The organism is Stenotrophomonas sp. YJH_SMC_135 (genome assembly GCF_059372355.1).
On record NZ_JCAFVN010000006.1, the window covers coordinates 111,647 to 169,317 of the forward strand.

The 57,671-nt window shown below is 67.0% G+C and carries 49 protein-coding genes (2 of these 49 running past the window's edge); 13 read left to right on the plus strand and 36 right to left on the minus strand.

The annotated features are described in order from the left end of the window. From AC5P98_RS18410 to AC5P98_RS18435, 6 genes are all read right to left on the minus strand, one after another. On the minus strand, positions 1-22 hold the 5' end (the start) of the coding sequence (locus tag AC5P98_RS18410) for a glycosyltransferase family 2 protein (RefSeq protein WP_049407360.1). 704 nt of this gene lie to the left of the window's left edge; 22 of the gene's 726 nt are visible here — the first part of the coding sequence; it begins with the start codon at positions 20-22; its stop codon lies beyond the left edge, outside the window. Next, a complete protein-coding gene (locus AC5P98_RS18415) occupies positions 19-606 on the minus strand; it encodes a class I SAM-dependent DNA methyltransferase (protein WP_049407363.1) in 588 nt (195 codons plus the stop codon). The genes AC5P98_RS18410 and AC5P98_RS18415 overlap by 4 nt, the downstream gene beginning before the upstream one ends. Further along, positions 603-1,361: a PIG-L deacetylase family protein gene (locus AC5P98_RS18420; protein ID WP_032955969.1), complete on the minus strand. Its 759-nt coding sequence runs from the start codon at positions 1,359-1,361 to the stop codon at positions 603-605. Before AC5P98_RS18420 ends, AC5P98_RS18415 begins: the two co-directional genes overlap by 4 nt. Further along, positions 1,349-2,290, minus strand: a complete 942-nt coding sequence (locus AC5P98_RS18425) for a hypothetical protein (RefSeq protein ID WP_032955971.1) — start codon at positions 2,288-2,290, stop codon at positions 1,349-1,351. Before AC5P98_RS18425 ends, AC5P98_RS18420 begins: the two co-directional genes overlap by 13 nt. Positions 2,291-2,392: 102 nt before the next feature. Then, the gene (locus AC5P98_RS18430) at positions 2,393-2,896 is read right to left on the minus strand and encodes a hypothetical protein (RefSeq protein ID WP_049407366.1); all 504 of its coding nucleotides are present in this window, start codon (positions 2,894-2,896) and stop codon (positions 2,393-2,395) included. Between the two features lie 10 nt (positions 2,897-2,906). Further along, positions 2,907-4,070, minus strand: a complete 1,164-nt coding sequence (locus AC5P98_RS18435; protein WP_049407369.1) for a zinc-dependent alcohol dehydrogenase — start codon at positions 4,068-4,070, stop codon at positions 2,907-2,909. A 148-nt stretch (positions 4,071-4,218) separates the two neighbouring features. Here AC5P98_RS18435 and AC5P98_RS18440 point away from each other — a divergent pair, with 148 nt between their 5' ends. The 3 genes from AC5P98_RS18440 (at position 4,219) to AC5P98_RS18450 (ending at position 5,719) form a co-directional block, all read left to right on the plus strand. Next, positions 4,219-4,407: a hypothetical protein gene (locus tag AC5P98_RS18440; RefSeq protein ID WP_014647187.1), complete on the plus strand. Its 189-nt coding sequence runs from the start codon at positions 4,219-4,221 to the stop codon at positions 4,405-4,407. A gap of 100 nt (positions 4,408-4,507) precedes the next feature. Next, complete coding sequence (locus AC5P98_RS18445; protein ID WP_049407371.1) at positions 4,508-5,146, plus strand: DUF6766 family protein; 639 nt, start codon at positions 4,508-4,510, stop codon at positions 5,144-5,146. A gap of 3 nt (positions 5,147-5,149) precedes the next feature. Next, a complete protein-coding gene (locus tag AC5P98_RS18450) occupies positions 5,150-5,719 on the plus strand; it encodes a cysteine hydrolase family protein (RefSeq protein WP_049407373.1) in 570 nt (189 codons plus the stop codon). Positions 5,720-5,726: 7 nt separating this feature from the next. On the opposite strand, the gene AC5P98_RS18455 is transcribed toward AC5P98_RS18450, so the two are convergent. The 3 genes from AC5P98_RS18455 to AC5P98_RS18465 form a co-directional block, all read right to left on the minus strand. Next, positions 5,727-5,960 (minus strand): metallothionein, encoded by a 234-nt coding sequence (locus AC5P98_RS18455; RefSeq protein ID WP_014647190.1) that lies wholly within the window; start codon positions 5,958-5,960, stop codon positions 5,727-5,729. A 121-nt stretch (positions 5,961-6,081) separates the two neighbouring features. Next, positions 6,082-6,528, minus strand: a complete 447-nt coding sequence (locus AC5P98_RS18460; protein ID WP_495230144.1) for a Rap1a/Tai family immunity protein — start codon at positions 6,526-6,528, stop codon at positions 6,082-6,084. 335 nt (positions 6,529-6,863) lie between these two features. Beyond that, the gene (locus AC5P98_RS18465; protein WP_014647193.1) at positions 6,864-7,847 is read right to left on the minus strand and encodes a LacI family DNA-binding transcriptional regulator; all 984 of its coding nucleotides are present in this window, start codon (positions 7,845-7,847) and stop codon (positions 6,864-6,866) included. Positions 7,848-8,004: 157 nt separating this feature from the next. Here AC5P98_RS18465 and ptsP point away from each other — a divergent pair, with 157 nt between their 5' ends. The 4 genes from ptsP to AC5P98_RS18485 all read left to right on the plus strand — a co-directional run bounded on the left by ptsP (position 8,005) and on the right by AC5P98_RS18485 (position 14,528). Further along, positions 8,005-10,515 (plus strand): phosphoenolpyruvate--protein phosphotransferase, encoded by a 2,511-nt coding sequence (gene ptsP, locus AC5P98_RS18470; protein WP_049407378.1) that lies wholly within the window; start codon positions 8,005-8,007, stop codon positions 10,513-10,515. Beyond that, entirely contained in the window at positions 10,512-11,468 is a 957-nt protein-coding gene (locus tag AC5P98_RS18475; RefSeq protein ID WP_032955983.1) for a 1-phosphofructokinase family hexose kinase, read from the plus strand. The genes ptsP and AC5P98_RS18475 overlap by 4 nt, the downstream gene beginning before the upstream one ends. Before the next feature lie 86 nt (positions 11,469-11,554). Next, positions 11,555-13,261, plus strand: a complete 1,707-nt coding sequence (locus AC5P98_RS18480; protein ID WP_049407380.1) for a PTS fructose transporter subunit IIC — start codon at positions 11,555-11,557, stop codon at positions 13,259-13,261. 13 nt (positions 13,262-13,274) lie between these two features. Next, complete coding sequence (locus AC5P98_RS18485) at positions 13,275-14,528, plus strand: carbohydrate porin (protein ID WP_049407382.1); 1,254 nt, start codon at positions 13,275-13,277, stop codon at positions 14,526-14,528. Positions 14,529-14,641: 113 nt separating this feature from the next. On the opposite strand, the gene AC5P98_RS18490 is transcribed toward AC5P98_RS18485, so the two are convergent. From AC5P98_RS18490 to AC5P98_RS18520, 7 genes are read right to left on the minus strand one after another with little or no spacing between them, the layout of a single operon-like run. Then, complete coding sequence (locus AC5P98_RS18490; RefSeq protein WP_049407384.1) at positions 14,642-15,487, minus strand: aldose epimerase family protein; 846 nt, start codon at positions 15,485-15,487, stop codon at positions 14,642-14,644. Next, positions 15,477-16,514 carry a glycoside hydrolase family 43 protein gene (locus AC5P98_RS18495; RefSeq protein ID WP_049407386.1) on the minus strand — a complete coding sequence of 346 codons (1,038 nt, stop codon included), beginning with the start codon at positions 16,512-16,514 and terminating at the stop codon, positions 15,477-15,479. The genes AC5P98_RS18490 and AC5P98_RS18495 overlap by 11 nt, the downstream gene beginning before the upstream one ends. Positions 16,515-16,530: 16 nt before the next feature. Beyond that, a complete protein-coding gene (locus AC5P98_RS18500) occupies positions 16,531-18,015 on the minus strand; it encodes an MFS transporter (RefSeq protein ID WP_049407388.1) in 1,485 nt (494 codons plus the stop codon). A gap of 59 nt (positions 18,016-18,074) precedes the next feature. Further along, positions 18,075-20,768 carry a glycoside hydrolase family 3 protein gene (locus AC5P98_RS18505; RefSeq protein WP_080354543.1) on the minus strand — a complete coding sequence of 898 codons (2,694 nt, stop codon included), beginning with the start codon at positions 20,766-20,768 and terminating at the stop codon, positions 18,075-18,077. Further along, a complete protein-coding gene (locus AC5P98_RS18510) occupies positions 20,765-22,459 on the minus strand; it encodes a glycoside hydrolase family 43 protein (RefSeq protein ID WP_495230152.1) in 1,695 nt (564 codons plus the stop codon). Before AC5P98_RS18510 ends, AC5P98_RS18505 begins: the two co-directional genes overlap by 4 nt. Positions 22,460-22,512: 53 nt before the next feature. Continuing rightward, positions 22,513-24,501: a sialate O-acetylesterase gene (locus tag AC5P98_RS18515; protein ID WP_100450081.1), complete on the minus strand. Its 1,989-nt coding sequence runs from the start codon at positions 24,499-24,501 to the stop codon at positions 22,513-22,515. Further along, positions 24,498-26,672: an alpha-glucuronidase family glycosyl hydrolase gene (locus AC5P98_RS18520; protein WP_239524690.1), complete on the minus strand. Its 2,175-nt coding sequence runs from the start codon at positions 26,670-26,672 to the stop codon at positions 24,498-24,500. Before AC5P98_RS18520 ends, AC5P98_RS18515 begins: the two co-directional genes overlap by 4 nt. A gap of 92 nt (positions 26,673-26,764) precedes the next feature. On the opposite strand from AC5P98_RS18520, the gene AC5P98_RS18525 reads away from it, so the two are divergent. Next, positions 26,765-27,823, plus strand: coding sequence for a LacI family DNA-binding transcriptional regulator (locus AC5P98_RS18525; protein WP_014647205.1), 1,059 nt, complete (start codon positions 26,765-26,767; stop codon positions 27,821-27,823). A gap of 67 nt (positions 27,824-27,890) precedes the next feature. On the opposite strand, the gene AC5P98_RS18530 is transcribed toward AC5P98_RS18525, so the two are convergent. The 10 genes from AC5P98_RS18530 to AC5P98_RS18575 all read right to left on the minus strand — a co-directional run bounded on the left by AC5P98_RS18530 (position 27,891) and on the right by AC5P98_RS18575 (position 43,604). Beyond that, positions 27,891-30,449 (minus strand): glycoside hydrolase family 3 protein, encoded by a 2,559-nt coding sequence (locus AC5P98_RS18530; protein WP_087786529.1) that lies wholly within the window; start codon positions 30,447-30,449, stop codon positions 27,891-27,893. After that, complete coding sequence (locus tag AC5P98_RS18535; RefSeq protein WP_049406254.1) at positions 30,446-31,855, minus strand: sugar porter family MFS transporter; 1,410 nt, start codon at positions 31,853-31,855, stop codon at positions 30,446-30,448. Before AC5P98_RS18535 ends, AC5P98_RS18530 begins: the two co-directional genes overlap by 4 nt. Before the next feature lie 31 nt (positions 31,856-31,886). Continuing rightward, on the minus strand, positions 31,887-33,221 hold the full coding sequence (xylA, locus tag AC5P98_RS18540; RefSeq protein ID WP_049406256.1) for a xylose isomerase: 1,335 nt from the start codon (positions 33,219-33,221) through the stop codon (positions 31,887-31,889). Between the two features lie 43 nt (positions 33,222-33,264). After that, entirely contained in the window at positions 33,265-34,758 is a 1,494-nt protein-coding gene (gene xylB / locus AC5P98_RS18545) for a xylulokinase (protein ID WP_049406258.1), read from the minus strand. Positions 34,759-34,923: 165 nt separating this feature from the next. Further along, positions 34,924-36,456, minus strand: coding sequence for a tryptophan halogenase family protein (locus AC5P98_RS18550; RefSeq protein ID WP_049406260.1), 1,533 nt, complete (start codon positions 36,454-36,456; stop codon positions 34,924-34,926). Positions 36,457-36,467: 11 nt separating this feature from the next. Next, on the minus strand, positions 36,468-37,490 hold the full coding sequence (locus tag AC5P98_RS18555) for a cupin-like domain-containing protein (protein ID WP_262085293.1): 1,023 nt from the start codon (positions 37,488-37,490) through the stop codon (positions 36,468-36,470). 3 nt (positions 37,491-37,493) lie between these two features. Next, complete coding sequence (locus tag AC5P98_RS18560) at positions 37,494-38,252, minus strand: SapC family protein (protein ID WP_049406265.1); 759 nt, start codon at positions 38,250-38,252, stop codon at positions 37,494-37,496. Between the two features lie 130 nt (positions 38,253-38,382). Continuing rightward, positions 38,383-41,511 (minus strand): TonB-dependent receptor, encoded by a 3,129-nt coding sequence (locus AC5P98_RS18565; RefSeq protein WP_099475897.1) that lies wholly within the window; start codon positions 41,509-41,511, stop codon positions 38,383-38,385. A 574-nt stretch (positions 41,512-42,085) separates the two neighbouring features. Continuing rightward, complete coding sequence (locus AC5P98_RS18570) at positions 42,086-42,298, minus strand: hypothetical protein (protein WP_046430752.1); 213 nt, start codon at positions 42,296-42,298, stop codon at positions 42,086-42,088. Positions 42,299-42,404: 106 nt separating this feature from the next. After that, positions 42,405-43,604 carry a serine hydrolase domain-containing protein gene (locus AC5P98_RS18575; protein ID WP_495230145.1) on the minus strand — a complete coding sequence of 400 codons (1,200 nt, stop codon included), beginning with the start codon at positions 43,602-43,604 and terminating at the stop codon, positions 42,405-42,407. Positions 43,605-43,880: 276 nt separating this feature from the next. Between AC5P98_RS18575 and AC5P98_RS18580 the strand changes: the two genes are divergently transcribed. Then, positions 43,881-45,128 carry an arsenic transporter gene (locus AC5P98_RS18580; protein WP_041863460.1) on the plus strand — a complete coding sequence of 416 codons (1,248 nt, stop codon included), beginning with the start codon at positions 43,881-43,883 and terminating at the stop codon, positions 45,126-45,128. Between the two features lie 25 nt (positions 45,129-45,153). Here AC5P98_RS18580 and AC5P98_RS18585 read toward each other — a convergent pair whose 3' ends face one another. The 5 genes from AC5P98_RS18585 to AC5P98_RS18605 form a co-directional block, all read right to left on the minus strand. After that, positions 45,154-46,587: an OprO/OprP family phosphate-selective porin gene (locus AC5P98_RS18585; RefSeq protein ID WP_049406270.1), complete on the minus strand. Its 1,434-nt coding sequence runs from the start codon at positions 46,585-46,587 to the stop codon at positions 45,154-45,156. 132 nt (positions 46,588-46,719) lie between these two features. Continuing rightward, positions 46,720-47,496 (minus strand): ABC transporter permease, encoded by a 777-nt coding sequence (locus AC5P98_RS18590; protein ID WP_049406272.1) that lies wholly within the window; start codon positions 47,494-47,496, stop codon positions 46,720-46,722. Next, positions 47,480-48,313 (minus strand): ABC transporter ATP-binding protein, encoded by an 834-nt coding sequence (locus AC5P98_RS18595; RefSeq protein WP_014647218.1) that lies wholly within the window; start codon positions 48,311-48,313, stop codon positions 47,480-47,482. The genes AC5P98_RS18590 and AC5P98_RS18595 overlap by 17 nt, the downstream gene beginning before the upstream one ends. A 13-nt stretch (positions 48,314-48,326) precedes the next feature. Then, complete coding sequence (locus AC5P98_RS18600) at positions 48,327-49,385, minus strand: ABC transporter substrate-binding protein (RefSeq protein ID WP_053451558.1); 1,059 nt, start codon at positions 49,383-49,385, stop codon at positions 48,327-48,329. A gap of 75 nt (positions 49,386-49,460) precedes the next feature. Next, positions 49,461-50,582 (minus strand): 4-oxalomesaconate tautomerase, encoded by a 1,122-nt coding sequence (locus AC5P98_RS18605; protein WP_014647220.1) that lies wholly within the window; start codon positions 50,580-50,582, stop codon positions 49,461-49,463. A 109-nt stretch (positions 50,583-50,691) separates the two neighbouring features. On the opposite strand from AC5P98_RS18605, the gene AC5P98_RS18610 reads away from it, so the two are divergent. Then, positions 50,692-51,594: a LysR family transcriptional regulator gene (locus AC5P98_RS18610; protein WP_010485668.1), complete on the plus strand. Its 903-nt coding sequence runs from the start codon at positions 50,692-50,694 to the stop codon at positions 51,592-51,594. Positions 51,595-51,607: 13 nt separating this feature from the next. Here the strand turns inward: AC5P98_RS18610 and AC5P98_RS18615 are convergent, their stop codons facing one another. The 3 genes from AC5P98_RS18615 to AC5P98_RS18625 all read right to left on the minus strand — a co-directional run bounded on the left by AC5P98_RS18615 (position 51,608) and on the right by AC5P98_RS18625 (position 53,369). After that, entirely contained in the window at positions 51,608-52,174 is a 567-nt protein-coding gene (locus AC5P98_RS18615; RefSeq protein ID WP_032958916.1) for a hypothetical protein, read from the minus strand. 10 nt (positions 52,175-52,184) lie between these two features. Continuing rightward, positions 52,185-52,712: a hypothetical protein gene (locus AC5P98_RS18620; protein WP_187143981.1), complete on the minus strand. Its 528-nt coding sequence runs from the start codon at positions 52,710-52,712 to the stop codon at positions 52,185-52,187. 129 nt (positions 52,713-52,841) lie between these two features. Further along, positions 52,842-53,369, minus strand: coding sequence for a DUF6622 family protein (locus AC5P98_RS18625; RefSeq protein WP_049406278.1), 528 nt, complete (start codon positions 53,367-53,369; stop codon positions 52,842-52,844). 234 nt (positions 53,370-53,603) lie between these two features. Between AC5P98_RS18625 and AC5P98_RS18630 the strand changes: the two genes are divergently transcribed. Beyond that, positions 53,604-54,758 carry a serine hydrolase domain-containing protein gene (locus tag AC5P98_RS18630; protein WP_080354520.1) on the plus strand — a complete coding sequence of 385 codons (1,155 nt, stop codon included), beginning with the start codon at positions 53,604-53,606 and terminating at the stop codon, positions 54,756-54,758. Positions 54,759-54,764: 6 nt separating this feature from the next. Here the strand turns inward: AC5P98_RS18630 and AC5P98_RS18635 are convergent, their stop codons facing one another. Next, positions 54,765-55,637, minus strand: a complete 873-nt coding sequence (locus AC5P98_RS18635; RefSeq protein WP_049406282.1) for a methylenetetrahydrofolate reductase — start codon at positions 55,635-55,637, stop codon at positions 54,765-54,767. Then, positions 55,637-56,551: a LysR family transcriptional regulator gene (locus AC5P98_RS18640; protein ID WP_032958925.1), complete on the minus strand. Its 915-nt coding sequence runs from the start codon at positions 56,549-56,551 to the stop codon at positions 55,637-55,639. The genes AC5P98_RS18635 and AC5P98_RS18640 overlap by 1 nt, the downstream gene beginning before the upstream one ends. A 176-nt stretch (positions 56,552-56,727) precedes the next feature. Between AC5P98_RS18640 and msuE the strand changes: the two genes are divergently transcribed. Further along, positions 56,728-57,312 carry an FMN reductase gene (gene msuE / locus AC5P98_RS18645; protein WP_041863466.1) on the plus strand — a complete coding sequence of 195 codons (585 nt, stop codon included), beginning with the start codon at positions 56,728-56,730 and terminating at the stop codon, positions 57,310-57,312. A 56-nt stretch (positions 57,313-57,368) separates the two neighbouring features. Continuing rightward, positions 57,369-57,671, plus strand: partial view of a DUF1852 domain-containing protein gene (locus tag AC5P98_RS18650; protein ID WP_049406286.1) — the 5' portion only. It continues 675 nt past the right edge of the window; the window shows 303 of its 978 coding nt (coding positions 1-303); it begins with the start codon at positions 57,369-57,371; the stop codon falls past the right edge of the window.

Sequence of the window (57,671 nt, forward strand, 5' to 3'; positions counted from 1 at the left end):
CCGGAACCAGGATGCCGATCATCGCAGGCCCTCGTTGCGGGCCAGCGATAGTGCGCTGCGCGTCCAGCCCTGCAGCACGAAGTCCGCATCACGATAGTGGAAGGCTTCGTGCAGGCCTTGGCCAAGGCGCCGATGCACGACGTCGGTGCGACTTGCGCGCCCATGGAACGAAGGCAACCAATGGCAGGCGACCAGCAGTCCGTCGTCGCGAAGGGCCGAATCGATGCCGGCGCGCAGCTCGTGTAGCGCTGCTGCACCCAGGTAGTAGCCCATTTCCCCGCAGACGATCAGGTCGAAGCGGCCCGGCGGCCATTGCTCGGGATGGCTGGCGCAATGGACCTGCACATGCGGCAGGTGGGCCAGGTTGCGGCGGGCCCGGAACGCTGCGCGTGGGCTGATGTCGGTGGCCAGCAGGCGCTCGCAGCGGGCGGCCAAGGCCTCGGTCAGCACGCCGTTGGAGCATCCCAGCTCCCAGCCCCGAATGAACTGGCGCTGGCTCAGGCTGGCCAGCAGCAGCGCACGCTTGCGTTCTTCATACCATCGGCTGCGATAGCCGAAGGGATCCTCCTGCTCATGCAGTTCATCGAAGTACGGTTGCGCGCTCATGCCAGGAATACCTCGTAGTTCCGGAAGAATCGGGTCAATACATGTGCGGGCAGCACCGGCGGGCTGTTCAATTCCGGCACCTCGCCGGTCTGGGTCCGGAAGTGCGCGATGGCGTTTCGTTTTGCGGCAGCCACTGCTGAAATGTCGATCAGCCTGGGAACCTCCCACGCCATGTGTGCGCAGGCGGGGTCAAGCCAGTGCCAGCCCCACACCGGGTACTCCAGGCGTCGGCAGCCCACTGTCCGCACCGCCCTGCAGGCAGCACGCCCTGCGGCTTCATGATCGGGATGCCCATCAAAGCGCCAGGGTGCCAGGACCAGGTCGCTCGGCTGGAGGTGCTGCTGCAGCCAATCTTCCAGGCCCTGTTCGTGCGCACTGACCGCGCCGTCGGCGATGCCGAGATGAAACGCGGATCCAGGCCGGATACCGAGTTCGCCCAGCGCTGCGGCAAGCTCGGCGCGTCGCGCCGAGCGCAGGCGTTCTGGCGTCCACCAGTGCTCGTCCGGATAGCACGCTTCGCCATCAGTCACGGCGACGACGCGTACCTCCATGCCCTGCTCCGCAGCGTGACGGAGCAGTCCACCACAGCCGAGGATCTCGTCGTCTGGATGGGGTGCGACCACCACGACGCGATCATGGCCGGCGCACAGGGCATTGGCCGATGTTGCCGGCCGCTGCCACAGCCAATCGCAGCGCAGCCATGCCTGCTCCTGCGTTCCTTCCCCCTGCAGGGGTGTCCTGGCTACAGCGCCCATGTCGCCTCCTGGCTCGCCCGCTGGCCGCCCAGCCATTCCCAATCGCGATCTGCGTGGCTCTGCCGAAGGAACACGGTCAGGTCCGCGCAGCGACGGGCGTGGGCATCTTCCAGGCACATCGGCGCCGGGCCCAGTGCGCGCCCCGCCAGATCCAGGACACGCGTCGCCGCGCGCTCGACCACGCAGCGCAGGCGCACGACCTCTTCGCGGTGCGCCGATTCCGGCGCGGCGTCGATGCGCGCCGCCACTTCGCGAAGCAGCGCCGCCGCCGGGCCCAAGGCGAGGTCCACTTCACCCAGTAATCGCGCGCGATTCCCCTCGGTGCAGGCTGGCCGCATGCGCTCGGCCAGGGCGGCCGCCGCGCCGAACCAGACTGCCGCGATGCCCGCACCGCCGTGCCAGAAACCCGGTCGCTGCAGGTACTCATCGCGCGTTCCCAGAAGCGCCATCGGTGCGCCGTCGAACCGCACCGTGGTGGACGGAACGCCGGCCATGCCAACGGCCGGCCAGGGCTCATCTGCAAGCGTGCGCCAGTGCTTCGCTGCCACCTGGCACAGCCACACGCCCTGCGCGTTGCGGACGGTTACCAATGCCGCATCCACCCACGCGCTGCCGGAACACCAGGGCTTGTCACCATGGAGCTGACCGTGGACATCGAAGCGGAGTGTGTTGGCTGGACCTTCCGCGGCCCAGACCGCCAGTAGCTGGCCTTCAGCCAGGGCGGGCGCGTTCAGTTCGGCAATGATCGCTTGGGCGTCGTAGTGCGCCTCAAGCACTTTGGCCAGGCACAGGTCTTCCGCCCCCCATGCCGCCAGCGCCTGCCACCGCCGCAGCGTGAGGCCGCTTCCGGGCAATGGCAGGTCGGGCCGCTGGACCACTACCTCGCGAGCGCGGCTCTCCAGCGGGGATGGCGGCGTCACATGCTGCATGAAGGGGCCTGAAATGGAGAGACATGTCGAACGTAGGCGGCAAGCGGTCACATCACTGTCTGGGAGGCGTAGCCGGCGCATGAATTCTCTGCGCGATGATCCTCACGCGCTCGCTTGCCCGCGCTGCCGTCGTGCGCGCAGGCACTGCAGCAGCTCCCACAACCATGGCAGCACGACCACGCCCAGCGCCGGCAGCAGGACCAGCCGCCAGACGCCCGGTGCTGCAGGCTTCACTTCGAGCGACCACCGGGGGTGGACCTGCCAGCCCACCCAGCCCAGCAGGACCCACGGCGCGGCATCGAGCACGCTGTGCACATGCTGCTCTGCCGGGCTGATGCGTCGTCTGCCGTCCGCGCTGACGGTGTCGAAGTAGCCGGCGATTGCGTGCGCGAGGACCAGAAGTGCCAGAAACGTGACGAGCGACAGCGTGTTTTCCAGCAGGAGCCATGCGAGCACCCCGCTTCCGATCAGCAGCAACTGCACCCCATGCAACAGGCTTTCGCGCATCGCAGAGGTGTGTGGAAGGTCGGTCCGCCGGTGAAAATGGAAGTCCAGCCAGCCGGCAGCCAGCCACAGTGCGTAGACACCGGCGGCAATCGCGCTCATGGCAGCATGCTCAGGGTGTCAGCACGATCTTGCGGCAGTCGTCATCCTTGGCATCGAATATCGCGTAGCCCTGCGCAGCGTCGGCCAGGCGCATCCGGTGCGAGATGATGTCACCCGGATCCAGCTTTCCTTCCATGATTGCGTCAAGCAGTTCCGGCATCAGCCCCTGCACATGGGTCTGGCCCATCTTGAATGTCAGACCTTTATCGAACGCATCACCCAGCAGAAAACCATGGATGAAGCCGGCATAGACGCCTGGAATGCTGACCACGCCGCCACGGCGCGTTGCCGCGATGCATTGCCGTATCGCCACGCCACTGCTGCCTTCCAGCTTTACAGCGGTCAACGCTGACTCCAGCGCACTGCCCTCGGCCTCGAAGCCTACGGCCTCGATGCAGGCGTCTACGCCCCGCCCACTGGTCTGGGTAAGGATGTAATCGGCCGGGTCTTCGATCTCCTTGAAGTCGATGGGGGTCACGCCGTAGGCACGGCGTGCATAGTCTAGGCGGTAACGAAGGTGGTCGACCATGAAGATGGTCTCTGCTCCCAGCAGCCGGCAACAGGCCGCGCTCATCAGCCCAACCGGACCGGCGCCGAAGATGGCCACCGTCGAGCCGGGCTTCACACCCGCGTTCAGCGCGGCCTGATAGCCGGTCGGGAGAATGTCAGACAGGAACAGCACCTGCTCATCGGCCACGCCTTCCGGAATGCGCAACGGGCCCACGTTGGCCTTCGGCACGCGTACGAATTCGGCTTGGCCACCGGCTACGCCGCCATACAGATGGCTGTATCCGAACAAAGCAGCTGGAGGCAGCAGCCCTTTCTGGTTCAGCGCCGCGCCCTTGCCAGGATTGGTGGTCTCGCATGCGGCATATTCGGCCAGCCTGCAGTGGAAACACTCGCCACAGGCGATCACGAACGGAATCACCACGCGATCGCCCGGCTTCACCTGGGTCACGCCGCTGCCGACCTCTTCCACCACGCCCATGAATTCGTGGCCCAGTACATCGCCATCGTGCAGATCAGGAATCTTGCCGCGGTAGAGGTGCAGGTCCGAACCGCAGATGGCGGTGGCGGTCACCCGCAGTATCAGATCGTCATCCGCCGCCAGTACCGGGTCGGGCACAGTCTCGACGCGCACATCCCTGCGGCCGTGATAGGTCAATGCCTGCATCGTGCTGCTCCAGGAGCTCGGGCCTTCAGCATCGCAAGGCCGCCATCCGGCTGCAGTGACATCCCGGTGTGCGCGGCGTTCATTCTGCAGCGTCGTGGCGTTAACCCGGCGCGGTGCAGGCTTCACTCTCTCGCCGCAGGAGCTGCCCATGAACGACAAACTGCCCTTCAATCCAACGACGGATGTGGACGATCAGTCAAAAGCGCACACGCCGGACAAACGGCGCAACGATCGAGCCAGATGGAAGGAGCACGACATGCCCGACGACGGCGACGGCCCCAAGGCGGTACCGGAGGACTACGAGCGCCCTGATCCCGATCCGACGGGAAAGCGTTGAGTCCGCCTCACATCCCGGATGCGCAGCAATCACGAGGCATGGCCCTTTGCCCACGCAAGCTTCATGGACGATCTTTGGAACGGCCTGAACGAGGTGTTGCATGTGGAAACGCAACGGTCTCTCGCTGGTGCTGCTTGCGCTCACGTTGGTGTTCATTGTGGGCCAGGCAGTTGCGGGGCATCACGTGCACAACCAGGAACTGGTCGAGCACGGACGCGTGCCGATCGATTTCTGGCACTACCTGGCTACCGGGCACTTCGTCAGCGCCACGTTCGAGAACTGGGAGAGCGAGTTCCTGCAGATGGGGATGTACGTTCTGCTGACGGTCAGCCTGCGCCAGCGCGGTTCGGCCGAATCGCGGCCGCTGGACCCCGCGCAGGAACAGAATCGCATCGAACCCGGCCGCACGCCCTGGCCGGTCAGGCGCGGTGGCCTGTGGAAGGTTCTTTACGGTCATTCGCTGGCGATTGCGTTTGGGCTGTTGTTCCTGTTCAGCTTTACGCTGCATGCATTGGGAAGCTGGCGCGCCGAGGAGGCCGAACAGCAGTTGAAGGGATTGCCGCCGCCAGGCTTTGTGGAGCACCTCGCCAGCAGCACATTCTGGTTCGAATCCATGCAGAACTGGCAAAGCGAATTCCTGGCCGTGCTGTCTCTGGTGGTGCTGACGATCTTCCTGCGCCAGAAAGATTCGCCGCAGTCCAAGCCGGTCGAGGCGCCGCATACCCAGACAGGAGATTGAACCATGGCAGATGATCCGTCGACGGCCTTGCTGATCATCGACATGTTCAGCCGTTTCGATTTCCCGGGCGCGCAGGAGCTGGCGCCCGCGGCAGAGCGGGCGGCCCGGCAGATCCGGCGCCTGAGGGATCACTTCGGCGAACGCGGGTGGCCGGTCATCTACGCCAATGACAATTTCTCGGATTGGAAGCGCGATTTCCGCCAGCAGGTGGAACAGTGCCGGCGCGACGGCGGTCCGGCGGGGCGAATTGCCAGCCTTCTCTCGCCCTTGCCCGGTCATTACTTCGTGCTCAAGCCCAAGCACTCGGCGTTCCTGGCCAGTCCCTTGCCGATTCTGCTGGCCAAATTGGGCGTGCGCCGCCTGTGCCTGAGTGGCATGACGGCCGATTCGTGCGTTCTGGCCACCGCGCTGGATGCCAACGCCAGAGAGTTCGACGTCGTGTTGGCACCGGAGGTCGTGGCGGGGCTGCCTTCCCGGAAGCGGCGCGCACTGGCGCTGCTGGCTGATTCGGGCGCAGCCCGGATCGCGCGGCTTTCTTCGCTTGTCTCTGGGCAGGAAGCAGGAGGGCGCTGAAGGCAGCTCAGGCCCGGTCGGCTATCCCCTGTACGCCGGCATGACCGGCGCAATGTGCACAGCAGAAGATCTGGCCATTTCCTTCAACGCCATGCCCAATGACCGCGCATTTGCAGTGTGCGCAGCGGGGTGCGAATGCGTGGATCGCGCACTCGAACGAATCGAACGTGCCGCTGCGCCCGCCCTGCTGCAGGGTAAAGCTCTTGTCGTAGTTGTTGCCGCAGACATCACAGGTAGCCATGGGGCACCTCGTGCTGTGGAAGGAACATGCAGTGTGGCAGCGCGAATGTCGGTGGCCGTGAATGCACCGTGTCGCGAGGGTGTAGGACGTGCGCATCGTCGCCAAGCGGGCGCGGCATGCTTCATTGGTCATTGCCGGGCTCGGCACTGTTGCCACGTGGTGTGCCGCGACCACAGGGAAACGCCGTGCGCAGCCCTTCGACAACCAGTGGCGACGCATCCTGCTGCAATCGCTCGCGGGGCAGTCGCCGGAGATGGGAAGACACATGGTCGACCAGTTCATGCGGAAGGATCTGGCCCTGCCCGCACCACTGTCCGCGGCTGGCAGCGGCGACGCCCAGGATATAGCCGCTGGCGCGAGCGCTGGACAGGCTCCGGCACTGTTCGCCGTCGCAGAACCCGTCATCGCCTTTCCCCTGCAGGAGGGTGATGAGTTCCGTGCCGCTGACAAGCCAGGTCCGTGCCGGCTGCGTTGTTCCGGCCACAGCGGACCCAGCCAGCGCGCAGAGGCCAAGTGCGAGGAGCCGAGGCATGACGCGGCGCGCCTGGGGTTGGTGATGTCCCTTCATGTTGAGGCCCTGGCTGTTGCTTTCATGGATGCCACGCGGCAGAGGTCAAAGCCGATCAAGCTGGCCGAGAAACGCGATGAGATCGTAGAGGCTTCCAGAATACGTCGTATTGGCCGTTTTCCATGCGCCACTGCCCGGAGATGCGTCGCCAGTCGGACCAGCGGGATGCTGAAGGCACGGGCGCTGCCAGCCATCTGGAAGGATCGTGGTGGGATGCCTGCAGGCGGAGCAGTGCTCTGACAAGGCGATCCTCCACTGTGTCTGCGTACAGTTGGCTTGTAGCAGACAACGCATGACCCGCCAACATCTGGCGGCTGCCGCAGGCCGGTGCCGGACTATCGCCCAGCCGTCGACCCTCTCACCACGCACCTTCCCGTCATCACCAGCCTGCGCACGGGCAGCTCCGGCATGCGCAGGCGTTCCAGCAACAGCGACATCGCAGCGCGCCCCATGTCTTCAACCGGCTGCTCGACCACGGTAATGCCAGGTTCGACCAGCTCGGTCCAGCGCTCGTTGTCGAACCCTGCCAGCGCCAGCTCTCCTGGAATGGCGAGACCGGCGCTGCGTGCCGCCTTCAATGCACCCATGAGCAGCAGGCTGTTGCTGGTGACCAGCGCGTCGGGACGCGAAGGGCCGGCCAGCCATTGGTCGACCGTTGCGATGGCGGCCTCGGCCGTTGGCTCGACTTCGCGGTAATCCGGCTCCAATCCGTGCGTGCGCATCGCAGCAAGATAGCCGTCGCGGCGCTCGGCCGCCGTGGTGCTGGTGCTGCCGAACAGGCCGCCGATGCGGCGATAGCCACGCTCGACGAGATGCTCGACCAGGGCGCCCATCGCCGCGGGATTGTCCAGCACCACGCTGTCGATCGACCCGCTGGCCGCGGCGCGGTCCACCAGTACCGTCGGGAAGTCCAGCGTGAGCCGTTCCAGCCGCCCCACCGTGGTCCGTGTGGGCGCAAAGATCAGTCCACTGATGCGCTCCTCGTGCATCAACTGCAGGTACAGCGCCTCGCGCTCGGGGTCTTCGTCGGTGTTGCAGAGCGTGACGCGCAGGCCTTCGCGATAGGCGACCTCCTCCACCGCACGGATAAGCGCAGTGAAGAACGGGTTGCGGATATCCGCAACGATCAACCCGATGATGCCGGTGTGCCGGGAGCGCAGCCGCCTTGCCTGCAGGTTCGGCCGATAGCCGGTCTGGCGGATCGCCACCTCGACCCGGCCGCGAACCTCTTCGCTGACCGGGCCGCCCCCGAGAACCCGCGACACGGTGGACTTGGATACCCCCGCTACACGCGCGACGTCATTGATGCTGATACTCATTGGAAACGTTCCCGGAAAAGTGCGCCTGCCATGGCCCGGCGGCTGTTCAGGACAATGCTAACGCCAAAGAGCTATTGGCATTTTGTGCAGTGCACATTGAAATAGGCGGTGGGAACGTTCCCAATATGCCCAGCCATCCTTTTGCCGGAGCCGCCCTTTGTCGCCCCAGACCTTCCCCTCCCCCGTCAGCCGGGAACTGATCCGCCTGGACGCGCGGGCGCAGGACAAGACCGATGCGATCGCCCAGGTCGCGCAGATGCTGGTCGCGGCCGGCTGCGTGGCGCCGGGGTACGAGGCCAGCATGGGACGGCGCGAAGCGCTGGCCAACACCTTCCTCGGCCATGGCGTGGCAATCCCCCACGGGCTTGGCGAGGACCGCCATCTGGTGCGCCGCGATGGCATTGCCGTGCTGCAGTTGCCGGAAGGCGTGGAATGGAATCCGGGGCAGGTCACCCGTCTGGTGGTTGGCATCGCTGCCCAGTCCGATACCCACATTACCCTGCTGCGCCGCCTGACCCGGCTGATCCAGGATGAGGCAACGCTGCAGCGCCTGTTTGCGACCACCGATGCGGGTGAGATCGTCAACGCGCTGACCGGCGACATTGCGATCACGACCGCCCAGGTAACGGCCACCGATCTGGCCGAGCGCTTTGACTGGACCATTGCCTACCCCAGCGGCCTGCACGCGCGCCCGGCCACGCGCTGGGCAGAGACGGCGCGCCGCTTTGCGGCCCGCGCCCAGGTGCGTGCCGGCGACCAGGCAGCGGACGCCAAGAGTCTGGTCGCGCTGCTGCAACTTGGCCTGCGTCATGGCGATGCCGTCAGCGTGTCTGCCGAGGGGGCGGATGCCCCCGCCCTGCTGACCGCGCTGCGCAGGGTCATGGAGGACCTGGTGGCACAGGAAAAGGCCGACGCCGAGCGCGCAGCACAACGCAAGGCCGCGCCGGTGGCAGGCTGGAATCCGCCCGAGGCACAGGCTGCCATCGTCGGCATCGGTGCCAGCCCTGGGCTGGCAATCGGCCCGGTGCATGTATTGGCCAGCACGCAGGCCGAGGTCGCCGACCGCCCGGCCCCGCTCGGCGAAGGCGGGGCGCGTCTGCAGGACGCGCTCGCCCGCACCCGCCAGCAGTTGGCCGCGCTGCAGGATGACACCCAGCGCCGGCTTGGCGCCTCGGACGCCGCCATCTTCAAGGCCCATGCCGCGCTGTTGGACGACACCGACCTGATTACCCGTACCTGCCAGCTGATGGTCGAAGGCCATGGCGTCGCATGGTCCTGGCATCAGGCCATCGAACACATCGCCTCGGGCCTGGCCGCGCTGGGCAACCCGGTGCTGGCCGGGCGCGCCGCCGACCTGCGTGACGTTGGCCGCCGAGTGCTGGCGCAGCTTGATCCGTCGGCCGCCGGTGGCGGCCTGGCCGACCTGCCCGCGCACCCGTGCATCCTGATCGCGGCGGACCTGTCGCCGTCCGACACGGCCAACCTCGACACTACCCGCGTGATTGGCCTGGCCACCGCGCAGGGCGGGCCGACCTCGCACACCGCCATCCTCTCGCGCACCCTCGGCCTGCCGGCGCTGGTCGCCGGGGGGGGCGAGCTGCTCGCGATCAGCGCCGGTCGCGAGGCGATCATCGACGGCAACTGCGGGCGGCTCTACCTGTCTCCGTCCGAGGCCGATCTCGCCTCGGCGCGCGCGTGGATCGCCGAACAGCAGCAGATCCGCGAGCGTGAAGCGGCGCAACGCGCGCAGCCGGCACAGACGCCGGACGGCCACCGCATCGACATCGGCGCCAACGTCAACCTGCCCGAGCAGGTGCCGCTGGCACTGGAGCAAGGCGCGGAAGGCGTCGGCCTGATGCGCACCGAATTCCTGTTCCTTGAACGTGGCAGTACGCCCAGCGAGGATGAGCAGTACACCACGTATGTGGCGATGGCCAAGGCACTCGGCGGCCGCCCACTGATCGTGCGTGCGCTCGATATCGGTGGCGACAAGCAGGTGGCGCACCTGGAGCTGCCGCATGAGGAAAACCCGTTCCTGGGCGTGCGCGGCGCGCGCCTGCTGCTGCGCCGGCCGGACCTGCTGGAACCGCAGCTGCGTGCGCTGTACCGCGCGGCGAAAGACGGCGCGCGCCTGTCCATCATGTTCCCGATGATCACCTCGGTGAGCGAGCTGGTCGCACTGCGCGCCATCTGCGAGCGCCAGCGCGCAGCACTGCAGGCGCCCGGGGTACCGATCGGCATCATGATCGAAGTGCCGGCCGCTGCGGCGCAGAGCGATGTGCTGGCCCGCCACGCCGACTTCTTCTCGATCGGTACCAACGACCTGACCCAGTACGTGCTGGCGATCGACCGCCAGAATCCGGAACTGGCCGCCGAGGCCGACAGCCTGCATCCGGCCGTGCTGCGCGCGATCCGCGCCACGGTGGAAGGCGCACGACTGCATGGGCGCTGGGTGGGCGTCTGTGGCGGGCTGGCCGGCGATCCGTTCGGCGCACTGCTGTTGGCCGGCCTGGGCGTGGACGAACTGTCGATGACCCCGAACGACATCCCGGCCGTGAAAGCACGCCTGCGTGGCAGCGCGCTGGCCGATCTGCGAACGCTGGCTGCGACGGCGCTGGACTGCGAAACCGCCGAGCAGGTGCGTGCCCTCGATGGAGCGCGCGCATGAGTTCCCGCGCCGTCACCATTACCCTGAACCCGGCAATCGACCAGACCGTGCGGCTGGCGAACCTGCAACCGGGTCACGTGCATCGCGCCCGCAGTTCCCGCGACGATGCCGGCGGCAAAGGCATCAACGTGGCCGCCTGCCTGGCAGACTGGGGCGTGCCGACCACTGCGCTGGGCGTGCTCGGCGATGGCAACGACGGCGTGTTCAGCGCACTGTTTTCCGATCGGGGCATCGCAGACGCGTGTCTGCGCATTCCGGGCCGTACCCGCACCAACATCAAGCTGGTGGAAGACGCCAACGGCGAGACCACCGACATCAACCTGCCCGGCCTGTCACTGTGTGACGCCGATCTGGACGCGGTATCGCGCCGACTCGACGCACTGCTCCAGCCGCAGCTGCCGGTGGTGCTGTCCGGCAGCCTTCCGTCCGGGCTGCAAGCCGATGCATGGGCCCGACTGCAGGCGCAGGTGCGCGCCGCCGGCGCGCGCGTACTGCTGGATACCAGTGGCGACGCGCTTGCCGCCGCGTTGAGTGGTGCACAGGGTGCACTGCCCTACGCGGTCAAGCCCAACCGCCATGAACTGGAGGCCTGGGCCGGCACGCCGCTGCTGGATCGCAGCGCCCTGCGCGCCGCGGGCCGGGCCCTGGTCGAACGCGGAGTTGCACTCGTAGCGATCTCGATGGGCGCCGACGGCGCGCTGTTCATTGATCGCAGCGGCGCCCTGGTCGCACGACCGGCGCGACTGGCGCAGGGCAGTACGGTCGGTGCCGGCGACGCCATGGTCGCCGGCATCGCCGCCGCCTTGTTGGAGCCCTCCCCCGACCTGGCCGGTTGTGCGCGACTGGCCACGGCGTTCTCGATGAGCCGGCTGGAGAGTGGCGACGCGCGACGGCTGGACCCGGCGCAGGTGCGCGCGTGGACCGGCGATGTACTGATCGAGCGGTTGGATTGAAACCCCTGCAGAGGGGGCTGCGGCTGGCCTTGGGCCACCGATGGCCCCTGCTGCAAGGACGAACCCGAAGAATTCCAGGAGTTGCCATGCAAGCTTCCACCGTAGTCATCGCCGCTGGCGAACGCAGCATCGAGGCCGTTCTTGCCGCCGAAGCGCTGCGCCGCGCCGCACGCCAGCAAAGGGTCGAATTGGCGATCGAAATCCGCAGCAATCAGGGCGTGACCGGGGCACTGTCCGACGCGCAGGCTGCCGCCGCAACGCAGCTGCTGCTGGTGGGTGACGGCGAGGCGGACAGCGCCCGCTTCGGCAATGCCCAGATCGTGCGCGCCGGCCTCGGTGAAGTGCTGGACGACCCGCTCGCCGTGCTGGCGCAGCTCGCCGCAGCATCGGCACCCCCTTCCAGGGATGACGCGGGCAAGCGCATCGTCGCCGTCACCTCCTGCCCGACCGGCATCGCCCACACGTTCATGGCGGCCGAAGGCCTGCAGCAGGCGGCCAAGGCACTGGGCCACGCGATCCGGGTGGAAACCCAGGGCTCGGTCGGCGCCCAGGACGCGTTGAGCGACGACGAAATCGCCGCCGCCGACCTGGTGCTGATCGCCGCCGACCGCGAAGTCGATCTGTCGCGCTTTGCTGGCAAACGCCTGTTCAAGAGCGGCACCAAGCCGGCGATCAATGACGGCCAGAACCTGATCCGCAAGGCGCTGGCCGAGGCTGGCGTGCAGACCGGCAGGGTGGCTTCAGGTCGCACCACCGAGAAGGCCAGGGTCACCGGCCCCTACAAGCACCTGATGACCGGCGTGTCGTTCATGCTGCCGTTCGTCACTGCCGGCGGCCTGCTAATCGCACTGGCGTTCGCGCTCGGCGGCATCTATGCCTTCGACGATGCACACAAGGGCACGCTGGCCTGGTCGCTGTTCCAGATCGGCGCCAAGTCCGGCTTCATGCTGATGGTGCCGGCACTGGCCGGCTACATCGCCTACTCCATCGCCGATCGCCCGGGCATCGCCCCGGGCATGATCGGGGGATTGGTGGCAGTCAACATGGATGCGGGCTTCATCGGCGGCATCCTGGCCGGTTTCATCGCCGGCTACGGCGTGCATTGGATCAACCGTGCGCTGCGCCTGCCGCGCAGCCTGGAAGGCCTCAAGCCGGTGCTGATCCTGCCGGTGCTGGGCACGCTGCTGGTCGGCCTGTTGATGATGTATGTGATCGGTACGCCGGTGGCTGGGCTGCTGGCCTGGCTGACCGACTGGCTGCGCGGCATGCAAGGCAGCAGCGCGATCCTGCTTGGCCTGTTGCTGGGCGGCATGATGGCGGTGGACATGGGCGGCCCCGTCAACAAGGCGTCCTACGCCTTCTCTACCGCATTGATTTCCAGCCAGGTCTACACGCCGATGGCGGCGACGATGATCGGCGGCATGACGCCGCCGCTGGGTATCGCACTGGCGACATGGCTGTTCAGCAACCGCTTCACTGCCGAGGAGCGTGGCACGGCCGGTGCCGCTGGCGTGCTTGGTCTCAGTTTCGTGACCGAAGGCGCGATCCCCTATGCCGCGCGTGATCCGCTGCGCACCATTCCGGCGCTGATCCTTGGTTCTGCCGTGGCCGGTGCGATCTCGATGGCCGCAGGCGTCGAACTGAAGGTGCCGCATGGCGGCGTGTTCGTGCTGCCGATCCCGAACGCAGTCACCCACCTTGGCATCTACCTGCTGGCACTCGTGGCCGGCGTCGCCGTCACCGCGATCGCGCTGCGCATGCTCAAGAAGCCGGTCACGGCTCCCACCCTGTAAAAGGAACCCGCCCATGACCTCCCCTTCCCGCCGCCTGCTGCCGACAGTGATCCTGCTGGCCCTGCCATCACTGGCCGCAGCCGCCGACGCGAGCGACGTCTTCGCTCCGAAGCTCGCCTACACCGGCGAAGCGGCCGCCACGCTCGACGGTGGCAAGCGCAGCGGCACGGCCTATGCCGGCCAGCTGATGTTCGGTGCCGACGTGGACCTGGACGCGGCGTTTGGCTGGCGAGGTGCGACGGTCAAGGCCTACGGCATCAACCGCCATGGCACCAATCTCGCCAACAGCAGTACAGGCAACAGCACCTCGGTGCAGGAAATCTACGGCGGCCAGGGCACGCGCCTGGCCAACCTGACCCTCGAACAGAAGTTGTTCAACGACCGGTTGGTGCTGGAAGCAGGGCGCAGCGTCGCCAACATCCACCACCTGGGTTCGGACCTGTGCCAGTACTTCCAGGGCAACTCGGCCTGTGGCAACCCGACCTACGTATTCCGCACCAGCAGTTTCACCTGGTGGCCGGTATCGAGCTGGATGGCCGATGCCACGGCCTGGGTGACGCCCGATGTCTATGTCCGCGTCGGCGCCTACCAGGTTGATCCCAGCCAGGCCGAGGATGGCCAGCATGGCCTGAAGTGGAATACGAACCAGGCCACCGGCTGGATCGTGCCCTACACGATCGGCTGGCGCAGCCCTGCTTCGGCACGACTGAAAGCCCGCTACGAACTCGGTGGCTGGCAGGACAACTCGACCTATCGCGATCCGCTGCGCGATGCCAACGGCATTCCCGCGCTGCTCAGTGGCCAGGAGTACGCGACGCGTCACGGTCGCTCCGGTGCGTTCGCCCGCTTCGAGCAGCAGCTCACCAGTGATGGTGCCGGCCGCGGCCTGACCCTTTTCGGTGCGGCGCTCAAGGGCACCTCCGGCCAGTTGATCGAGGATCATTTCCTGCAGGCCGGGCTGGTGCAGAAAGGCACGTTCGCCCGGCGGCCGCAGGACAGCATCGCTTTCGTCGTGACCCAGCAGAAGTACAGCAGCATCGCGCTGGAAGACCTGCGCCTCGCCCGCGCCGCAGCCGGTGGCAGCGGCACCCCGCACGGGAGCCAGGTGATGATGGAGCTGAGCTACGGCATCCAGCTCAGCCCGCAGCTTCGTGTTGCACCGAACCTGCACTACATCGTGCACCCCGACCAGTTCAATGAGCCCGCACGCCAGCACGACCTGCCGGATGCGCTGATCGCGGGCATGCGGATCGACTGGAACCTGTAGGAAATGTCAGGTGGTCCTGGGGCGCGGCCCGTGTCAGGCACCGGGTCCACGGCCGGTCCAGGCGGCGTACCGACCGCCCGGCACCCGGGTGACCGCCTGCCCTGGCCGGGGTTTCAGGTGCTGTCCGCCGCCCACGCCAGTTCGAATGTCAATGCGAGGCGCTGGCCGGGCTCCAGCCGGTGCGGTGCCAGGGTGTAGCCATCTGGCGGGCCGCTCTGCGGCTCGACACAGGTGGCGTGCGGCGTACCATCGTAGACCACCCAGTGGTCGTGGTCCGACCTCAGCCGCAGGTGCTGGCCTTCGCGTATCAGCGTGACGTCACCGTCGGCGATGAAGCAGTCATCCCAGGGGCCGGTGGTGGGCTCCACGCGGGGCAGCGTGGCAATACCTTCCCTGTCCCGCGGATACATCAAGCGAGGACTGAAAAGCAGTCGTTCCGGCTTCCGGAACCAGGGGTGCCAGCCCAGCACCGCCGGCATCGCCTGGCCGCCGGCCTGGACCGAGAGGTCCATCTGCAGGCTGTGAGCTTGCAACTGCAGGTCCAGCACGGCAGCGCCACCGAAAGGCCAGTAGCCGTCGCGCGGCAGCTCCAGCGACAACCGGGCTGCCGCCGCGTCCAGGCGGTCGATCCGCCAGGGTCGCGAGAAACCCACCCCATGGATGGCGTGCCCGTCGAAGTTGAGCGGCAGCCGATGCGGCCTGCCGTCAAAATGGAACTGTCCACGGCGGATGCGCCCGGCCCACGGCACCATCGGGTAGCAGCCCCACGCGATCGCCGCCGGGCCTGCCTGCTGCGCATCCACCAGCCATTCCACGCCCTGGTAGCGCAGGTGCGCCACGCGCCCGCCCGCCCCTGCGGCGAACGCAACCTCCAGTTCGCCGCACCTCAGCCAGTGCAGCTCGCCGGCTGGCAGCGGAGCCAGCGCATCATCCACCGGCAGCATCCGCTCAGGCCCCATACGGGTTGATCGTGCGGATGCTTCCGTCCGGCTCCATGTGCAGCGGCGTGCACTTGGCCGAGCGCAGGTGGGTGATGCCGCCGGACATCAGTGCATCGTGATAGAACAGGTACCACTGCCCTTCGAACTGGCAGATGGAGTGGTGGGTGGTCCAACCGACCACGGGGGTGAGGATCACGCCAGCGTAGGTGAACGGTCCATACGGGCTGTCGCCGATGGCGTAGCACAGCTGGTGGGTGTTGCCAGTGGAGTACGACAGGTAGTAGCGACCCTGGTACCTGTGCAGCCACGGACCTTCGAAGAAGCGGCGCGCATGGTCGTCCGCGCGCAGCGGCTGGCCATGCTCATCCAGGATCTGCACTTCGCGGGTGGGTTCGGCCAGCTCGGTCATGCCGGCATCCAGGCGGCCCACGCGCGGGCCCAGGGCCGGCGCGCTGCCCTCGGGCTCCTCGTGGGCCCCGCTGTACTGGTTGTCACGATACTTCTGCAGCTGCCCGCCCCATATGCCGCCGAAGTACAGGTAGTGGCTGCCATCCTCGTCTTCGAACACGGCCGGGTCGATCGAGTACGCACCCTTGATCGGCTCCGGCTGGGGCACGAACGGGCCCTCCGGCCGCGTACCGATCGCCACGCCGATGCGGAACCGGCCCTCGGCATCCTTGGCCGGGAAGTAGAGGTAGTAGCGGCCATCACGGCAGGCGGCATCGGGGGCCCACATCTGTTTCCGGGCCCAGGGCACGTCGCGCACATGCAACGCCATGCCGCAATCGACGGCCGTGCCGTCGGGCGTATCCATCTTCAGCACATGATAATCCTGCATGCCGAAGTGGCCACCTTCGTCGTCGAATGGCTGGCCGCCGTCGATGTCGTGCGACGGATAGATGTACAGGCGCCCCTCGAACACATGCGCCGAAGGGTCGGCGGTATAGATGTGGGTCACCAGTGGTTGCGAAATGGCGTGCGCGGTGAGCTGCGCAAGACGGGCTTCGCTGGCCTGGCCGTCTTCGCCGGCAGAGAGGTCGATCATGGTCGTCATCTTGGGGTTACGCGGAGGCGTCGGCGGAACGGCGACGCAGGTGGAGGTCCTGCTCGATGCGGGTTTCGGTGCGCTTGTCGATCCTGTAGAAGACCAGCAGCGCCACGGCGAGCAGGAAAGGAAGGGAGCAGTAGACGCTTACGGTCAGGCGGATGCCCTGCACCACGGCCTCAGGCTGCTGCGCCAAGCCGGCCTGGTAGCCGTAGTGGGCGAGGATCGCGGCGACCAGCGCGCCGCCCACGCTGAGGCCGATCTTCAGCCCGCACAGCATCGCCGAGAAGATGATCGCGGTTGCCCGCCGATGGTTCTTCCACTCCGAATAGTCCGCGACGTCGGCGATCATCGCCCACAGCAACGGGATGGTGATGCCGTAGCAGAAGCCATGCAGCATGAAGGCGCCGAACGCCACCGCCACCGCCGTGGGTGGAAACAGGTAGAAGGCAAGCAGGAACAGGGTCGAGACAAACAGGGCGCCACCGAAGACGTCGCGCTTGCCGAAGCGGTCCGCCAACCGTCGCGATGCGCCGATACCCAGGATCATGCAGAGGATGCCGCACGCGTTGAACAGGCTGAACGCCGAGGTGGCCGCGTCCTTCGGCCAGGTGAACGCCGCGAAGCCGGCGCTGGCCAGCGTAGCATTCAACGCGCTGACCAGGCCGTTGAACCCCGAGTTTTCAAGGAAGCCGGCCAGCGCCGCTTCACTCATGTAGTACTGGAAGTAATAGATGTAGGTACCGCCTTTCAATGCCAGGTTGATGAACACCAGCACGGTCAGGGCCAGCATCACCTGCCACGGGCGGTTGTGCAGCAGGTCCGACAGGTCCTGCACTATGCCGCCAGTCTGTTCACGCGTCGGCACGATGCGTTCGCGGGTGGTGGCGAACGTGATCAGGAAGAACGCCGTGCCGATGATGGCGAATGCGGTCATGACCTGCTCGAAGCCGCGCACCCGGTCGCCGTCACCCAGGATCAGCACCAGCGGCATCAGCAGCACCTGGATGATGAACTGCGCGATCATCACGGCCACGAAGCGGTAGGCCGAAAGGCTGTTGCGCTGGGCCATGCTGCCGGTCAGCACGCCGCTCAGCGCCGAGTACGGCAGGTTGTTCGCTGCGTACACGCACACCAGCAGCGCGTAGGTGGCCAGTGCATAGATCACCTTTCCGCGCTCGCCCAGGTCCGGCGTGCTGAACGCCAGCAGGGACAGTACGCCAAAGGGAATGGCCGTCCACAGGATCCACGGCCGGAAGCGGCCCCAACGGGTGGACGTCCGGTCAGCCGCGATGCCGATCAACGGCGTGAACACGAACGCACCCAGCAGGCCCACCACGAAGATGATCGTGGCCGCGGTCGCAGCTGGCAGGCGGTAGACGTCGGTGTAGAAGAACGCCAGGTAGGTGATCAGGGTCTGGAAGATCAGGTTGGCGGCGAGATCGCCCAGGCTGTAGCCGAGCTTCTCGCGTATCGATAGCGCGTGTTCAGTGCTTGCCATGCAGCGGACGTCCTGGAAAAGGGATCTGGGCGGAGGGAAATCGATGCCGGCGAGAGCGATCAGTCATGCGCGGACACCACCGTGAACCTGCCCTGCGCGCGTGCATCGGCACTGGACGCCCCCACCCTGACCTCGTAGGCACCGGGCCGCACCTCATACGCGGCGCGCGCTTCGTCATAGTGGCGCAGGGCCTGCGCTGCCTCCAGGGTGAACGTCACCGTGCGGTGTTCGCCCGGGGCCAGATGGATCCGCTGGAAGCCACGCAGCTCCTGCACGGCATCGCCGCTGCCAGCGTGCTCGCGCCGCACGTACAGCTGCACCACTTCGTCACCGCTGCGCGTGCCTGCGTTGGTCACATCGACCGCCACGCCCAGGCGGCCATCGGCGCGGAGGCTGTCTGCATCGAGGCGGAGCGTTCCATAGTCGAACCGCGTGTACGACAGGCCGTGACCGAACGGATAAAGCGGCGTGCCGCGGAAGTAGCGATAGGTTCGGCCCTCCATGGCGTAGTCGTCGAATGCCGGCAACGCTTCGCCGGCCTTGTAGAACGTCACTGGCAACCGGCCGGCGGGATTGACGTCGCCGAACAGCGCCTGGCCGACGGCGGTGCCGCCGCGCTGCCCGGGGTACCAGCTCATCAGGATCGCCGGCAGATGCGACTGCGCCCAGTCCACGGCGATCGCCGAGCCGCCGGTGAGCACCATCACCACCGGCTTGCCGGTAGCGTGCAGGGCCTCCAGCAGGGTGCGCTGCGGCGCGGGCAACCGCAGGTCGGTACGGTCGCCACCGGCAAAGCCTGGATAGTTGACCGTCATTTCCTCGCCTTCGACATCGCCGGTAAGGCCACCGACGAACACCACCACATCGGCTTCGCGTGCGGCATCGAGCGCTTCATCGAACGGCGCCTTGGCGCCGGGCATGCGCCAGCCCAGGCGCACGCCGGCATCGCGCTCGTCGTCGTAGTACTCCAGCGTCAGCGCGTAGGCACGCCCGGCCTGCAGCTCCAGTTCGATGCCCTCGGCATGCAGGCGATCTGTGTTCACCCAGTGATCGATCACGCGCTTGCCGTCCAGGTACAGGCGGTAGCCATCATCGCCGGCCACCTCCAGCCGGTAGCGGCCGGACACGGGTGGCAGCAGTTGGCCGCTCCAGCGGATGCTGAAGCGATCGTTCGGGATCCCCTGCCCCGGTGCCGCTTCGCCGCGTGCCAGCAGGTTGTCGGTCGGCGAGCCGCGGTCCCAGCGGAAGCCGATCTGCGCGTCGGTACGCACCAGGGCCGGCGTACCGGACAGGTCGGGCGTGCGGAAGTACTCGCCACGCAGGCCACGCTCGGGCGAGTCCGCCGAAGGCCGCAGGAAGGTCGGCTCGATCAACGGCGTGGCACCGGGATCGTCGCGGCCCTCCACCAGGTCCACGCCGCGGGCATAGCGAACCTCGACGCCCTTGGCCGCCTCGCGTATGCCCTGCAGGATCGTGACCGGCGCGGCCGGTGTGCCGAAGTAGTTGCCGAGCAGCGCCATGGTGTCGTCGGCAGTGGGTCCGACCACGGCAATGCGCTTGATGTCGCGTGACAGCGGCAGGATGCCGTCGTTCTTCAGCAGCACCAGCGACGCCTGCGCGGCCTTGAGCGCCAGCGCATCATGGGCCGGGGCCTGGTTCACCGAGGCCGGAATGCGCGCCCAGCGCACCCGCTCCGGCGGGTCGAACATGCCCAGGCGCATCCGTGCGGTGAACAGACGGGTCACCGCATCGTCGATCTCCGCTTCGCTGATCAAACCCTGACGCACGGCTGACGGAAGCGTGGCGTACTCCTGGCCGCATTCCAGCTCGGTGCCATTCCTGACCGCCAGCGCCGCAGCGGCTTCGCGCGTGGTCACGATATGGTGGTGCTTCCAGATGTCGACGATGGCCCAGCAGTCCGAGACCACGTAGCCCTTGAAGCCCCAGTCGCGTCGCAGCACATCGCGCAGCAGGAAACGGCTGGCACTGGCGGACTCGCCGTACACGCGGTTGTAGGCGCCCATCACAGCATCGACGTCGCCCTCCTTGACCAGCGCCTCGAATGCCGGCAGGTAGGTGTCATACAGGTCGCGCCGGCTGGGCCGTGCATCGAAGTGATGGCGGTCGGCCTCCGGCCCGCTGTGCACGGCCAGATGCTTGGCGGTGGCGTCCAGCTTGCGGTAGACGGGGTCGTCGCCCTGCAGGCCACGTACGAAGGCCACGCCCATGCGCGCGGTGAGGTACGGGTCCTCGCCATAGGTTTCCTGTCCGCGGCCCCAGCGCGGGTCGCGGAAGACGTTGACGTTCGGCGACCAGAAGGTCAGCCCCTGGTAACGGCCGTGCGCGCCTTCGCGGAGGAACTGGTGGTGCTTTGCGCGGGCCTCATCGCTGATCGTCGTGGCCACCTGCCCCATCAACGGCACATCGAAGGTCGCGGCCAGGCCGATCGCCTGCGGAAAGACCGTGGCCTGCCCTGCCCGTGCCACGCCATGCAGTCCCTCATTCCACCAGTCGTAGGCGGGCACACCCAGGCGTTCGATTGCCGGCGCGGCGTTCTGCATCTGCGCGGCTTTCTCTTCCAGCGTCATCTGCGCGACGAGTGAGGCAGCCCGTTGCTCGAAGCTGGCCGAAACGTCCAGCCAGGGCCGCGGCGCGGCTGCGGATGCGGCCGCCGCGATGCAGGTCAGAACGAACACAGTGAGCCCGCGCCGCAACGTGCGGCGACGGGCGTTGGACGACAGCGACAGCCTCATTTGCTTCTCCCGGTGCGCTCATCGCGCGCGAAGGGACCCAGCAGTGCGCCTACGAAGCCGCCCGCCCGGTCCGTGCTCAGAACGGTGCCATCCACCTTGCCTGCAAGCAGTTGCCAGCCCTGCCCGTCGCCGGTATCGAACGAGAACGCGTAGTCGCCCTCGTTGCCGTCGATCTTCAGGCGCAACGCGTCCGGTGCCCGCACCTCGCGGGTCGCCACGATGCGCGTACTGCCACCGCCATCACGAACTTCCAGGAAGAGCGAAAGTCGCTCGTCCGGAAGGCTGCGAACGCCAAGGAAGTACCAGTACGCCTCGCTCTGGAACGCCGCCAGGCCGGCCGCCACGCCAGGCCCCGGCCGGCTCATCGCGGCGCTCGCCTCGAAGCGCAGGTGCTGCTGGCGTCGGCCAAGGAACGCGGGATTGCGCAGCGTGTCCAGATCCTCGGCAAGCGGGTGCACGGCCAGCATTCCCGGGCGCGTGGCGAGGTCGGCCCAGGCGTGCTTGGGCACCCGCACGCGCAGCCACTGGCGATCGAGCCTCGGGCCATCGAAGTTGTCGCGCTCGACGAAGTTGCCGGTCGAGGGGGCCTGGGATGCCTCGCCCTGCATCCACGACGGCGCCTTGACCACATAGGGGATGGGCTGGTCGGCCGGCAGGATCCGTGGCCAGCCGTCCTGCCAGCGCACCGGCAGCAGATAGGTCTCGCGCCCGGTGTTGTAGTGCCGCGTCTGATAGTTGCGGCTGGCCAGGAACACCGCCCACCACGAACCGTCCGGGCCTTCGACCAGGTCGGCATGGCCGGCATTGGTGATCGGTAGCGGTCGGTCCTCGGGCAGCTCGCGCTGGGTCAGGATCGGATTGCCCGCGTAGGGGTCATACGGGCCCCACACGGTGCGGCTGCGCAGCACCACCTGGGAGTGCTGCGGCCCGGTGCCGCCTTCGGCATCGGACAGGTAATACCAGCCCTGGCGCTTGTAGATGTGGGGGCCTTCGATCCAGATCGGGTTCTTCGCCGGCTCCACGCCCGCGTCGACCAGCACCCGGCGCGGCCCCACCGGCTTGAAGGCAGCCAGATCGATCTGCTGCATCCAGATGGCGCGGTGCCCGTCGTAGCGTGGTGTGCCGGGCGGCGCGTCGTTGTTGACCAGGTACACCTTGCCGTCGTCATCGAAGAACAGTGATGGATCGATGCCATCGATGCCGGGCAGCCAGTGCGGATCGGACCACGGACCGGCCGGGTCGCGCGCGGTGGCAATGAAGTTGCCACCACTGTCGGTGGCCGTGGTCACCACGTAGAAGACCCCATCGTGGTATTCGATGGTGGGCGCGAAGATGCCGCGCGAGACGCTCAGCCCGTCGAAATCCAGCTGCGTGGCGCGGTCGATCACGTTGCCGATCTGCTTCCAGTGAACCAGGTCGGCACTCTCGAACACCGGAATGCCCGGGAAATAGGTGAAGCTGGAATTGACCAGGTAGAACCGGCCGTTCGCGCTCACGATGCTGGGATCGGCATGGAAGCCGGCCAGCACCGGATTGCGGTAGTGGCCGGCCGGCAGCGGCGTGTCGAAGGCCGCGTCGTGGCCGCGGTATTCGAACCAGTCGAAGTACACCGGCGGTGCGTCCGGCGGCGCGCTGGCCGGGCTGGTTGCGGCCGACAGCAGGAGTGCCGCCGCCAGCAGGTGGCGCGCCATCGACCTCAGGCCGGCCCTGTCGCGGACCGGAGGGGACTGCTTGGACAGCGTCATCATCGTCGCGTCTCGGCTTCGGCAATGGGAAGTTCGAACGGGCCTGCCGGTGCCCCGCTGCCGTCGCGCAGCGTGCACACCGGGCCATCGGCCCAGCAGTAGCGGACATGCGTTGCGTGCGTCGACAGCGGGCCGCGCAGCAGGATCCGGCGCCCATCCAGTTCAGCGTCGCCGTAGTCGCAGTGGCCGCTATCACCCCTGGTCTCGCACAGTTCAAAACCAATCGGACGCAGCGCGCCGGTCGCGGTGAGCACGCCTTCGACATCCTCGAACGCAATGGCCACGCCAGCGGGCGTGCGCACGGCCGTTACCGCTCGCGGACCCGACGGCGCCACGTCCTGCTTGCCGTACACCACGTGGCGCGCCAAGCGCGCCAGGCGGCGCCCGAGCTCCTGCTTGTTCGGCGGATGGATGTCATAGGCGTCGCCGATGTCGATGGCAATGGCGAGCCCGCTCAGCGCGTCCTCGGCGGCGACGCGCCGCTGCGCCTCACGCACCTGCGCCCAACCGCTGGCGGCGGGCGCCACCGGCGGCTGGCCGTAGCCGGCCAGCTGCACCAGCAGCAGTGGCGTGCGCGCACCGAACTGCCGCCGCCAGTCCTCGCGCAGCGCACGCAACCGCATCGCATACGTCGCACCATCGCTGGTGTTCGATTCACCTTGATACCAGAGCATGCCGCGCAGCCCGAAGCCCCCGAGCGGTGCGATCATCCCGTTGTACAGCGTCGACAGCCCGGTGGCGGCCTGCCATGGCGCGAAAGGCGGCGCCTGCTGGCCCGCCGCCACCCGGTATTTCCAGGGGCCCTGCAGTGCCACGCGCTCGCCGTTGTCGAACTGCAGGCCGTATGCCGTTGAGGGGCCGGCCAGGCCGCCTTCGCCGTAGGTGTCCAGCACATTGACCGCAATGCTGTTGGATCCCGCCTTCAACAGGCCACTCGGCAACGGATAGCGCCTCTGGCCGGCGCCGTACTGGCTGCCGACGGCGACCCCGTTCACCCAGGTCACGTCCACCTCGTCGGCCGATGCCAGCTCCAGGGTCGCGCCGCGTGCAGCCTGTTCAGCGCTCAGCACCACCTGCGTGCGATACCAGACCATGCCGTTGTAATCGGCAAGCGCGGGCTCGTTCCACCGCTCCCATGCGCCCAGTGTGGCCGGTGCGTGCGACCATGCGCGGTCATCGGTATCCGCGCGCCAAGGTGCGTCGCCCGGCAGCGCCCCTTCGCGCGTCTCCCACCAGTGCTGCCAGTGGCGGCCCCAGGCTGCGCGTGCCTCCAGCGGATCACGGGCAGAGCGCGCGAGAATATCGAGGGCCTCGTCCATGCCACCTTGCCCGCGCAGGGCATCGGTACTGGTCCAGGTCTCGATCCGCGAGCCGCCCCACGCTGCCTGGATCAGCCCCATCGGTACGGTAACCGTGCGCTGCAGTTCGCGGGCGAAATAGAAGCAGGCTGCAGAGAAGCCGCGCACCGAATCGGGCGTTGCCCGCGTCCATCCAGGGTCACCCTTGAAGCTCTCCTGCGCCTGCACGGCCGCGTCCTTCGGCACGCTGAACAGCCGGATCCGTTGCAGCGTGGCCGAGGCGATCTCGCTGGCTGCGTTGAGCGAGCGCCAGACCGGCAGCTCCATGTTCGACTGCCCCGCGCACAACCAGACGTCGCCGACCAGAAGATCCCGCGCCGTCTCACGCCGGGTCCCGGCGGTTGCCTCGAGGGTGTACGGGCCGCCTGCGGCGATGGCGGGGAACATGGCCTGCCAGCGGCCTGCCCTATCGGCCTGTGTGGCCACCGCCTGGCCCGCGAAGGTGGCCGATACCGCCTGCCCAGGGCTTGCCTGGCCCCAGACGGTGATCGGCCGGTCGCGCTGCAGGACCGCATGGTCCTGGAACAGCGGGTGCAGCAAACCCGTCGTTTCGCCGGCCGCCACCGGTGCGGCAAGCCACGCCAGCACCATCAACGCCGCCGCGCGCGCGGACCATCCGAACCGGTTCATCGCCCATCTCCGGGTGCGAAAGGAAACTGCAACGCCTGGTAGTACGACAACGGCTGTGGCGGTGGCCGTTCTCCCGCCGGCAGCGGTCGGCCGCTGACTGACTGGAAGTACGCCATACTGGCATCGCGCCACCACTGTGCTTCCTCACGCTGGATCTGCAGGAACGCCGCCACCTGCTGGTGCCGCTGCGGATCGATCCGGTCGCGCAGGCCCGCCCAGGTCGCCTGCATCGACTGCACCTGGTGCACACCCCGCGAATAGCGCCCGACCAGTTCGTCCCACAGCGTCCTGCCCGAGCGCATGCGGCGGTCCCACGGCACGTGATGGAACCACAGCAGCAGCGACTCGGGCACCCGCGCCGGATCGCCATAAACCCCGGCAACCGGCGGGAAGTACTGCCCCACGGCGTTGCTTCCGCTTGCGCTGCGGTCAAAACCGATGCCGTTGCGGTCTGCACGGTGGTAGTAGACCGACGTCCAGTCCGCACGCGGGCCGCCGTCCACCCAGGGGCCGGGACCGTAGTGATGGCCGCGTGCCATGAGGTGATGCAACCCGAGCGGCGTCATGTAGTCCACTGCCGCCTCGCGCGAGTCCATCATCATCCGCACGATCGGGCCGGTCACCTGCGGGTCGGGCGAGAAGGTCAGCGCGACCCAGTCCTCGGCAATGCCGCGCGCGGACTGCTGCGGATTCCATGCCAGTCGCCCGAACGCGTACCAGTTGGCCTGGTCGAAATGCGAGCCGCTCCAGGTGCGGTCTACGCCGATGTTCGCAACGCCGGCGATGCCGGTCAGTGCATGACCTTCCAACGAGCCATCGACCACGCGGGCGACCGTGGAGCCCTCGCCGCGTGCATGGGTGTCGGCCTGCAGCACTTCTTCGTAAAGCGTTGCCAGGTACACCAGGTGCGTCGCGAAACCCAGGTACTCCTTGGTGATCTGCAGTTCCATCATCAGCGGCGTGCGCGGCATGGCGCCGAACAGCGGATGGAACGGCTCGCGCGGCTGGAAGTCGATGGGACCGTTCTTCACCTGCACGATCACGTTGGGGCGGAAGGCACCGTCCAGCCCGACAAACTCGCTGTACGCCTGCTTGGCGCGATCTTCGGGGACCTGGTGCGAGTACACGAAGGCGCGCCACATCACTACGCCGTTGTAGGGCGCCAGCGCCTCGGCCAGCAGGTTGGCGCCGTCGGCATGGGAACGACCGTAATCCTGCGGGCCGGGTTGCCCCTCCGAGTTCGCCTTGACCAGGAAGCCGCCAAAATCCGGAATGCGCGCATGGATCTCATCGACCTTGTCGCGCCACCAGCGCCGCACAGCCGGATCCAGCGGATCAGCCGTTGCCAGGCCGCCAAGCTCAATGGGCGCACTGAAGCGCGCGCTCAGGTAGACCCGGATGCCATAGGGCCGGAACAGGTCGGCCAGCGCAGCGGCCTTGGCCAGATAGGCCGGCGACAGGCTCAGCGCACTGGCATTGACGTTGTTGAGGACGGTGCCGTTGATGCCGAGCGAGGCGTTGGCACGGGCGTAGTCCGTGTAGCGTGGGTCACGCCACTGCGGCAACGTCTGCCAGTCCCACAGCGAGCTGCCTGCATAGCCACGCTCGACGTAACGATCCAGGTTGTCCCAATGGTTGAGCACACGCAGTGCGACCTGCGGCGACTCACGCACATCCAGCGCCTGCAGTGGGGTGCCACGCTGCAGCAGGCGCAGCAGATGGAACATGCCATACAGCACGCCGACATCCTGGCGTGCCGCCACAAGCAGCACATCGCGCCCCTCGATCCGGACCCGCCGGATCAGGAAGCCCTCGTTGCCCAACGTGGCGATCTCGTTGCCGTACGCGGCGACGAGTGTCGAAGATTGCGGCGTGCCCAGCACCAGGGCACGCTCGGTACTGATTGCCGTTCGCATTGGCGGCGCCGCTCCCAGCAATCCAGGGAGGCTGCGCGCAAGCTCGTCGCGGGTGGCGCGCTGCATTGGCGTGCGATCCGGGGCCACCACTTCGGCCAGTTGCCGCCGGTAATCGGCAGCGACCGTTGCGGCAACCGGCTGGTAGCGCATCCACAGCGCATAGCCATCCTCCGCCCGTGCCCCGCCAACACAGGCCAGCAGCACGAGCAGGGCCCGCAGCTGCGTGCCGACAGCGCGCAACAACGGCGTTAACATGCGCCTTTGTAGACTACGTCCGGGCCCGGGGCAGCGCATCATCGTCCTTTGCACCCGCGCGGCAGCGCCACCAAGAACAAAGGGATCGTGCATTGGACAAGCCGAAGAAATCGGTTCGCCGCAGAACCGCAGGCGTGACGATCGACGAGGTTGCGGCCCTTGCCGGCGTTTCGCCGATGACCGTGTCGCGGGTAATCAACCAGGGCAAGGTGCGCGACGTCACCCGAGAGCGCGTGCTGCGCGCCGTGCGTGAGCTGGGCTATACGCCCAATCTTGCCGCCAGTTCGCTGGCCGCTGCACAGCACACGCGCATTGCGCTGATCTACACCAACCCCAGCGGCGCCTACCTGCGCGAACTGCTGGTGGGCCTGCTGCGCGTCGCCTCCAGTTCCGCCATCCAGCTGGTCATCGACTACTGGGACAACCTGGATGCCGAATCCGAACGCAGGGCGGCGCGTGCGCTCGCCGGACGCGTCGACGGCGTGATCCTGCCGCCGCCGCTGTGCGAATCGCAGGCCGCCGTAAGCGAACTGGTCAAGGCTGGCATTCCGGTGGTGGCCATCGCATCGGGTCGCCTGAGCGAGGCCCTGTCCTGCGTCCGCATCGACGATTTCAGTGCGGGCAGGGAAATGACCGATCACCTGCTCCGGCAGGGACACACCCGCATCGGTTTCATCCGTGGGCGCGATGACCTGAGCGCAAGTGCGCTCCGCTACGACGGCTTCGTCACCGCCCTGCGCGAGGCCGGGCTGGCGGTGGAGCCCGGCCTGGTCCAGCACGGTGACTACACCTACCGGTCCGGCCTGGCCGCGGCCGAGAAGCTGCTGTCCCAGCGCCGGCCACCGACCGCGATTTTCGCCAGCAACGACGACATGGGTGCCGCCGCCATCTCCGTGGCGCATCGGCGCGGGCTGGAAGTGCCACGCGACCTGTCGGTGGTGGGTTTCGATGACACCTCGGCCGCCACCACCGTGTGGCCGGAACTGACCACGATCCATCAGCCCATCGCCTCGATGGCCAACGCGGCCATCGACATCCTGCTGCGCACCATCCGCCGTCCTGCGGGGGACGCAACGGTGCTGCGCGAACATGTGATGCCGCATCGGCTGATCGCTCGCGGTTCGGTAGCCGCACCGCCCACGCGCCGGTAGCGCAGGCCCCGCCCTCATGCCTGCGCCTGCGCAGTACGCGGCAGGGTGTCGGTCAGGCCGGCAGCAATCATGCGCCGCATCCAAGGGCGACCTCGGCTTCGTTCAGTGCGCCCAGCGCGACGCGTGACACGGAGATCGTCATCGCATCGGCCGTCACCACCGACCACGGTCGGTCGATCGCGTCCAGCTTTGCACCCGCCTTGGCCAGGCACTTCAGCGGCACGCCAACGCGCTTCCACTGGCCTTGTGGAAGCGCCGCCAGCGACGGCCCGATGGCGATGCGTGCCGAGCAGCCCACGCCGCAACCGACCGACAGCCACGCCTCACCCTCCGGCGCAGCGTCCACGCGCAGCGTGGTCAGCAGCATCAGGTCACCGTTGGATTCGCGCTGCAGGTCCAGCGCCGTGTGCGAGTGCAGTGCAGCAACGGCCTCGCCCTTGCCCGACCAGGCCAGGCGGCGCCCATCCTCCTGCGCCAGATGATCCACGCCGGTGATCTTCAGCCGATCATCGGGCAATGCGTCCGGCACGCGGGTCACGGTCAGGCCCTGGCCTGCGGCCTGCTCAAGGCGCAGCGCCATGCCGGGGCCTGCATCACCGCGCGCGAAGAACACGCCGGTCGCGCCCTCGTTGCCGGTCACGCCCGATGCCTCCGGCAGCGCGGCCAGGTCGCCGTTGTCGGCGTAGGTCAGGCCGAAGCCGAACGCAAACAACGGATCGTAGTCCTTCTGGCCGACGTTGTTGGCGTACTGGGTGGCGGTGCGCGGCCAGCTGAAACTGAGCTTGCCCTTGAAATCGTGCTGCACCCGGCCATCGCTCCCGCGCAGCAGTACATCGGCAATGCCGGCGCCTTCCGAGCCCGGCAGCCACGCGGCCACGAAGGCATCGGCGGCATTGATTTCCCGGTTCACCCAGAGCGGCCGCCCGCTCAGGAAGACCGCGACGACCGGTATGCCATCGGCCTTGAGCCGCTTGAGCAGCGCCAGATCCGTTTCGTTGCCGGGCTTGTAGGCCAGCGTCGGCCGGTCTCCCTGGAACTCGGCATAGGGGTCTTCGCCAAACACCACCACCGCCACGTCGGGTTTCACTGCATAGCGACCGTCAACGGCAAGCACGGCTTCACCACCGGCCGCCCTGGCCTGGTGCGCGATGCCCTCGTAGATGGAGTCCGCATTGGGGAAGTCCTTGCGGGTGGTGCCGGTGCCCTGCCAGTTGAGCGTCCAGCCGCCGGCCTGCTTGCCGACATCGTTGGCACCGTCGCCGGCCACGAGGATCCGCTGCTTCGGCGACAGCGGCAGGACGCCGTTCTGGTTCTTCAGCAGGACCAGCGATTCGCGCACGGCCTGCCGGGCCACCGCGCGATGTGCCGGCGCGCCGATCAGTGCGAACTGCCCGCCAACGGCCCGCGTGGACGGCCTGCCGGCCTCGAACAGCCCCAGGCGGAACTTGACCCGCAGGATCCGGCGCACCGCATCGTCCAGGCGCTGCGGCGTTATCCGGCCGTCCTTCACCGCAGCCAGCGTCGTCTCGTAGAAGCCTTCCCAGCTGTCCGAGGCCATCGCCATGTCCAGGCCCGCGTTGATCGTGGCCGGGCAGTCCGTGGTGGTGCAGCCCTTGACCTGGCCATGACCATTCCAGTCGCCCACCACGAAACCACCGAAGTTCATGCGTCCCTTGAGCACATCGGTGAGGTAGTGCCGGTGCCCGTGCATCTTTTCACCGTTGACGCTGTTGAACGATGCCATCGCGGTCTGCGCGCCGGCGGCGATGGCCGGCGGGTATCCGGCGGCGTGGATGCGTACCAGGTCCGGCTCACTGATGCGGGTGTCGCCCTGGTCCTTGCCGTCGGTGGTGCCGCCATCACCGAGAAAGTGCTTCACTGAGGCGATCACATGGCGGCCATCGAGGAACTCCGGTGTTCCCACCCTGCCCTGCAATCCCTCCACCATGGCGCCGGCATAGCTGGCCACCACCTCGGGCGATTCCGAGTAGCCCTCGTAGCTGCGGCCCCAGCGATCATCCTGGGGTACCGCAACGGTCGGTGCGAACGTCCACTCCATGCCGGTGACGCGGGTTTCCAGCGCGGTGATGCCACCGATCTGCCGCAGCAGCTCCGGATTGCGCGTGGCGCCCAGCCCGATGTTGTGCGGGAACAACGTGGCGCCAATGATGTTGCTCTGCCCATGCACGGCATCGATGCCGAACAGCAGCGGAATGGCCTTGCCGCCTTTCGACGTGTCCATGGAGGCGTCGTAGAAGGCGTCTGCCAGCGCCAGCCACTCGGCTGGCGACGCATCGTAGCGGCCACCGGGGTCGGAATTGCCGCCGGCCAGGATCGAACCAAGGCGGTAGCGCCGCACGTCATCGGGGGTGAGGCTGGCGATGTCGCCCTGCACGAGCTGGCCGACCTTTTCCTCCACCGTCATGGCGGCCATCAGGTCGGTGATCCGCTTCTCCAGCGCAGGATCCGCGGCCAGTGGCCAGGTGACCTGTGGCCACGGGTCGCTGGCGGCTCCCGCAGTGGCGGCGGGCCGGTCCTGGCCGTGGCAGCCCAGCAACGCCAGCGTCAGCACGGCGACCAGCACGCCGCTGCGGGATAAGGAGGTCTGCGATGTCATGGCGCTCATCCTTCCATCTGCTCCAGTTCCTTGCCCTTGGTCTCGTGCACATGCCGGACCACGAAAATCACCGAGATGATCGCCGCCACCAGGTAGATGCCGTAGGTGGCCGCCAGCCCTGCCGCGGCCAGCAGCATCGGGAACGTCACCGTGATCACGAAGTTGGAGGTCCATTGCGCTGCGCCGGCGACCGCCAGTGCCGAACCGCGGATCTGGTTCGGGAACATCTCGCCCAGCATCACCCACATCACCGGCCCCCACGACAGGTTGAAGAACACGACATAGGCATTGGCCGCCACCAGCGCCAGCGTGCCCATGCGCCCGGGTAGCTGCAGATGCCCGTCGGCCAGTGAACCACTTGCAAACGCGACCACCACCAGTGCAAGCGACAGCGACATCCCGGCCGAGCCGAACCACAGCAGGGGCTTGCGGCCGATCCGGTCGATCAGCAGCACCGTGACCACGCAGGCACCGATGCTCAGCGCGCCGGACAGCACGTTGATCAGCAGCGCGTCGTTTTCGGAAAAGCCGACCGCCTGCCACAGCACGGCGCCGTAATAGAACACCACGTTGATGCCGACCAGCTGCTGGAAGCAGGCCAGCCCGACGCCGACCCACACAATCGGGCGGATCCGCCCGGTCGCCCGGCTCTTCAGATCGGACAGGCGCGGGCGATGGTGGTCGTTGGACAGCGAGGCATCGATCTCTTCGAGCGTGGCGCGGGCCTTGTCGTTGCCGAGCAGCCGGGTGAGCACGCGCAGCGCGTCGTCCTTGCGCCGCTTCACCACCAGGTAGCGCGGGCTCTCAGGAATGGTCAGCAACAGCAGCAGGAACACCAGCGATGGCGCGGCCTGCATCCAGAACATCCAGCGCCAGGCAGCCTGTCCGGCCCACAGCGGCTCGGTCGACGCGCCCGCTGCGGCCGCCAGCAGGTAGTTGGACAGGAAGGCAGCGGTGAGCCCGGTGATGATCGCGATCTGCTGCACCGTGGCCAGGCGGCCGCGATAGCGGGCCGGAGCGACCTCGGCAATGTAGGCCGGCGAGATCACGCTCGCCGCGCCTACCGCGAACCCACCCACCACCCGCGCCGCAATGAACCAGCCCGACGAGGCCGCCGCCCCGGCACCGAGTGCCGACAGCAGGAACATCACCGCCGACAGGATCAGCACGTTGCGACGGCCGAGGCGGTCGGCCAGGCGGCCGGCACTGAACGCGCCCACCGCACAGCCCAGCAGCATCGACGCGATCTCGAACCCCTGCATCCATTCACCGGACCGGAACGCCTGGTGCAGGCCGTCCTGGGTGCCGTTGATCACGCCGCTGTCGAAGCCGAACAGAAAACCGCCAATCGTCGCTACCACGCTGATCAGTACGATCAGCCGGGTGTTCTCACCGCTGCCTGCTGCCTGGTTCATTCCCGTCCCCTTGAGTGCACCGTTGCCGCGCTCAGCGCAGCAGGTACTGGTTGAGCAGGTTTTCGTAACGCTCCTGCTTGCCGCTGGCCTGGTGCGGTTCGCCGAGGCGGGCGGCCAGGCCCGCCAGGTCCGGCAGGCTGAGCGTGCCACGCTCGAACTCCTGGCCGGCGCCGCTGTCGAAACTCGCGTAGCGCTCCTTGCGCCATTGCTCCCAGGGCGACTCGGTCAGCAGTGCATGGGCAACCTCCAGCCCGCGTGCGAACGCATCCATGCCGCCGATATGGGCAATGAACAGATCCTCAAGGTCGGTCGACTCACGGCGCACTTTGGCATCGAAGTTCAACCCGCCCTCCAGCCCGCCCTGGCGCAGCACGACCAGCATCGCACCCACCGTGTCGTACAGATCGCTGGGGAACTGGTCGGTGTCCCAGCCGTTCTGCGCGTTGCCGCGGTTGGCATCGATGCTGCCGAGCAGGCCATGGTCGGACGCAACCTGCAGGTCGTGCTCGAAGGTGTGCCCGGACAACGTGGCGTGGTTGGCTTCGATGTTGAGCTTGAAGTCCTTGTCCAGCCCATGCTCCTTCAGGAAGCCCACCACCGTGGCACTGTCGAAGTCATACTGGTGCTTCATCGGCTCCATCGGCTTGGGCTCGATCAGGAAGTTGCCCTTCAGGCCGATGCTGCGGCCGTAGTCGCGGGCCATGGTGAGGAAGCGCGCGAAATGTTCGATCTCGCGCTTCATCTGGGTATTGGCCAGCGACGCATAACCTTCGCGTCCGCCCCAGAACACGTAGTGCTCGCCGCCGAGTTCGACCGTGGCCTCCAGCGCGGCCTTGACCTGCACCGCTGCGCGCGCGACCACCGCGAAGTCGGGGTTGGTCGATGCGCCGTTCATGTAACGCGGGTGCGAGAACAGGTTGGCCGTGCCCCACAGCAGCTTGACGCCGGTGGCCTCCTGGCGCGCCTTGGCCAGGGCCACCATGTGCGAGAGGTTCTTCTGGTACTGGCCGATGTCGTCGGCATCCGGCGCCAGGTCGATATCGTGGAAGCACCAGTACGGCACGCCCAGCTTGGTGAAGAACTCGAACGCCGCGTCCACCTTCGCTTCGGCCGTGGCCAGTGGCGAGGCTGCGTCCCACGGGAACTGCCGGGTACCCGGGCCGAACGGATCGTGCCCGGCATTGCAGAAGGTGTGCCAGTAGCACACGGCGAAGCGCAGATGCTCCTGCATGGTCTTGCCACCGATGACCCGGTTCGCATCGTAGACCTTGAAGGCAAGCGGATTGTCCGAGCCCTTGCCCTCGAACGGAATGCGGCCGACGCCGGGGAAGTACTCCTTGGCGCCGATGAAGGGCTGCGTGCTCATGGTGCGTGCTCCTGTCGTTGTACGGGGTGTCGTGGAGGAGCCATCAACCGCGCTGCAGCGGCGTGATGGCATCAAGATGGCTGAGGAAGCGTGCGTAGGCCCGTGCATAGGCAGCGCTGCGATCCGGATCCGGCCGTGCGGACAGCGCCGGATCGACGGTGACGTGGCGCGCGGTGATGTCGCTGATCGATGTGGCGTCTCCCTGCGCCCGGGCGAGCGCCCACAGCGCCTGCAGTGCCGCACCAAACGCCGCGCCTTCGGCCTGCACCGGGACGTCCACCGGCAGGCCGAATACATCGGCCACCAGCTGACGCCAGGCCGCGCTGTTGCTGCCGCCGCCGGTGAGCACGATGCGATCGAACTGCATGCCCGCGCGGACGAAGGCGTCGTAGCCGTACCTCAGGCTGTAGGTCGCGCCCTCCACGGCGGCGCGGTACACGTGCGCCGGGGTGAAATTGGCGATGTCCAGGCCTGCCAGCACGCCCTTGCCCAGCGGCAGGTCGGGGGTACGTTCGCCATTGAGGAACGGCAGCATCACCAGCCCCCCTGCGCCCGGCGGCGTCGCGTGGAGGTGCGCATCGCCGTCGCGGCTGCTGAAACCAAAGGCGCTGGCCACGCGTTCGGTGGCCACGGTGCAGTTCATGGTGCAGATCAGCGGCAGCCAGCCGCCGGTGGACGAGCAGAACGCCGCCCACGCACCGTCCGGATCGATCACCGGCGAGCCGGAATAGGCGAACAGCGTTCCGGAGGTTCCCAGGCTCATCGCCAGCCGACCTTCCGTGACGCAGCCGGTGCCGATCGCCGCCATCATGTTGTCGCCGCCGCCAACGGCCACCTTCACCGCCGCTGCAAGCCCGAGCGCGGCCGCGGCCTTCGGCGCGATATCAAACAGGGCGTCGGGTGCGGCGATCGGCGGCAGGCAGGCGGCAAGATCAAGATCAGGATCGGTGGCGCGCAGCAGTTCCTGCGACCAGGTGCGTGTGCGCACGTCCAGCCAGCCGGTTCCGGACGCATCGCCAAGCTCGCAGAACCGCTGCCCGGTCAACACGAAATTCAGGTAGTCGTGTGGCAGCAGGATGGTCGCCAGCCGCGCATAGGCGTCGGCACGGTGGATCCGGGTCCAGGGCAGCTTGGACGCTGTGTAGCCGGCCAGGATCGGGTTGCCCGCCAGCGCGATGGTCCGTTGGAACCCGCCCACGGCGTCCATGATCTGGATGCATTCGGCCGAGGTGCTGGTGTCGCACCACAGCTTGGCCGGCGCCAGTACCTCGCCAGCATCATCAACCGGCACGAACCCATGCTGCTGCCCCGATACCGCCAGCGCGACGATGCGAGCGCGCAGCGAGGGATCGATCCTGGCAAAGCAGTCGCGCAGGGCCGACACCCAGTCGGCAGGCGCCTGTTCACGGCTGCCGTCGGCACCGCTGTCCAGCGCGAGCGGCACGCTGGCCGAGGCCACCACCACCTGCGTCCGCGGGTCATAGACCAGCACCTTCAGGCTCTGCGTCCCTGCATCGATCCCTGCAACCAGACCCATCGAAACCGCCTCCGATCAAAAAAAAGGTAGCGCTAACATTCCGTGGACTCAAAAAGGGGGCGTGGTGTCCGGCCCCCTCGTTGCCACCGCGCGGGTCATCGCCAGCGGTGTTGCCGCACTGTAACCAGCTGCAGCGGAAAAAGCGTGCTGCAACGCAAAACCCTGCTACGCGCTTGCTGCCGTCGAACGCCACACGTCCACGCCGGACCTGCAGTACTGCGCGATGAACTCCGCCTGCGCCGGCATCTGCGCGGCAGCCTGCTGCACAGGCTGTTGGATCCCCCTCAACAGGGTGCGCAGATCGGCGTCACTCACGGCCCGCGCCAGCGGGTGGGCGGGACCGGGCGCGATGCCCTGCCCAAGCAGCACGCTGGTCCAGGATTCCACGCGGAACAGCTCGCCGGGGTCCTGCCACGCATGTGCACGCTCGCGCCACGCCTGCAGCCGCTGCTGCAGCGATTCGGGCACGCGCATCTCGCGACAGGCCTTCCACATCGGTTCGCTGCGCTGCGTGGCGTGGTAGTGCAGGATGATGAAGTCGCGCACGTGCTCCATTTCCTGCCGGCTGACATCGTTGTACAGCTGCACCAGCGACGCACTGATGCCGTCGAACGGGAACAGCTGGATCAGGCGCACTACCGCGCTGATCGTCAGATGGATGCTGGTCGACTCCAGCGGTTCGATGAAGCCGCTGGCCAGCCCGAGCGACACCACGTTCCTGTTCCAGGCCTTCAGCCGGCGCCCGCTGCGGAACGGCACCTTCCATGGATCGCGCAAAGGTGGAGCCCCGGCATCGCGCAGCAGCTTCGCTGCGGCCTCGTCATCGGACAGGTGGCGGCTGTCATACACCAGCCCGCAGCCAACGCGGTGCTGCAGCGCGATGTGCCAGCGCCACCCCGCTTCGTGGGCGATCGCCCGGGTATAGGGCACCGGCGGCGCCACCGCTTCGGTCTGCACCGCCACGGCGCGGTCGCACGGCAGCCATTCGTGCCAGTCCTCGTAGCCGGTGCCCAGCGTCTGCTCGATCAGCAGGCCACGGAAGCCGGTGCAGTCGATGAACAGATCGCCCTCGATCACCTGGCCGTCGTCCAGTACCAGCGCCTGCACCGAACCATCGTGCACGTGCTGCCTGACCTGGGCGATCCTGCCTTCGATCCGGTGCAGGCCGTGGGCCTCAGCCCTGCGGCGCAGGAACCGCGCATACAGGCTGGCATCGAAATGATACGCATAGCTGGCCTGCGGCTGGGTGTGCAGCGAGAAGCGGTCGCCATGCGATGCGATGCTCTCCAGGCTGAAGTCGCCCAGCTCCGAGGGCATGCCGCGGCGCAGGCTGTCCAGCCAGAAGTGATGGAAGGGTGCCGCCCAGGTGCCGTGGCCGATGGTGCCGAACGGATGGAAGAAGCGTTCCCCCGGCAGGCGCCAGTTCTCGAATGAGATCGACAGCTTGAAGGTGCCGGCCACCGCGCGCAGGAACTCCTGCTCGTCGATCTGCAGGAAGCGATGGAAGGTGCGGATCGGCGGCACGGTGGACTCACCGACGCCGACCGTGCCGATCTGCTCGGACTCGACCAGCGTGATCTGCAGCTGGTCACGGAACTGATGCGCCAGCGCGCAGCCGGCCAGCCATCCCGCCGTACCGCCACCGGCAATGACCACCTTGCGGATGCGCTCTGCAGGCGTGCTCTGGGTATCCAACACGGTGCCCTCTCTCAGCGGTTGAGCCTGCCCAGCAGCATCGCGCGCATGCGGCGGGCGCGCTGCTCGTCGAACGGTGCCAGATCCCCGCGCGCCGTGTCGGGCAGGTGTTGCCCGGCGCGCTCGCCGGGGCCGAATACGTAGTAACGGAAGAGCCCTTCCCAGGCCTGCTTCTCACGCGCTGGCAGGTCACGCACGGACCACATCGCGTGCTGCAGCGCCGCCAGCGGCGACCCCAGCCAGGCCGGCGAGCTTCGCCACCAGTAGTTCACCAGCACGTTGAACGGCTCCAGGCTGCGTACATGGTGCCACCACATGCTGGGAATGAAGATCGCATCGCCGGGTCCAAGTACCGCGCTGCGTGCATGCGCCAGCGCCTCGCGGAAACGTGGATGCCGATCGAAGTCGGGGCGCTCGAAGTCCACCACGCTGACCACCTGTCCGCCCGGCGTGGGATCGAGCGGGCCCGGATACAGGTTGTCGATCTGGGCGGGCGGGAACAGGGTGAACTCACGCCGCCCCACCGCGCAGCAGGCGAGGTTGTCGGGTGTGTCGAAATGGCACGAGGCCGTCACCCGGTTGCCGATCCAGATGCTGGCGGTGGCGTCGATGCCGTGCTTCGCCAGCCCGGCATCGTTGGCCTGCGCGAATGCCGGCAGCAGTGCCCGCGTGATCGGCAGCGAGGCCACGTAATAGGTTGGCGGCCGCGGCGCATGCAGCGTCGCGGCGATCTCTTCCAGCACCTGGGCGAGTACACCGCGCCGCACTTCGAAGTTCAGCTGGGTGAAGTCCGCGCTGTAGAACGGGCGGCCCGCGATCTCGGCGCCGCCGAACGAGTACTGGATGGGCGCACCCGCATCGACGCTGCACAGGTACGCCATCGCGTCACGCACGCCGCCCAGTCCGGCCTGGACCAGTGGCCAACCGCTGGCGATCCCGCGCAGTACGATCGGCTCACCGGCCTCCACCAGGGCGGCCAATGGCAAGGCAGCAGGATCGATGCCTTCCAGGCTCCGTATCGGCAGGCAGGCTTGCACCGGTCAGTTCCTGACCGCCTGCGCGTTGCCGTCCTGGACGCGGAGACGGCGCTGCTTCTCGGCGATCAGGCGGCGCATGTTATGCAGCGAGGCAAGCATCAGGTACGCACCTTCCAGGTAACCGGCGCGGTTCAACGCAGCCAGGCGTGAACTGTCCAGCGACGCCAGGCGCTCGCGGTCGATGCCGTGCAATCCGCTCACGCCCACGCGGTGATGCGGCGCGAGCTGCACATCAAGCGTGACCGGCTGGATGAGGCCACAGTCGTCGAGCATCGTGAACATACTGGCCGCGAAGGCACTGCCCTCGTGGATGCCGCGCAGCACGCCGGCGATGTGGTCCAGGTAAGGCGTGTTTCCACCCTGCGGCAGGAACACCGGCTCACCGGCGCCGGAGGTGACACGCGGATGGTCCAGGTCGACGTGCATCACCGCGTCCTGGGTGAGCAGGCCGTCCACGTAGTGCTCCTGGAAGCCGATCAGGAACGGCCCTTTTGCGGCCGCGCCGGGCAGGTAGGAGGCATTCCAGCGTCCGTCCTGCAGGTACAGGTTCTCGTGCTGCTCGAAACCCAGCAGGGCCACGGACTGCCACGCCCCGGTCCCGGCCTCCCGGCGCAGGAAGATCGGATACTCGCGCTGCAGTTCGGCGAACTCGCTGGGATAGGCCGGCACCATGCCCACCGCATCGCCGAACTGCGGCCCGAATCCGGTGGCGACCCTCAGGTCCCGATGCGCGATGTTGTTGAGCATTTCATAGCGGGCCATCAGGGTATCCAGTCCAGTGCGGGGTGGCTGGTCAGCAGGGTAGCGCAGGCGTGCGACAGGTGCGGCGAGATGGTCCCGGGCGGCACCGCCGCGGACAGCGGTGCCGTGCCGGACGCATCGGCAACCAGGCTCAGAACTTGTAACGGACGCCCAGCATGTAGCGCGGGCTCTGGTCGGCCAGCTTGACGATCATCTGCGAGGTGCGCGAGCGCCACCGCACATCCTCGCCGGTCAGGTTGATCGCCTCCAGGCTGAAGGACCAGTGGTCATCCAGCGCGTAGTTGACGCTGAGATCCCACTGCTCGTACGGCTCCACGTAGTACGGATTGCGGCTGGAACCCTGGTTGGCCAGGATCAGGTACTGGTCGCGCCAGTTCCATGCCAGGCGCACCGACCACCCGTACTTCTCGTACATCAGCATGGCGTTGGCAGTGTCGCTCAGGCCGGTGAGCGAGAACTGGTCGATACCCGGATCGCCGCCATTGTTGTAGCCGACATCACCTTTGACCACGGTGTAGTTGGCCAGCACGCCGAAGCCGGTGTCACCGAAGAAGTACTGGCCGCCCAGTTCCCAGCCATGCAGCTTGGACTTGTTCTGGTTGATCGGGCGATTGACGTTGAACTGGTACAGCGGGTCGTTGGCCTGCCCATACAGATCGTAGGCCGCTTCGGTGGCCAGTACCTGCGCATCGGTGCCGTTGTAGGCGCCCAGGCCAGCTGGATTGTTGCGCAGCAGCGCCAGTGCGGTGAACAGCGAGGTGTCGTTGGCTGAGCAGGCGGCCGCATTGGCCGGCCCGACCTGGGCCACGCAGGCGCCGCTGGTCAGGAAGTCCAACGCCGCCCGCGCATCCGGCCCGGAGGTCGGGTCGGTGAGGCCGTACAGGCTTTCCTGGACGACCGTGTTGCCGATGAAGTTGCTGACCGACTTGTTCCAGTAGGTCAATGACACATAGCTGGCATCGGCGAAGTACCACTCCAGCCCCAGGTCGAGGTTGTCCGATTCCAGCGGCTTCAGGCTCGGGTTCTGCGAATTGCCGCTGGCGCGCGACGACGGATCGATCAGCACCGAGCCGAACGGCTGCTGGGCACCGGGCCCTGCATACAGGTTGCCGTACGGCGCGCGGGCGATGCTCTTGCCGAACGAAACGCGGCCCTTCAGTTCCTCGGTGAGGTCGATGCTGAAATCAAGGTTGGGCAGGATGTAGCTGTACCGCGCCTTCTCGGTGAAGGGCTGCTGCTCATCGGACAGCACGATGCGGAAATCGTTGTTGGCCTGCCACTCGATGGACTCGGGAACGGCAATGACCGAGGTCGACACCACGTCGGTGGTTTCATAGCGCACGCCCAGGCGGGTATTGGTGCGCATGCCGCCCAGCTCCCCGTCCAGCTCCACCTGGAAGTACGCCGCCTTGGTCTTCTCTTCCACGAAGTTGTCGGCCGCGCGTTGCGGGTTCACACCCAGGCCGACGCCGTACTCGCGCGACGCCCATTGCGCGAGCTGCCCGGCATTGCCGCGCCAGGCCGGCCAGCTGTTGGCACTGTAGTCATCGAACAGGCCGACGATGCTGACTGGCTGCAGCAGGTCCATCAGGCCGGCGGCGGTATCCCGGTCCACGTTGGCCACGCCCCAGTCGCCCAGTGTCGAATAGGCCTCGGCGGCCTGGATGCGGTGGGTGGTGGACTTGTTCGTATCCACGCCGAACTGGAAGCGGCCGTGGTCGAAGTTCCATTCGCCGTCGACACGCGCCTGCTTGATCTTGCTGATCTGGGTCTGCGCGTTGACGCGCAGCACCTGGGTGCCGATCTCGCCTTCCTGGAAGCCCGGGTTGACCACGCCATTGGTCCCGGCGATCGCATCGGCAGTACTGGGATACCAGACCTGGGTGCCGACCGGCAGGCCATTGTTGAAGTTCAACTCCTGTACCCAGGAGCCACCGCAATGCGGGCCACGGGTGCAGTTGTTGGTGCCGGCAATGCTCATGAAGATGGAGCCGCCGCCGGTCAGTGGGTCATTGGGGCGGCTTTCATTCTTCGAATTGTGCGCATCGAAGCTGAGCTTGAAACGGTCGCTGACATTCCAGACCGCGTTGAAGCCCAGCGAGCCCAGCTTGTACTCCTGCATGCTGCGCTGCTGTTCCAGCCCGAAGTCCTTGGTGCCGGCGATCTCGCGGATGTAGACCGGGGTGGCGACCGCACCGGAGGTGTCGAATTGGACATTGGTGTAGTTGCTGTTCTGCAGCCACATGCCCTGCTCGCCACGATTCTCGGTGATCTCGTTGGTCGAGTAGGTGTAATCCATCGTCAGGGTCAGGCTGTCCGTCGGTGCGAACTGCAGCACGGCCTGCCCATTGACTCGCTCGCGCTCGAATTCGGAGAACGCGTAGCGCAGGTCGTTGGGCCGCGCATAGAGCTGGCCGACGGCCGGGGCGTTCACCACGGTCGGGTTGCCCGGCATCGACCCCGTCCAGGGCTGCACGTTCCAGTAGTTCTCCGTGGCCTGCACCGAGCCGCCCTTGCGCTTCTGCTGGCTCGCGCTGAGGCTGACGCCAAAGGTCTTTTCCGGATTGCTGTAACTGAAGATGCCCGACAGCTCCGGCGTCAGGTCGTTGTCGAACGGCTGGCTCTGGTCGGAGACCAGCTTTGCCCCGGCATTGGCCACGATGCCGGCGTGGTCGAGCGGGCGCGAGGTCAGGATGTTGATCGTCGCGCCGATGCCACCGCTGGGCACCTGCGCCTGGCTGGTCTTGTAGACCTCGATGCCATTGATGGCCTCGGCGGCCAGCTGCGCGAAATTGAAGGCGCGAGTGCCGCCGTCGACACCGCCGATGGCCACCTGCCCGGAGGCACCGAATGCATCGGCGCCGGGCATCTGGCGACCATTGAGCGTGACCATGTTGAACTGCGGACCAAAGCCACGCGCGGTCACCTGCGCGCCCTCGCCGTCACGGCGCTCGATGGAGATGCCGGTGATGCGCTGCAACGACTCGGCAAGATTGGTATCGGGGAACTTGCCGATGTCCTCGGCGCTGATCGCATCGACCACGCCCGCCGAGTCGCGCTTGATGTCCATGGCCTGGCTCAGGCTGTTGCGTATGCCCGTGACCTGCACTGCATCGAGCTGGGTGGGCTGCGACTGGCTCTGCGGCTGCTGCCCGGTTGCCGTTGCTGCGTCCTGCGCAAACGCAGGATTGATGACCAGGGCGCCACCCACGAAGGTGAACATGGCCCGGGACCGGAACTTCGCCAACGCGCGGCTCATGAACCGGACCTCGGGCCCGGGGTGCCACGGAAACTGCAAGTGCTCATGAAAGTCCCCTCTGACATACGATCGAATGGATGTACCGCCCCCTCCCAGGGGCACGCACGGGCGTGGCCCGCATTCCAAACCGAACAGCACGGCTGCTGGAGCACGCCGCGACTTACACTTGCTTTTCAAGCCTGCCAGGACAAACACGCGGCAAAGAAGGCAGCCCCTGGACCCTGGATCCCCGTCCGACTGGTAGCGCTACCATCGCGTTGCAGCGGAGAGTAATCACCCGGGTTCGCGCTTGTCACCATGCAGCGCAGCAAATCGGCAGCGCGCGTAGCGGCGCTGGAATCACCCCGCTACTGATGACCGGGCTGCTGCTGCATCCGGTCACCGCTCACCCGCCGCAGGAAAGATGCCCGCGCCTGCGGGTCATCCAGAAAGGAACGGACCGTGAACGCTCTCCAGCGCATCGCCGCCGCAGTCGGCTCGCCGTACTCGTTCCGTCCGGCTCCGCCGTTTTCGCCGCCAACGCCGTGATCGTGGACGGAGCAGATGAGCCGTTCACCGTGGCGCTACGCAGGGGCTACCACTCCGGTCCCAGCAGCTTCATCACTTCGGCCTCCAGTTTCTGCGCGGCCTCGTCCTGGGAGGCGACCTTGATGCACAGCCCCGACTGCGCCGGCCCGGGCATCAGCTGGTATCGGTTGATGGTGCCGCCCCCGTCGCCGTCCAGCGCCACGCGCGCCACCACCGTGCGCCCATTGGCGTGGAAGGTCCAGTCCTGGTAATCAAACATGCTTCAGTATCCCGGCGGCCAAGGGGTCATCCCACCTTAGGCGGCACGACAGTGAAGAAGGCTCCAGGAAGTTGTTCAGAGCGCGTGGACATGATGATGGCAGCACCTACTGCAGTGCCCGCGCCAATTGCATGACATCGGCGAAGAAGGACGCGTAGTCGTCCTGTGGGGCGCGGTGGCTCTCGCGCCGATGGATCAGGCGCACTGCGACGACGCGTTGTTCCGGAACGATCATCAGGTATTGGCCCAGGTAGCCGTTGGCGGCAAAGCCGACGACCGGTCCCCGTGTGATGTCGTAGAGATCGGCGAGCTTCAGGCCGCGCGCGGTGATCTGGCTGGCGTAACGTTGCGGCCCGTCTGAGCCCAACCGTTCGGTGAGGAATGCGATCAACTGCCCCCGGCTGTCGAATGTGCGCCCCGCGCTGGCCTGCACGGCGCGGCGCACGTCATCGTCAACGCCGTGCCCGGCCAGCAGGTCATCCAGCCGGGGTTTGAGCTGATAGCGTTCCCACGCTGGTATCCGCCACCACAACAGGCCCACCTCAGGCGAGCGGGCACTTTCAGCAGTGATCAATGCCACTGACCGTTCACTCAACAGTCGTTTGCCATCCGGCGCCACGCCTCCATCCAGCAACAGTTGCCCGATGGCGGCAAGATCGGCGGCGCGCAGGGACAGGCCCGCCATTCCCAGCGGAGTGCCTGCCTCATCCTTCATCCAGGTGTGGTGGGCAATGCCCAGCGGCTTGAACAGGCGCGCATCCAGGTAGGCATCCAGCGGCTCGCCTGCCAGGCGCTCGACAATGCCGGGCAGCAGGTTGGTGGCCTTGTTGTTGTAGGAAAACACGGCGCCCGGGTCGTCACTCAGCTCGGCTGCCAGTGCCAGTTTGACCAGGTCCGGGGCCCCTTCCAGTTCGGCGCCCGCGTTGGCCACGTTCTGCAGGCCGGAGGTGTGGTCCAGCAGCATGCGCACGGTGATGCGGCTCTTCCTGCCCTGTTTCCATTCCGGATAGATCTGGCTGACCGGTACGTCGATCGAAGCCAGCTTGCCTTCGTCCAGCAGCAACGCAATGCCCAGCGCGACGACGGACTTGGTTGCCGACATCAGGTGCACGGATTCCTGCGCGGGGGCGGGCTTCAGCTCAAGCAGCGTGTCCCGGTCATGCATCACGAGCAACGCATCGGAATGCGAAGCACGCGCGTTGCGCTCGATCGTGGCGAGGGCGTCGGCAGGCGGCGTCGCATGGGTGGGCCCCGCGATGCCGATCACGAGGGCCAGGGCGCAGGACAACCAGCAGGACGTTGGCATTGCGTTCTCTTCCAGTGAGTGTGCGTGCAGTGTGACTACAAATGTAGTCACACCGCAGTGCCTGAAGTCATGCCGCGCTTGATTGCCCATCCGCACTGGACGCCGGGTTCGTCACCAACGCGCCCGGCCCCCCCAGCAGTCGCCATGCCAGTGCGCACGGTATGATGCGGCGATCCCGGAACCTGCGATGATTGCAGCGGCCGCCCATCCGCTGATTGCGTGCGCCAGGAGCACCTGCGCCGGGGTCGCTGCCGGTGCCGCTGAAGCCCCCACTCCATGCTTGCCCCCCATTCCCCCCTCGTGATCTGGGCAGCGGTCGCCGTTGCCACCATCGGCCTGCTGTTCCGTCCCTTCCGCATCCCCGAGTATGTGTGGGCGCTGGGTGCTGCCGCCCTGTTGCCGCTGCTGGGCGCGGTATCGCTGCAGACCGCATGGGGCGCGGTAGCCGAAGGCCGCGACGTCTACCTGTTCCTGGTCGGCATGATGGTGCTGGCCGAACTGGCGCGGCGCGAAGGCCTGTTCGATTGGCTGGCGTTGTACGCGGTGCGGCATGCGGGCGGATCGGGGCGACGCCTGTTCGACCTGGTGTTCCTGGTCGGCACGCTGGTGACGGTGTTCCTGTCCAACGATGCAACGGCCGTGGTGCTGACACCGGCGGTCTACGCGGCCTGCAAGGCGGCGCGCGCCAATCCCCTGCCCTACCTGTTCGTCTGCGCCTTCATTGCCAATGCGGCCAGCTTCGTGCTGCCCATCTCCAACCCGGCCAACCTGGTGGTGTACGGCCAGCACATGCCGCCACTGCTGCAGTGGCTGGCGCAGTTCGCGCTGCCGTCGGCGGCGGCGATCGGTGCCACCTACCTGGTGCTGCGCTGGGTACACCGGCGCGAAATCGCGCAGCCGCTGGTCGCCGCACCGGAACATCGCCCGCTGACCGAGGGTGGCCGACTGAGTGCATTGGGCGTGCTGTTCACCGGCAGCGTACTGCTGGTGACGTCCGCGCTGAACGGACCGCTGGGCCTGGCCACGTTCTGCGCCGGCGCGCTGAGCGTGGCGGTCGTGGTGATACGCCAGCGCCATAGCCCGCTGCCGCTGCTGCGGCATGTCGCCTGGGGCGTGCTGCCGCTGGTGGCCGGTCTGTTCGTGCTGGTGGAGGCGGTGGCGCAGACCGGCGTCATCCAGACTGCGGCAAGCGCACTGCAGGCCATGGCGCAGGCTTCTCCCCACCAGGCCAGCTGGCTGGCCGGTGGCGCCGCTGCACTGCTGAGCAACGTAGCCAACAATCTGCCGGTCGGCCTGGCCGCCGGTTCGCTGGGCCAGATGGCTGAACTGCCCGCACAGACCCGTGCCGCACTGCTGATCGGCGTGGACCTGGGCCCGAACCTGTCGGTGACCGGCTCGCTGGCCACGATGCTGTGGCTGGTGGCGCTGCGCCGCGAGGGCGAGCATGTCAGCGCGCTCGACTTCCTGCGCGTCGGCGCGCTGGTGATGCCGCCTGCACTCATCGCTGCGTTGTTGCTGCTGTGACCAGAATGCAGGCGGCGGCCCGGCCCTAGAAGGCCAGCTGCAGACGGGTATTGAAGGTGGTGCCTTCATCCCTGCCCGCAGCACCGCCGCTGCGGTGGCGGGTCTGCCAACGCACGGCTTCGAACATCACCCGGCTGAAATCGTTGAGGTACCAGTTCGCGCCCAGTGTCCACGCGTGACCGGTACCACCACTGGGCAGTTCGGCGTAGTCCACGTCCTCATAGCGGCCCTTCAGCTCCCACGCACCGCTGCCGCCGCGCGTCACCGGATCGGCCACCTTCACCTTGCCCCACGTGCCGGCCTTGCCCGAGTAGGACGGCAGCGCGCCCGCCAGGAACCAGCCGGCCGAGATCGCCCACGCTTCGTGGTCGCGATCATAGCGCCCGCTGGCATCGGCCCCGCGCAGGCTTCGCGTACCCCACTCGCCGGTTGCCCACGCCGGGCCGAAGAAGCCGGCCAGTTCCGCGCCGTAGGCGGTGCTGCGCTCGGCGCCCACCAGCGTGCCCGGTGTGATCCTGACCAGATCGTTGAAATGCCCCGCGATGGCCGAACTGCGCACCACGCCGCTGGCCCCGGCGGGAATCTTCTCGTGGAAGGCCCATGCGCCCAGATGCACCGTGGCGTCGGCGGTGTCCAGCGGATTCCAGTGGACGCGGGTGGCCCAGGTCTGGCTGTCGTTGTCGGTGCCGGCGTTGTTGAGGTCGTTGCCGGCTACCGACAGGCTGGCATGCCAGCCCCTTCCATACACCCGCTCGGTGAGCCCGACACCAAACAGGCCGCGCTGCGGCAGCAGCAGCGTGCCGACCACGTTGCGTTCCTGGAACGGCGTGTTGGAGGTGCTGCTTGAGCCATCGATACCGCGATCGTTCAAGCGGTTGCCCATCGTGAGATCGGCCGGCAGGCCGAACAGCGTGTGGTCCAGCGTGGCGTAGACCGACTTCCACGCCACCGCGTTGTCGGCGAAGTCGCCCTCCACGACCCAGCCCAGGGTGCCGTAGCGCCCCTCGGCCCCCAGGCGCACCGAACGGACCTCGGTACCCGAAACGTTGCGGCCGGCGACCGCCGAACCGTCGGTGCTGGAGGCATCGACGAACAGGCGGCCACGGGGGCGGAACACCGTCGTGCCGTCGGCACTGCTGAACTCCGGTGCACCCTTGGCCCAGGAGACCTTCGGCAGCCTGGACTGGCTGGTTTCCAGTGCGGCCACCCGCGTTTCCAGCGCAGGCGCGGGCGGCGTTGACGGTGCCCCCGCACTGCCCTGCCCGCCCTCGACGGCGCGGAGGCGTGCTTCCAGTTGCTGGATCTGCAGTGCCTGCTGCTGCACCAGGCGTGACAGCTCGGCCTGGCTCAGCGGCGCGGGCAGCGACGACGTGGACTGTGCGTCGGCATGGCCACTGGCCAACAGCAGGCCGAGCGCGGCCGACAGCGCTGCCCGCGGCAGCACGTTGGAATGGTTCATGGGCTCTCTCCGGCCAGCCGGCCCCCTGGCCTGGCGCTGGCCCGTTGCGGTGGTGCGGGGGAAGATCGGGGAAGGAAGCGCGCGCCGCCGGATCGGCCCGGCGGCGCGGCAGGCGGGCTCAGCCCGTCCGGGTCAGCTGGTGGCCTGTGCCTGGGCGTTGGGACGCCAGGTGATCAGCTTGTTCTCGACCACGTCCAGCAGCGCGTCGATGACCAGCACGAAGGCGGCCAGGATGATGATGCCGGCGAACACACCCACAGCGTTGAAGTTGCCTTCTGCCTGCGCGATCAGGTAGCCCAGGCCCGCCGAGGCGCCGAGGTATTCGCCGATGATCGCACCGACCACGGCAAAGCCGACCGAAGTACGCAGCGAAGACAGGATCCAGCTCGCCGCTGCGGGGAAGTAGACATGGCGCAGCAGGTCACTGCGGCTCGCCCCCAGGATGCGGGCATTGGCCAGCACCACCGGATTCACCTCGCGCACGCCCTGCATGGCATTGAAGAACGTGGTGAAGAACACCAGCGTGACCGCCAGCGCCACCTTCGACCACAGCCCCAGGCCCAGCCACAGCACGAAGATCGGCGCCAGCACCACGCGCGGAATCGCGTTGAAGCCCTTGATGAAGGGATCGAGGATGCGTGCCGAGCGGCGGCTCAGGCCGAGCCAGACGCCGCCGGCCACACCCAGGCCGGTGCCGATGATGTAGCCCAGCGCGGTTTCGGTCAGCGTGATGTAGACATGCTGATAGAACGACGTATCGGACAGCCAGGTCCAGGCCTGCTGCACGATGGCGGTTGGCGATGGGAAAAAGAACGGGTCGATCACGCCCAGCGCGATGCCGCCTTCCCAGCCACCGAACACGGCGACCACCAGCGCGAACTGGATGAACTTGTCAGTCTTGGCGTGCATAGCTCTTCTCCACTTCGCCGCGCAGGCAGGCCCAGATGTCGCGGTACAGGTCGGTGAAACGGTCATCCAGCTTGATTTCGGCCACGTTCCTCGGCCGTTCCAGATCCACATCGAAACTGCGCACCACGCGGCTGGCCGGGCCGGAGGACAGCACCACCACGCGGTCGCCCAGGGCGATCGCTTCTTCCAGATCGTGGGTGATCAGGATCACCGAGCGCCGGTCTTCCTGCCACAACCTCAGCAGCTCGTTCTGCATGAGGTGGCGGGTATGGATGTCCAGCGCCGAGAACGGCTCATCCATCAGGATCACCTTCGGCTCGACGATCAACGCCTGGGCCATCTGCACGCGCTTGCGCTGGCCACCGGACAGCTGGTGCGGGTAGCGATGCTCGAAGCCGGCCAGGCCGACCTTGGCCAGCCACGCGTTGGCCTTGGCCTTGCGTTCAGCCTCGGGCACACCACGGAAGCGCAGGCCGAGTTCAACATTCTGGTACGCGGTCTTCCACGGCAGCAGCGCGTCCTGCTGGAACAGGTAGCCGACCGACTCCTGCACGCCGCTGACGGCACGGCCATCGATGCTGACCTGGCCCGACGACGGCTTCAGCAGGCCCGCCACGGAATTGAGGATGGTGCTCTTGCCGCAGCCGGTGGGTCCGACGATGGCAAGGAACTCGCCGTCACCCACCTGGATGTCGACATCGCGTACGGCGGTGAATTCGCCGAAGGACATGGTCACCTTGTTGATGGCGACCATGGTCTGTGCAGGCTCCAGCTGCGGCGCGCCATTGAACTGGCGCACGGTGGCATTGAGGGCCATGGTTTACCTCCGCTTACGGTTGGGCAGCCGGCGCCGCAGCGTTGGCACGCTCGACGAAGGCATTGGTATAGGTCCGGGACAGATCGATATCGGCCTTGGCGACATCCGTGTTGAACTCACGCAGCACCTTCAGCGGTGTTTCCAGATCGGCAGGCGTGAAGTGACCGTCCCGGGTGAAGATCGCGCGCGCGTTCGCCACCGCGCGGGCATAGGTGGCGCGGTCACCGGAGACGTAGCTGTCCGGCAGCGCGGCCACGATGTCTTCAGCACTGTTGTCGGCGATGAACTTCAAGGCCATCTGCTCGGCGCGGGCGATCTTCTCGGCCGCTTCGGGTCGCGTGTCCAGGAAGCTCTGGTTGGCGTACATCACCGAGGTCGGGTACAGGCCGCCATAGACCTGGCGGGCGCCGTCGTCGCTGCGCGCGTCGAGGATGATCCTGCCGACCTTGCGCTCGGTGATCAGGGTGGCGGCAGGATCATAGTTGACCAGCAGGTCGATCTTGCCCTGCTCGAGCGCGGCCACCGCTGCGGCGCCCGAGCCGACGCCGATCAACGAGATGCTGTCGGCCGGAATATCGTGCTGGGCGAGGAAGTGACGGACGAAGAAGTCGGACGAGGAGCCCGGCGCGGTGATCCCGACCTTCTGGCCCTTGATGGTCTCCGGGCGCGCCGGATCGAAGGTGGCATCCTCGCGGCCGGCCATCACCAGGCCGGAGTTGCGCGAGAGCAGTACGAAGGCCACCACGTCCTTGCCCTTGGCCTGCATCTGGATGGTGTGGTCGTAGAAGCCGACGGCCACGTCGGTGGAATTGGCCACCAGCGCCTGCAATACCTTGGAGCCGCCCTGGGCGAAGTTCTCGGTCTTCACCTGCAGGCCGACGTCCTTGAAGTACCCCTTGGCGTCGGCGATGAAGAACGGCAGGTTGTTGAGGTTGTAGGAGCCGACGCTGATGCGTACCGGTGCATTGTCGCCACCGCCGGCGGATGCGCCTTCGCTGCGCCCGCTGTTGCTGCATCCGGCCGCGGCCAGACCGGCCGCGCACAGCGCGGCCAAGAAGAACTGCTTGTACATCATCCCTCCCAGGAGTGAAGCATCTACGTTGTAATGGCGGGCATGCGCGTCTACGCAGGCCCGTCCGGGTTCAGATCATGCCGCTGACGTCCATTGGCGGGCTTGGGTGGCACTGGCCGTGGCGGGCGCGGGCGAAGTCGCGTACACGCGCCCCTCGAACAAGCGGCGTGCGGTGCGGACCACGCTGGCAATCACCGGCGAATCGCCCGAGCTGCGACTGAGGCCCACCTCCAGGGCCCCACTCGGATGTTCGAGGGTAATGCTGCCGGGAACGGACCGGCATCCGACCAAAGTGTGGGCCAGCGTGCCCGGCGTGACGGCGGCGGTGGCCAGGCCGACCGCACCGGTAATGGCCAGTGCGGTGTGGCATTGGTGCGGCATGAAATAGCGCACCTGCAGATCGCCGCCCTGTTGCGGCGCCGACAGCAGCACCGGCTTGGGAATGACCTTGTTGCCGGCGTCGGCGATGCCCATGCGGGCGCCCGCTTCGATGCGCAGCGCTTCCAGCCGGCGCATGAACGCCGCGTCCGCGTTCAGTTCGGCGGGCGAGGCATCACCGCGCACGCCCAGGTCTTCGGCACGCACCAGCATCATCGGCATGGCGCAGTCCACCAGGCTGGCCGGCACGCCATTGATGGTTTCCTGCGCATGCCCGCTGGGCAGCAGCTTGCCGGTGCGGGCGCCCGCCGCATCAAGGAAGGAGAGCCTGACCGGCGCGGCTGAGCCCGGCGCGCCGGCAATGCGCGTATCACCGCGGTAGGCCACAGTGCCGCCCGGCGTTTCCACCGTGGCGATGATCAGCTTGCCGGTGTTGACGTTGTGGATGCGCACCTCGGTCTGCGGATCCTGCGCCTGCACCAGCCCACGCTCGATGGCATACGGGCCCACGGCCGCCAGCATGTTGCCGCAGTTGGGCGAGGTATCCACCACCTGCTGCTCCACCCGGACCTGGGCGAACAGGTAGTCCACGTCGGCGTCCGCCCGGCTCGAGCGGTCGATGATCGCCACCTTGCTGGTCAGTGCGTTGCCACCGCCGATGCCGTCGATCTGCAACGGATGGCCCGAGCCCATCACTTCCAGCAGCAGGCGATCCCGTTCGGCGGTGTCCGCCGGCAGGTCGCTGGCCAGGAAGAACGGGCCCTTGGAGGTGCCGCCGCGCATGAGTACGCAGGGAATGCTGAGCAGATCGTTGGACACACGTGTGCTAGATTGATGCGTATAGGGGATGAATGACCCCTCTGTGATTCGATACTGGCATGACCCTAATTGATCTGTGAATTGCTGATTTTTGGATGATTGATACCCAATGAGCATCAATTGCGAAATCCTGGATCTACGCGCGTTCCTGCTGGTATCGGAGACACGCAGCTTCCATCGCGCCGCTGAAATCCTGCACGTCTCCCAGCCGGCGCTCAGCCGACGGATACAGAAGCTGGAGCAGGCCGTGGGTTCGCCGCTGCTGGAGCGCACCACGCGCAGCGTCAGTACCACCGCTGTCGGCGAGAACCTGCTGCCACTGGTGCGCCGCATGCTGGAGGAATTCGATGGCTCGCTGTTCTCACTGCGCGGCCGGGAGGACACCCGCGGCGCCACCGTGACCATCGCGTGCCTGCCGACGGCGGCGTTCTACTTCCTGCCCAGCGTGATGGCGCGTTTCCACGAAGCACACCCGAACGTGCGCTTCCGCATTCTGGATATCCCGGCCACGGAGGGTCTGCAGGCAGTGGAACGTGGCGAAGTCGAGTTCGGCATCAACTTCATGGGCGCCAACGATCCGAATCTCGACTTCGACGTGCTGGCTGAGGACCCCTTCGTCCTCGCCTGCCGGCGCGATCATCCGCTGGCCCGCAAGCGCAAGGTGGAATGGGCTGATCTGGCCGAGCACCAGCTGATCACCGTGCATCGCACCAGCGGTAACCGCACGCTGCTGGACGGCGCGCTGGCGCGCGAGAACCTCAAGTTGAGCTGGCACTACGAGGTGACGCACCTGTCGACGTCACTGGGCATGGTCGAGGCCGGCATCGGCGTGTCGGTGCTACCGAAGATGGCCACGCCGGACGGGGATCACCCCACCCTGGTGACGCGCGCGATCGGCAACCCGGTAGTGTCGCGCACGATCGGCATCGTCCGCCGACGGGGCGCCCTGCTCTCGCCCACCGCAGAGCGATTCCTTCAGATGCTGATGAGCCAGTGGCGTGGGGAGGCGTGAGCAACCGCGCGGTTCACGCGCTTGTGCTGTCCTGGCTCCAGGCGAATGTGCTGCTGCCACCCATCAATCGGGCCGTCTGCATCGACCATTCCTGCAGAAGCTGCCGCGCGCCTGATTCGCCACCTCGCCCGATTGCCTCCAGCATCCTGTCCAGTCTTCCGCGGATCGCGCTGGACACCGGCAGTGCGAGCAGATTCTTCAGTGCAGCGTCTGCGGCCGGGAAATCGCCCAGGCGAATGGTGGACAGGTACTTCACCCATTGGCAGTAATCGCCCTCGAAACCGGCCTCTTCAACATACATCAGAAGGTCCGCAGCTGTTCTCACCCCTTCGAGCATTGCGAGGTGAGCCTCGTGCGTGCCGCGGAAAAAGTCCTTTGGATCTTCCGGGCAAGCGACCCTCTGGCCGAGAGACATATGCAGGTGTGGCAGGCCGTCATAGACCGGAAGTGCGAAGGTCCATACATAGATGGAGGACGGCGCTGGGTCCATGGCAAACCCGGAGATCACATCGCGCGTGTACGAAACAATCAGAAAGTTGCCAACCACCCGCAACCCAGCCTTCCTGGCGTTCCGTTTCATTGTCCACAGATCAATGGATCTCATGCGTGCGCCCGACGGTTGGCGACGGCATAGGACTTTCAATGTTCAACTGGATGCCCTGCACCATTCGCCTTCCGTCGCGTAGGACAACAAGGGCTCGATCCAGATCGCGCCTTGCAATGGAAATCGATCTCAGACCAAGCGATTGAGCGACCTCGCACTGCGAGAAGAAGATGTCATAGGTCTCCATCAACTCGGCATGAAACAGCTGATTGGGGGCGTTGTCGATCACCCTGGAGAGGTCCGTCATGAAATTCCATGCATCCACGACCTCCCCGGGGTCGACCTCCCGCCCTGAATCTACAGACGAGATCAGCGAGTCGAGGTCAATGACGGACTCTCCTTCCCAGTCCAGGACTCGGCCGCGCGCGGCAACCTGACCCTCCAGCCCTTCCTTGCTGCTATCGCAGACAGGCCTTCCATTGCTGGACATCACCCGATCATGGTCACCTGATACCCAGGCAAACCAGATGATCCGCATTCCCCCTGCAACGCCGACCGGATATATCGCTTCCACTATCGATTCCTGCTCAGATGGTTCCATCCATCCCGGGCTCTCACGGGAGGTACAGCCGCTCCGATGGTAACGCCAAACTCGATTGCCGATGACCTGCGGAGCCTCCAGCGACCGGCACTACCAGGTCAATCAACCTGCGGTTTCCAGCCCCTTCCCCGCCGCATCCGTCCGCAGCGAGGCCAGGTAGCGACAGTACTTGCCCACGAAGACGCCAGTGAACCCGCCGGTCAGCAGCAGGTAGGCGGCGCTGAAGCCGGCACTGGCGGTCAGCGTCGGCGACACCGTAAATGCGACCTCGAAGCCGTACTTCACCAGGAAGGTGACCAGCAGCAGCGGCAGCAGGCTGAAGTCCGCGCTGCGCCAGAGCTTGCCGGTGCTGCGGTCCAGCGTCAGCTTCAATCGACCCAACAGCAGCCAGGCAAGCGCGGCCCCCGTGGCGATGCCGGCCAGCCACTCGCTCCAGGCGATCAGCGACGCGCCGAAACGATGACTGATCGACCACGCACCCCAGACGGCAAACAGGCCGGGCACGATCGCCAGCTTCTGCAGCGAGGTCTGGGCCGGCTTCATGGCGGCAATGCCACGGGTGACCAGGAAGGCCAGGAGCAGCCAGACCCAGATCGGCGTCTGCGAGGCGAGTTGCTGGAGCATGTTCATGAGCGGTCCCCCTGGTGAGTGGTGGCTGAGTGGTGGCGAGGTGTCCTCGCCTTGGCGCTCACTATTCGCTTCCGCCCGGGTTGCAGCCAGTGACAGCTGTCAGCCATCGCGGATGACCCGCCGGCATGCTGCGCGTCCCCGGCAGCGGTCGGGGTGGATTCACCCGGTTCACCCTGAGCGGGCCGGCCCTCGGTCCGCGCTACCATCACCACGACGCCGCTGCGAGCCACGTGCATGTACCACGACCCTGTTCGACGCCGCCTGTGTGCGGCGCTGCTGGCTACCGGCTGCGGCCTGTCAGCACCATCGGCGCTGGCGAGCCGGGCGACGTTGGCGGGATGCGGTTCGCTGACCGCATTGCTGCAGGCCGAACGGCAGCCTGGCATGGCGGCCGTTCTGGTCGATCACGGGCGCATTGCCGCGCTGTCCACGACCGGGCGGCTCAATGACACCCGGCCTGCACCGATTGATCGCCATACCGTGTTCGAACTGGGGTCGATCACCAAGCTGTTCACGGCCCTGCTGATATTCCGGCTCCAGCAGCGGCATCTGCTCGACGTCACCGCGCCCATCGGCGAGTACGTGGAAGGGTTGCCTTCCGTATGGGCATCCACTTCGCTGCTGCAGCTGCTGAGCCATACCTCAGGCATTCCCAACTATCTGAATGAAGACAACTTCCTGCGGTTGATGCCGACGAATCCAGCCCCCCGTGAATTGCTCGCAGAGGTGGCCGAGCGGCCGCTGGCGTTTGCGCCCGGTGCGCGGCACGCCTATTCCAATACGAACTACATCCTGCTCGGCCTGGCCATCGAGCATGCAACCGGCATGGACTACTGGCGGGTTCTGCAGGAGGAGATACTGTCGCCGCTGGGCATGCGCGATGCGGGACCGCGTCGTGCCGACGATCGGCGCCGTGTTGCCCAGGGGCATCTGTTCCAGGATGGCCACTGGCGCGCACCGCCACCCACTGCTCCGGGCTCAGCATGGGCCGCTGGCGGCCTGCTCGCCAGCATCGACGACATGGCGCGCTTTGCTGTGGCGCTGGACCAGCATCGACTGTTGCCCGAGTCGGCCCTGAAGCGGATGTGGTGCGACACACTCCTCGCCAATGGCAGCAAGGCGGGCTGGGGGGCCGGCTGGGAAGTTTCCGATGGCGGAAAGGTAGTCGGCCATGGCGGCGGGACCGCAGGCTTTACCGGGTATCTCCGGCACCGTCCCACCGATCGAAGAACGCTCGTCGTGCTGATCAATCGCGCCGGAGATATCAACCCGCAGGGCATTGCAGAGCGCCTCGACCTGGGCATGCGTGGCTGCAATGGGAGGCTTTCCACCAGGCCGGCGCCTTCGCTGGATCAACCCGGCACCCGGACAACGCGATCCGTGCCATGACGCAGATCATCGGCGCTGGCTGATGGAAATGTGGCGCCGGTACTGCGCCACCCACTCCAACGACGGCGCAATACCGCCGAACGGGAAGAAATGCGGGCTGACCTGGCCATGGGCGCGGGTCAGCCCCTTCACCAGGCAATCGACGAACACCTCCGGCCCTGCCGTGCCGAGCAGCCGGCCGATCGAGATGCCATACCGGGCCAGCATCGATGCACTGGCGCCCACGCCGCACATCGCGGCGTAGCGCAGCAGGCGAGAGACGCTGGCCGGGCCCGGCACGCCGACCAGCACCGGGACGCTGATGCCACGCGCGCGCAGTGCATCCAGCCAGGCCAGCACGGCATCGGCATCGAAGGCGAACTGGGTGACGATCAAGGGGGCCATGCCGCGCGCTTCGATGCTCTGGCATTTACGCTCAAGCGCCTGCCAGCGTTCGTCACTGCTCATTACCGGATGCCCTTCCGGGTGTCCGCCGATACCAACGACCTTGATCCCGGAGTGCTCCAGAAGACCGGTCTGGATGATCGAAGCACTGTCGGCAAACGGTCCGGCGGGCGTGGCCAGGTCGCCCGCGATCAGCAGGCAACGCGCGACCCCGGCGTCGCCGGCCGCACGCTCCAGGAAGCGCGCAAGCGATGCGGCTGACCGGATGCGGCGGGCAGAGAGATGCGGCATCGGCTCGAATCCGAGCGCGCGCACGGTGCGCACGGCGGCCAGGCGGGCGTCGTCATCCTCGCTGGCCAGCCAGGGAATGGAGATGACCGTACCGCGCGGGATCCGATCCGCCTCGGCGCGCAGCGCAGGCATGGCCTTCGCGCTGACTTCCAGTGAAAAGGCGTTGATGAAGGCTTCCGCCCGCAGTGACAGGCCTGCCGACATCAACGCGCTCCGCCCACATTGCCGGCAAGCGGCGAGCTGTTGCGGGCCAGTTCGATGAAGGCCTGCAGGTAGTCGATGCCGGTATCGGCCTCGCGCGCACCCAGGTAGATCTGCTTGGGGATGCCCTTGGCGCCCAGCCGTACGGGCACCACGTCCATGCGCGTGGCGTACTCCTCCACCAGCCAGCGCGGCATGGCAGCCACGCCGCGGCCGCTGGCCACCATCTGCATCATGATGTCGGTGGTTTCGATGGCCTTGTGGCGCCGCGGGGTGATGCCGGCCGGCAGCAGGAACTGGTTGTAGATGTCCAGGCGCTCGAACGGCACCGGGTAGCTGATCAGCACTTCCTGGCCGAGCTGGCGCGGCTTTACGTGGTCCACCTTGGCCAGGGCGTGGTTGCTGGCCACTACCAGCACCTGCTCGTAATCGAACACGGGGATGAACTTCAGGCCCGGCTTCAGCAGTGGATCGGGCGTGACCAGCAGGTCGATCTCGTAACCGAACAATGCGCCGATGCCACCGAACTGGAACTTCTGCTTGACGTCCACATCCACGTCCGGCCACGCCGCCAGGTAGGGAGAGACGATCTTCAGCAGCCACTGGTAGCACGGATGGCATTCCATGCCGATGCGCAGCGCGCCGCGCTCGCCCTGCGCGAACTGGCCCAACCGCTCCTCGGCCAGGTCCAGCTGCGGCAGTACCCGGTTGGCGACCGCCAGCAGGTACTGCCCGGCCTGGGTCAGGCGCAGGCTGCGGCCTTCGCGCAGCCAGACATCGGTGCCCAGCTGCTGCTCCAGCTTTTTCATGCTGTGGCTGAGCGCCGACTGGGTCAGGTTGAGCACGCCGGCGGCCGCGGTGAGCGAGCCCTGCTGTTCGACCTGCTGCACGATGCTGAGGTGGATCCGCTCCAACATGACGATGAATCTCATTCATGGATTGGTGAAGTAATACCATTTTACGTCATGGAAGGGCATGGCTAGGATCGGGTCATGCCTTCGGTTGCCTGCCAGCCTGCTGACCCAGCCGGCCTGCGGGGCTGCGCACCTGCAGATGCCCGAAGGCGCTCCCCTCCCCCGCTGATAGCGAACAGATGACCCGCCCCCTCCGTATCGTCGCCGTTTCCGGCGGACTGCAACGCCCCTCCAGGGCCGCCGCCCTGGCCGAGCATCTGCTGGACCTGATCGGCGAGGACATCCACAGCGAACAGCAGCTGATCGAACTCGGTGAGCTGGCACCGCAGCTGGCCGGTGCGCTGTGGCGCTCGCAGCTGCCCGAGGCCGTGGAGCGGCAGCTGGTTGCGGTTGAACAGGCCGACGTCCTGGTGGTGGCCACGCCGGTCTACCGCGGCTCCTACACCGGCCTGTTCAAGCACTTCTTCGACTTCATCGACCAGGATGCGCTGGTCGACACCCCGATCCTGCTGGCCGCCACCGGCGGCAGCGAGCGCCATGCCCTCGTGATCGACCACCAGCTGCGCCCGCTCTTCAGCTTCTTCCAGGCCCGCACCCTGCCCCTGGGCGTCTACGCCACCGACCGCGATTTCGCCGAGGGCCGCGTGCACAACGACGCACTGATCCAGCGTGCGCGACTGGCCGTGCAGCGGGCGATGCCCCTGCTGGCGCTGTCCCATCGCGCCGCGCCTCCCGCTACCGCAGAGGCCACCGCAACGCTTTGAATGCCAGACGCCGCCGACCTGCATCTGGATGTCACCCCGCAACCCGGAACGCCGCCATGACGACCGATACCTTCACCTTCAGCATCACGCGCATCCCCTTCAACGAGGATTACCAGCCGGCCGAGGGCACGCGCATCACCACCAACTTCGCCAACCTGGCCCGTGGCGCGTCGCGGCGGGAGAACCTGCGCAACACGATCAGCATGATCAACAACCGCTTCAACGACCTGGCACATTGGGACAACCCGAATGCGGACCGCTATGCGGTCGAGCTGGACATCATCTCCGTGGAGATGCACATCGACGGCGCCGACGGCAGCGATCCGTTCCCGTTGATCGAAGTGCTGCGGCCGACCATC

Coding starts and splice junctions, on each gene's coding strand:
- AC5P98_RS18415 (WP_049407363.1), bottom strand. CDS start 606: ATGAGCGCGCAACCGTACTTCGATGAACTGCATGAGCAGGAGGATCCC.
- AC5P98_RS18420 (WP_032955969.1), bottom strand. CDS start 1,361: ATGGGCGCTGTAGCCAGGACACCCCTGCAGGGGGAAGGAACGCAGGAG.
- AC5P98_RS18425 (WP_032955971.1), bottom strand. CDS start 2,290: ATGCAGCATGTGACGCCGCCATCCCCGCTGGAGAGCCGCGCTCGCGAG.
- AC5P98_RS18430 (WP_049407366.1), bottom strand. CDS start 2,896: ATGAGCGCGATTGCCGCCGGTGTCTACGCACTGTGGCTGGCTGCCGGC.
- AC5P98_RS18435 (WP_049407369.1), bottom strand. CDS start 4,070: ATGCAGGCATTGACCTATCACGGCCGCAGGGATGTGCGCGTCGAGACT.
- AC5P98_RS18440 (WP_014647187.1), top strand. CDS start 4,219: ATGAACGACAAACTGCCCTTCAATCCAACGACGGATGTGGACGATCAG.
- AC5P98_RS18445 (WP_049407371.1), top strand. CDS start 4,508: ATGTGGAAACGCAACGGTCTCTCGCTGGTGCTGCTTGCGCTCACGTTG.
- AC5P98_RS18450 (WP_049407373.1), top strand. CDS start 5,150: ATGGCAGATGATCCGTCGACGGCCTTGCTGATCATCGACATGTTCAGC.
- AC5P98_RS18455 (WP_014647190.1), bottom strand. CDS start 5,960: ATGGCTACCTGTGATGTCTGCGGCAACAACTACGACAAGAGCTTTACC.
- AC5P98_RS18460 (WP_495230144.1), bottom strand. CDS start 6,528: ATGAAGGGACATCACCAACCCCAGGCGCGCCGCGTCATGCCTCGGCTC.
- AC5P98_RS18465 (WP_014647193.1), bottom strand. CDS start 7,847: ATGAGTATCAGCATCAATGACGTCGCGCGTGTAGCGGGGGTATCCAAG.
- AC5P98_RS18475 (WP_032955983.1), top strand. CDS start 10,512: ATGAGTTCCCGCGCCGTCACCATTACCCTGAACCCGGCAATCGACCAG.
- AC5P98_RS18480 (WP_049407380.1), top strand. CDS start 11,555: ATGCAAGCTTCCACCGTAGTCATCGCCGCTGGCGAACGCAGCATCGAG.
- AC5P98_RS18485 (WP_049407382.1), top strand. CDS start 13,275: ATGACCTCCCCTTCCCGCCGCCTGCTGCCGACAGTGATCCTGCTGGCC.
- AC5P98_RS18490 (WP_049407384.1), bottom strand. CDS start 15,487: ATGGGGCCTGAGCGGATGCTGCCGGTGGATGATGCGCTGGCTCCGCTG.
- AC5P98_RS18495 (WP_049407386.1), bottom strand. CDS start 16,514: ATGATCGACCTCTCTGCCGGCGAAGACGGCCAGGCCAGCGAAGCCCGT.
- AC5P98_RS18500 (WP_049407388.1), bottom strand. CDS start 18,015: ATGGCAAGCACTGAACACGCGCTATCGATACGCGAGAAGCTCGGCTAC.
- AC5P98_RS18505 (WP_080354543.1), bottom strand. CDS start 20,768: ATGAGGCTGTCGCTGTCGTCCAACGCCCGTCGCCGCACGTTGCGGCGC.
- AC5P98_RS18510 (WP_495230152.1), bottom strand. CDS start 22,459: ATGGCGCGCCACCTGCTGGCGGCGGCACTCCTGCTGTCGGCCGCAACC.
- AC5P98_RS18515 (WP_100450081.1), bottom strand. CDS start 24,501: ATGAACCGGTTCGGATGGTCCGCGCGCGCGGCGGCGTTGATGGTGCTG.
- AC5P98_RS18520 (WP_239524690.1), bottom strand. CDS start 26,672: ATGTTAACGCCGTTGTTGCGCGCTGTCGGCACGCAGCTGCGGGCCCTG.
- AC5P98_RS18530 (WP_087786529.1), bottom strand. CDS start 30,449: ATGAGCGCCATGACATCGCAGACCTCCTTATCCCGCAGCGGCGTGCTG.
- AC5P98_RS18535 (WP_049406254.1), bottom strand. CDS start 31,855: ATGAACCAGGCAGCAGGCAGCGGTGAGAACACCCGGCTGATCGTACTG.
- xylA (WP_049406256.1), bottom strand. CDS start 33,221: ATGAGCACGCAGCCCTTCATCGGCGCCAAGGAGTACTTCCCCGGCGTC.
- xylB (WP_049406258.1), bottom strand. CDS start 34,758: ATGGGTCTGGTTGCAGGGATCGATGCAGGGACGCAGAGCCTGAAGGTG.
- AC5P98_RS18560 (WP_049406265.1), bottom strand. CDS start 38,252: ATGGCCCGCTATGAAATGCTCAACAACATCGCGCATCGGGACCTGAGG.
- AC5P98_RS18565 (WP_099475897.1), bottom strand. CDS start 41,511: ATGAGCCGCGCGTTGGCGAAGTTCCGGTCCCGGGCCATGTTCACCTTC.
- AC5P98_RS18570 (WP_046430752.1), bottom strand. CDS start 42,298: ATGTTTGATTACCAGGACTGGACCTTCCACGCCAATGGGCGCACGGTG.
- AC5P98_RS18575 (WP_495230145.1), bottom strand. CDS start 43,604: ATGCCAACGTCCTGCTGGTTGTCCTGCGCCCTGGCCCTCGTGATCGGC.
- AC5P98_RS18580 (WP_041863460.1), top strand. CDS start 43,881: ATGCTTGCCCCCCATTCCCCCCTCGTGATCTGGGCAGCGGTCGCCGTT.
- AC5P98_RS18585 (WP_049406270.1), bottom strand. CDS start 46,587: ATGAACCATTCCAACGTGCTGCCGCGGGCAGCGCTGTCGGCCGCGCTC.
- AC5P98_RS18590 (WP_049406272.1), bottom strand. CDS start 47,496: ATGCACGCCAAGACTGACAAGTTCATCCAGTTCGCGCTGGTGGTCGCC.
- AC5P98_RS18595 (WP_014647218.1), bottom strand. CDS start 48,313: ATGGCCCTCAATGCCACCGTGCGCCAGTTCAATGGCGCGCCGCAGCTG.
- AC5P98_RS18600 (WP_053451558.1), bottom strand. CDS start 49,385: ATGTACAAGCAGTTCTTCTTGGCCGCGCTGTGCGCGGCCGGTCTGGCC.
- AC5P98_RS18610 (WP_010485668.1), top strand. CDS start 50,692: ATGAGCATCAATTGCGAAATCCTGGATCTACGCGCGTTCCTGCTGGTA.
- AC5P98_RS18615 (WP_032958916.1), bottom strand. CDS start 52,174: ATGAAACGGAACGCCAGGAAGGCTGGGTTGCGGGTGGTTGGCAACTTT.
- AC5P98_RS18625 (WP_049406278.1), bottom strand. CDS start 53,369: ATGAACATGCTCCAGCAACTCGCCTCGCAGACGCCGATCTGGGTCTGG.
- AC5P98_RS18630 (WP_080354520.1), top strand. CDS start 53,604: ATGTACCACGACCCTGTTCGACGCCGCCTGTGTGCGGCGCTGCTGGCT.
- AC5P98_RS18635 (WP_049406282.1), bottom strand. CDS start 55,637: ATGTCGGCAGGCCTGTCACTGCGGGCGGAAGCCTTCATCAACGCCTTT.
- AC5P98_RS18640 (WP_032958925.1), bottom strand. CDS start 56,551: ATGTTGGAGCGGATCCACCTCAGCATCGTGCAGCAGGTCGAACAGCAG.
- msuE (WP_041863466.1), top strand. CDS start 56,728: ATGACCCGCCCCCTCCGTATCGTCGCCGTTTCCGGCGGACTGCAACGC.